Here is a 57,671-nt window from a genome sequence, read left to right as displayed (position 1 = left end):
AGCGCAACCGGCTGCTCAACCCGCGTGAACGAGAGGTGGTGGCCTATCACGAGATGGGGCATGCGCTGGTGGCAATGGCCTTGCCCGGCTGCGATCCGGTACACAAGATCTCCATCATCCCGCGCGGCATGGGCGCGCTCGGCTACACCCTGCAGCGGCCGATCGAAGACCGCTTTCTCATGACCCGCGAGGAGCTCGAGCACAAGATGGCGGTGCTGCTGGGCGGGCGGGCCGCCGAGTGGCTGGTATATGGCCAGTTGTCCACCGGGGCGGCGGACGATCTGGCCAAGGTGACCGATATCGCGCGGGCGATGGTCACCCGCTATGGCATGTCGGATCGGCTCGGTCACCTAGCATTGGAGCGCGAGCCGCATGGCTATCTGGGCGAAGGGTTACCGGGTATCAAGGCTCAGCACGACTATTCGGAAAGCACCGCCTGTGCCATCGACGAGGAGGTCAAGGGCCTGGTCGACCACGCCTTCCAGCTCAGTCTGCAGCTGCTGGAAGCCCGGCGTGAACGGCTCGAGCGTTGCGCCAGGCAATTGCTGCACGACGAGACCCTCGATGCCATTGCACTGAAGCAACTGTGCGCGGGGGAACTGGGTGTGGGAGCCTGAGTTCCCCTTGCGACGGGCCTTATGAAACAGGGCCAGCCGAACGTGTTCTATGTTGTTGCAGAGCCCATTCGACGTGCTCGCGGACCAGCGCTGAAGGATGGTCCCGGCGCGCCTGCAGGGCCTGGAGCACAGGGATGGTCGAAGGTGCGTTACCCAGTCCCACGGCAAGGTTGCGCAGCCACCGCTCGTAACCTGCGCGGCGCAGCGGCGAGCCTTCGGTGCGGCTGAGAAACTCTTCTTCGCTCCAGCGGAACAGTTCGGCCAGCTCGCTGTTATCCAGGCGGTGACGCGGCTGGAAGTCCGCCTGCTCCGTCGGGCGGGCGAAGCGATTCCAGGGGCAGACGACCTGGCAATCGTCGCAGCCAAACACGCGGTTGCCGATGGGCGCACGCAGCGCCTCGGGAATCGGTCCCTTGAGCTCGATGGTCAGGTAGGAAATGCAGCGCCGCGCATCCAGCACCTTCTCGCCGACAAATGCGTCGGTGGGGCAACTGCTCAGGCAGGCGCTGCAGCTGCCACAATGGTCTTTTGCATGGGCCTCGTCCACCGGCAAGGGAATGTCGACGAACAGCTCGCCGAGAAAGAACCAGCTGCCCGCTCGGCGATTGAGCAGCAGCGTGTTCTTGCCGATCCAGCCAAGACCGGCCTGCTGCGCCAGGGCCTTTTCCAGTACCGGTGCGCTGTCGACAAAGGCCCGGTAACCGAACGGGCCAATGGCCTTGGCAATGCGTTCGGCCAGCTGTTGCAGGCGCTTGCGGATCAGCTTGTGGTAGTCGCGGCCCAGCGCGTAGCGAGAGATGTAGGCCCGCTCCGGCTGGCCCAGGCGGCGGGTCATCTCGGTGTCCCCGGGCAGGTAATCCATGCGCAGCGAGATCACCCGCAGCGTGCCCGGTACCAGTTCGGCGGGGCGCCAGCGCTTGCTGCCGTGGGCGGCCATGTAGTCCATTTCGCCCTGGTAGCCCGCTTCAAGCCAGCGCTGCAGATGCTGCTCATGCTCGCCAAGCTCGAGGCCGCTGATGCCGGTTTCCTGGAAGCCGTATTCGGCGGCCCAGGTCTTTATCTGGCGGGTAAGGGCGGTGAGGTCGGGGGAATCGCTGGACATCGGAAACTGCGGCGGCCTGTGGCGGGCGAAGCGTATAATTCTACGCCTCCCGAAGAATGGATGTTTCATGCCGCAGACGACTGTAGCCCTTCCCGTCGCCCTTTACACCGCCGCGCAGACCCGCGAGCTCGACACTGGTCTGATCGAGGCGGGTACTTCCGGTTTCGAACTGATGCAACGCGCCGCCCGCGCGGCCTGGCGCGCGTTGCGCCAGCGCTGGCCGGATGCTCGCGAACTGACGGTGTTGGCCGGGCGGGGCAACAATGCCGGTGACGGCTATCTGATCGCCGCGTTCGCCCAGCGGGCCGGGTGGTCGGCACGGGTGCTGGCGGTGGGTGATCCGGCCGCCCTGCAAGGGGATGCCGCTCGCGCCCACAGCGATGCCCAGGCTGCCGGCGTGGCGGTGGTTCCCTGGCAGGCTTCTGCCGAGATGGCGGGTGTGCTGGTGGATGCCCTGCTGGGCACCGGAATATCGGGCGAGGTGCGTGGCGACTACGCGGAGGTAATCGAGGCGATCAACTTGAGCGGCCAGCCAGTGCTGGCGGTCGATCTGCCTTCTGGGCTCTGTGCCGATACCGGGCGCCGTTTCGGCCGGGCTGTGCGGGCCGACCTGACCGTCACCTTCGTCGCCCTGAAGCTGGGCCTGTTCACCGGCGAGGGGCCGGACCTGACAGGAGCGCTGGTGTTCGATCCGCTGGAGGCGGCGCCGGCCCTCGAGCCCGCTGCGCTGCGACTGGACGGGGCGGCGTTGCCGAAATTGGGTTCGCGATCACGCACCGATCACAAGGGCAGCCATGGCCATGTGCTGGTCATCGGCGGCGATCTCGGTACCGGCGGTGCGGCGCTTCTGTGTAGCGAGGCGGCCCTGCGCAGTGGCGCCGGCATGGTGACCCTGGCTACCCGGCCGGAACATGTCGGTGCCTCGCTGGTCCGTTTGCCCGAAGTGATGTGTCAGGGCGTGGAGTCCACTTATCCCATGGGTCCCTTGCTCGATCGGGCAGAGGTACTGGTGCTCGGGCCGGGCCTGGGTCAGGGGCCTTGGGGGCGCAGCCTGTTGAGCGTGGTGCTGGAGCGCGCCGTCCCCCAGGTCTGGGATGCCGATGCGCTCAACCTGCTCGCCATGGACGGGTTCGAGCTGCCAGGCCAGAGCCTGATCACGCCGCATCCCGGCGAAGCGGCGCGACTGCTGCACTGCACCGTCGCCGAAGTGCAGGCCGATCGCCCCCGGGCCGTTCGCGAGCTGGCTCGGCGCTACCGCTGCGTCGCCCTGCTCAAGGGCGCGGGCACGCTGGTCGCGGCGCGCGATGGCCGGCTTGCCCTATGTGACCGTGGCCACCCGGCCATGGCCAGTGCCGGGTTGGGCGATGTGCTCGCCGGTTTGCTCGCTGCCCTGCTGGCGCAGGGGCTCGAGCCGTTCGAGGCCGCCTGTCTCGGAGTCTGGTTGCACGCTGTCGCTGGCGAGCGGGCAGGGCGCCTGGGGCGCGGCCTGGTGGCCAGTGAGCTTATACCCTTCATCCGCGAAACCCTAGAGGCGCAGTCGCCATGTCTGAAGTAACACTCCATGCCGAAAACGAGGAAGCGATGCTGGCGCTCGGGGCGCGACTTGGCCTGCTCACCGAGGGGCGTGGTGTCCTGTACCTGAACGGCGATCTGGGCGCTGGCAAGACAACCCTGTCGCGCGGTCTGCTGCGCGGACTGGGGCACCAGGGCAAGGTGAAAAGCCCGACCTTCACCCTGGTGGAGCCCTACGAACTGGAAGGTATGAAAATCTACCATTTCGATCTTTACCGCCTTGCCGACCCCGAGGAGCTGGAATTCATGGGTATCCGCGACTATCTGCAGCCCGATGCCCTGTGCCTGGTGGAGTGGCCGGAGCGCGGAGTCGGCATTTTGCCAAAGGCAGACCTGACCATTACCATTACGCCCGAAGGGGCGGGGCGTTCGCTGCGCCTTATGCCTCAAGGGGGGCGGGGCCAAGCCTGGTGTGCCTCCCTGGCCAACGGGAAGACTTGACTAGCGTGGGGTTGGGTATGCGCATGCGCGCGTGGATTACCGCTTTGGCAGTGATGCTGCTCTCGGCCCAGGCCTGGGCCGTTTCCAACATCGAAGGCGTACGTCTCTGGCGGGCGCCGGATAACACGCGGCTGGTGTTCGATCTGTCGGGCCCGGTGCAACATAATGTCTTCACCCTGGCGGCTCCCGACAGAATAGTCATCGATGTCTCGGCTGCCGGCGTGAAAGGGGCGCTCGATCGCTTGCCGCTCGCCAATACGCCGATCACCGGGGTCCGCGCCGGGCAGCAGGACGGCAACGGATTGCGGCTGGTCATCGACCTGTCCGCGGAAGTCACTCCACGCAGCTTTACCCTGGAACCCAATCAGGAATACGGTCATCGCCTGGTGGTGGACCTGTTTGACAAGGGCTCGGTCGCGGTCGCCAGTCGGCCGCCGGCCACCGCGACGCCTTCGACGCCTGCGCCGCCAGTCTCGCCGAACCGCCCGGCGACTCGCCTACCAGCCCCCTCCAGGGAGCAGCGCGACATCGTCATCGCCATTGACGCCGGTCACGGCGGTGAGGACCCAGGTGCCATCGGCCCTGCCGGTGTTCGGGAAAAGGACGTCGTGTTGTCGATCTCGAAGAAACTGCAGAGCGCGATCAATGCCGAAAAAGGCTACAGGGCCGAGCTGGTGCGCACCGGTGATTATTTCATTCCGCTGCGCAAGCGCACCGAGATCGCCCGCAGGCAGGGTGCCGACCTTTTCATATCGATCCATGCGGATGCCGCGCCCCGCACTTCCGCCTATGGCGCGTCGGTGTTTGCGCTCTCGGATGGCGGTGCGACCTCGGAAACCGCGCGCTGGCTGGCCGATAGCGAGAACCGCTCCGATCTGATCGGTGGCGTGGGTAATGTCAAGCTCGACGACAAGGACCGCATGCTTGCCGGGGTGCTGCTGGACCTTTCGATGACCGCCACCCTTTCGTCCAGCCTCAACGTCGGGCAAAAGGTGCTGAGCAACATGGGCAGCATCACGCCGCTGCACAAGCCGCGGGTCGAGCAGGCCGGTTTCATGGTGCTCAAGTCGCCTGACATTCCCTCGATTCTTGTGGAGACGGGCTTTATCTCCAATCCGTCCGAGGCTCGCAAGCTGCAGACCGCGAGCCACCAGCAGGCACTGGTGCGCTCGATCCACAGCGGGATTCGCCAGTTCTTCCAGGAGAGCCCTCCGCCAGGCACCTACATCGCCTCGCTGCGTGATGCCGGAAGGATCGCTCCGGGCCCGCGTGAACACGTGGTACGGTCGGGCGACAGCCTGGCGTTGCTGGCCCAGCGTTATCAGGTCAGTCTTCCGGAATTGCGCAGGGCCAACAATCTGCGCAACGACGTGATCAAGATCGGTCAGACGCTCAGCATCCCGGCGCCTACGCTGGCAGGCGAGCCGTGACCGCAGGCGCCCGCATCCAGCTGCTCAGTCCGCGATTGGCAAACCAGATTGCCGCGGGCGAGGTGGTAGAGCGGCCGGCTTCGGTGATCAAGGAGCTCCTTGAAAACAGTCTGGATTCCAGCGCACGGCGTATCGATATCGAGGTCGAGCAGGGCGGCGTGAAGCTGCTCCGGGTGCGTGATGACGGCAACGGAATTCCGGCCGAGGACCTTCCGCTGGCGCTGGCGCGCCATGCCACGAGCAAGATCCGCGATCTTTCCGACCTCGAGCAGGTATTGAGCCTGGGCTTCCGCGGGGAGGCGCTGGCCTCGATCAGCTCGGTGTCCCGCCTGACCCTGACCTCCCGGACCGTCGAAGCCAGCGAAGCCTGGCAGGTGGAAACCGAGGGCCGCGACATGCATTCGCGTATCCAGCCGGCCGCCCATCCGGTAGGGACCTCGGTCGAGGTGCGCGATCTGTTCTTCAACACGCCAGCCCGACGCAAGTTCCTGCGTACCGAAAAGACCGAGTTCGATCACCTGCAGGAAGTCGTCCGGCGCCTGGCACTGGCTCGCTTCGACGTCGGTTTCAACCTGCGGCACAACGGCAAGAGCGTGCTCGCCCTGCGTGAAGCCACGGACGAGGCGGGCAGGGCCAGGCGGGTCGGTGCGGTTTGTGGGCCAGCCTTTTTGGAGCAGGCGCTGCCTGTCGACGTCGAACGCAGCGGGGTGCGCTTGTGGGGTTGGGTAGGTCTGCCAACCTTTTCTCGTAGTCAGGCGGATCTCCAGTACTTCTTCGTCAATGGCCGGGCGGTGCGCGACAAGCTGGTGGCCCACGCGGTGCGGCAGGCCTACCGCGATGTGCTGTTCAACGGGCGGCACCCCACCTTTGTGCTGTTCCTGGAGGTGGACCCGGCGGCGGTCGACGTGAATGTCCACCCGACAAAGCATGAGGTGCGGTTCCGCGACAGCCGGATGGTCCACGATTTCCTCTACGGAACCCTGCACCGCGCGCTGGCCGACGTCCGTCCCGAGGATCATAGGCTCGCGCCGGTCGGCATCACGCCGTCAGTCGAGGTGGTGTCGGGCGCGGCGGCAGGGGAGTTTGGCGGCCAGGGCGAAATGTCGCTGGCCGCAAGCCTGCTGGAAGCGCCGGCCGCGGCCCCTGCCTGGCGTGGCGCAGGGGCTGGCTATCAGCAGCGTCCTCCGGCGTCTTCGGCCGGGACCGCCGAGGCCAGTGGTGCCTATCGTGAGTTCTTCGCACCGCTGGGGGCGCCGGTCGCCGAACTGCCGGCTGCAGAGGGTGACGTGCCGCCGTTGGGGTACGCCCTGGCGCAGCTCAAAGGGGTCTACATCCTTGCGGAAAACGCCGTCGGCCTGGTGCTGGTGGACATGCATGCCGCCCACGAACGCATCACTTACGAGCGCCTGAAAACTGCCATGGCCAGCGAAGGATTGCGTGGCCAGCCGCTGCTGGTGCCGGAAAGCCTGGCGTTGAGCCAGCGCGAGGCCGACTGTGCCGAGGAGCATGGCGAATGGTTTCGCCGGCTGGGTTTCGAGCTTCAGCGGCTCGGCCCGGAAAGTCTGGCGATACGGCAGATCCCGGTGTTGCTCAAGCAGGCCGAGGCGACCGGCCTGGTGCGCGATGTGCTCGCCGATCTGCTTGAGTACGGCACCAGCGACCGGATCCAGGCGCACCTGAACGAGTTGCTGGCCACCATGGCCTGTCACGGTGCCGTGCGCGCCAATCGGCGCCTGAGCCTGCCGGAAATGAACGGCCTGCTGCGCGACATGGAGCATACCGAGCGCAGCGGCCAGTGCAACCACGGCCGGCCGACCTGGACCCAGCTCGGCATGGAAGAGCTGGACAAGCTGTTTCTGCGCGGTCGCTAGCAGGTCTCCCGGCAGGGCGGTGCGGCTGTTCGATTCGCGTTGCGCTTGCAGCCTGGCGGGACTGCCCGGAAACTATCGGGCCGTTTCTCTTGAGCGTCCCCATGCCCGCCCTGCCTCCGGCCATCTTTCTGATGGGCCCCACCGCCTCCGGCAAGACCGATCTGGCGCTCGAGCTGGCTCGAGTGCTGCCGTGCGAGCTCATCAGTGTCGACTCAGCGATGGTGTATCGAGGGATGGACATCGGAACCGCCAAACCGTCTGCGGAGCTGTTGACCAGGTTTCCGCACCGTCTGGTCGACATTCGCGATCCCCTGGAAAGCTATTCGGCTGCCCAGTTTCGGGAAGACGCCCTGGCCGCAATGGCGGAGATCGCCGGGGTTGGGCGTATTCCTTTGCTGGTGGGGGGCACTATGCTCTATTTCAAGGCCCTGCTCGATGGATTGGCCGACATGCCGGGCGCCGATCCCGACATTCGTGCGGCCCTGGAAAGGCAGGCGGAGACAGAGGGGGTGGCGGCCCTGCATCGACTGCTGGCAGCGGTCGACCCGGAGTCGGCAGCACGTATTCATCCCAATGATCCACAGCGACTGGTGCGTGCGCTGGAAGTCTTCCAGGTCAGCGGGCTCACCATGAGCGAGCACCGAAGGCGTCAAATATTGCAAACAGGCGGAGCGCCAGGGGCAGCGAACTTCCCTTATACTGTTGTTCAATTGGCAATCGCGCCAGAACAGCGGCAAACGCTTCACCATCGGATCGAGCAGCGTTTCGGGCAAATGGTGGAACAGGGTCTGATCGAGGAAGTCGAAAGGTTGCGGTCGAGGGGCGACCTCCATCCAGCCTTGCCTTCGATGAGGTCCGTGGGTTACCGGCAGGTCTGGGATTATCTTGATGGCACCTTGACCAGGGGGGAGATGATCAGTCGTGGCGTCATAGCGACCCGGCAGCTGGCCAAGCGGCAATTTACCTGGCTGCGGGGCTGGAGCGACGCCTACTGGCTCGATAGTCTCGCTTGCGACAATGCGTCGCAGGCATTGAATTACCTTCGATCAGTCGCCATGTTGGACTGATCGCATGCAATATCTATTGTCTTGCTACTGATGTAGCTTGGCCCATAATTCTACGAAAAAATATCTAAGGAGTGCGGCACATGTCAAAAGGGCATTCGCTACAAGACCCTTACCTCAATACATTGCGCAAGGAGCGCGTTCCGGTCTCGATCTATCTGGTCAACGGTATCAAGCTGCAGGGGCAGATCGAGTCGTTCGACCAATTCGTGATCCTCCTGAAAAATACCGTCAGTCAGATGGTTTACAAACACGCCATTTCCACCGTGGTGCCCAGTCGTCCGGTTCGTCTGCCCGTAGCGGGTGACAGCGAGCAAGCCGAGGCGGGTAACGCCTGAGGTCAGTATTTTGTTTTTCGAGCGCCCAGGCGGTGGTGAAAAGGCCATCCTAGTCCATCTGGATGGCCAGGATCCGGCAGAGCGAGAGGATCCTCAGGAGTTTCAGGAGCTTGCTCGTTCAGCTGGTGCCGATATTGTCAATCTGGTCAGTGTGGGACGCTATCAGCCCTCGGCCAAGTACCTGCTTGGCAGTGGCAAGGTCGAAGAGCTGCGCGGCCTAGTCAAGCATGACCAGGTCGAGTTGGTGATCGTCAATCACACCCTGACACCCAGCCAGGAGCGAAACCTCGAGCGCGAGCTCGAATGTCGCGTGCTCGACCGGACAGGTCTGATCCTCGATATCTTTGCCCAGCGAGCCAGAACGCATGAAGGCAAGCTCCAGGTGGAACTTGCCCAGCTCGAGCACATGAGCACGCGCCTGGTGCGCGGCTGGACTCACCTGGAGCGGCAGAAGGGCGGTATTGGTTTGCGGGGACCGGGGGAAACCCAGCTCGAGACCGACCGTCGTCTGTTGCGGGTGCGTATCAGGCAGATCAAGCAGCGCCTGGAAAAGGTACGCGGTCAGCGCGAGCAGGCCCGGCGCGGGCGCCGCAGGGCTGATATCCCGTCGGTATCCCTGGTCGGTTACACCAACGCCGGCAAGTCCACGTTGTTCAACGCGCTTACCGAGTCCGATGTCTATGCCGCGAACCAGTTGTTCGCCACGCTGGACCCCACCCTGCGCCGCCTCGAGCTTGCCGATGTTGGCCCGGTGGTGCTGGCGGATACGGTGGGATTCATTCGCCATCTCCCGCACAAGCTTGTCGAGTCGTTTCGCGCCACGCTGGAGGAATCGAGCAATGCAGATCTTCTCCTGCATGTGATCGACTCCCACGAACCGGAGCGGGACGAGCAGATCGAGCAGGTGATGCTGGTGCTGGCCGAGATTGGTGCCCAGGACCTGCCGATGCTGGAGGTCTACAACAAGGTCGACCTGCTCGAAGGGGTCGAGCCCCATATCCAGCGCGACGAGAGCGGCAAGCCCGCACGCGTCTGGCTTTCGGCCCAGCGCGGCGAGGGGCTCGACCTGTTGCGTCAGGCCGTGTCCGAATTGCTGTCGGAGGACCTTTTCGTCGGCACCCTCAGCCTGCCTGCCGAACTGGGCAGGTTGCGCGCGTTGCTGTTTGGCGCAGGCGCGGTGCAGGAGGAGCGTCAGAACGATCAGGGCACCAGTGTGCTGGAGATTCGTCTGCAGCGGGTCGAGCTCAATCGCTTGCTGAGTCGAGAGGGTCTGACCCCTGCCGACTTCATCGAGCAACATACTTTGCAATAAAGCGGAGCGCGGTCCCTTAGGGGTTAGCTCCCTGCTTTGGTTAGCATTCAGCGATGCGCTGCGGCGTGTCTTTTTTCGCGTATTCGGAATGGAGAGCGCTATGGCTTGGAACGAGCCGGGTGGCAACTCGAACAATCAAGACCCCTGGGGTGGCGGTGGGCGTCGAGGCGGTAGTGGTGGCGGTGGTAACGGCGGGGGCGACAACAATCAGGGCCCGCCAGACCTGGACGAAGCGTTTCGCAAGCTTCAGGACCGTCTGAATGGAATGTTCGGAAGCAACAACAAGCGCAGTGGCGGCAGCTTCGGCGGTGGTGGGGCTGGGCGCAAGGGCGGCTTTGGCCTGCTTGGCATTGCGCTGGTCGTGGCGCTGGCGGTCTGGCTGTTCAACGCGGTATACATCGTCGACGAGCAGGAGCAGGCCGTGGTGCTGCGCTTTGGCAAATACCACGAAACCGTGGGGCCTGGCCTGAACATCTACTTTCCGCCGATCGATCGCAAGTTCCAGGAAAACGTCACGCGCGAGCGTTCATACAGCAAGGCCGGGCAGATGTTGACCGAGGATGAGAACATCATCGAAGTGCCCTTGACTGTCCAGTACCGGATCTCGAACCTGCAGAACTTCGTGCTGGCAGTCGATCAGCCAGAGGTCAGCCTGCAGCACGCCACCGACAGTGCCATTCGTCATGTCGTCGGTTCGACCGTGATGGATCAGGCCTTGACCGAAGGTCGTGAAGTGATGGCGGCGGAGGTGCGTGAGCGCCTGCAGGGCTTCCTGGACAGCTACAGCACAGGGATCGTCGTGTCCCAGGTCAACCTGCAGAGCGCTGCGGCGCCGCGCGAGGTTCAGGAAGCCTTCGATGACGTGATCCGCGCTCGCGAAGACGAGGTTCGTCTGCGCAACCAGGCTGAGTCCTATGCCAACGGCGTAGTCCCCGAGGCACGCGGTGCTGCACAGCGTCTCCTGGAAGAGGCGAGCGGTTACCGGGATTCGGTGATCGCGAGGGCCCAGGGTGAGGCCGAGCGCTTCACGCGCCTGCTCGTCGAGTACAGCCAGGCACCGGAAGTCACGCGTGAGCGTCTCTACATCGATACGATTCAGGAAGTCATGTCCAATACCAGCAAGGTTCTGATCACTGGCGAGAGCGGCCAGAACAACCTGCTCTACCTTCCGCTCGATCGCATGATCGGTGGTGGCGCCGGCGCTGGCGCGGCGGGCGCGGGCGGCAGTGCCACCGGTCCCGCTCAGCAGGGCGGTGCCGCAAGCACGCTGCGCTCGGGTGAGGCGGCGCGATTGCCGGGCGACCTCGATATCCGGGATGCGCGTACGAGGGAGGTTCGCTGATGAGCAACAAGTCTCTTACCGCGCTGATCGTGGGCGTGGTTGCTGCACTGGTGCTGTGGAACAGCTTCTACATCGTCATGGAAACAGAGCGCGCGGTGCTGCTGCGCTTCGGGCGAATCGTTCAGCCTGACGTGGAGCCTGGGCTGCATATGAAGCTTCCGTACGTGAACAGCGTCCGTAAGTTCGATGCGCGTCTGATGACCCTGGATTCCGTTACCTCGCGCTTTCTGACCCTTGAGAAGAAGGCTTTGATGGTGGACGCCTATGCCAAATGGCGGGTGGATGATGCCGAGCGCTTCTATACCGCTACTTCCGGCATGAGGGCGATTGCCGACGAGCGGCTTTCTCGCCGTCTCGAGGCGGCGCTGCGTGACCAGTTCGGTCGGCGTACACTGCACGAGGCGGTGTCCGGCCAGCGTGACGAGTTGATGGCGCAGGTCACCGCCAGTCTCAATCGCGCCGCTCATCGGGAGCTGGGTATCGAGGTGGTCGACGTGCGGGTAAAGGCCATCGACCTGCCGCGGGAGGTCAATCGCAGCGTTTTCGAGCGGATGAGTTCCGAGCGGGAGCGCGAGGCGCGTGAGCATCGGGCCAAGGGTCAGGAGCTGGCTGAGGGGATTCGCGCCGATGCCGATCGTCAGCGTCGGGTACTGCTCGCCGAAGCGTTCCGCGTCGCCGAAGAGATGCGCGGTGAAGGTGACGCCGAGGCGGCCGCCATCTATGCGCAGGCGTATCAGCAGGACAGCGAGTTCTATGCGTTCTACCGCAGTATGCAGGCTTATCGGGAGAGCTTCTCGAGCAAGGACGATATCCTTGTCCTGGATCCGGGTAGCGATTTCTTCCGCTACCTGCAGCAGGCGCGATAACCGCGGCGATACCCGGCGGCCAGCCCGCCGGGTGACCCCGATAGAAAAGATTGCTATGATCCGCGAGCCGGGATAAGCCCGGCTTTTTTGCGTCTGCAGCACCCATGTGCGCGGGCACGTTGTCCTTGACTGCGGTCAGGACGGCTCATGCAGCCCTGGCCTTGCCGGGGTTGAACGAAGAACAGCTTTGCTGCCCGGTTCCCCGAGGAGCTGGCTTGCTGGACGAGAGGTGATGGCGACATGGCAACGGTGGATCGCTGGCTGCTGCCAGATGGCATCGAGGAAGTGCTGCCGGCGGAGGCCGAGCGCATCGAGAGCGCACGGCGCCGTATGCTGGATCTGTTCCAGCGTTGGGGCTATGAGTTCGTGATCACCCCGCACATGGAGTTTCTCGAGTCGTTGCTGGTGCACGCCGGGCATGACCTGGACCTGCGTACATTCAAGGTGGTCGATCCGCTGTCAGGTCGACAGATGGGTTTGCGAGCGGACATAACCCCGCAGGTCGCGCGACTTGATGCCCACGCCTTGCGACGCCAGGGGCCGGCGCGCCTGTGCTATGCCGGGAGCGTACTGCACGCCAAGCCCAGAGCCTTGTCCACCTCGCGCAGCCCTATCCAGCTGGGCGCGGAGTTGTATGGCGATAGCAGCGCCGGCAGCGATCTTGAAGTGATCAGCCTGATGCTCGAGATGCTCGAGTTGTCCGAGGTCCCGGATGTCCATATGGACCTGGGGCACGTCGGGATCTATCGAGGGTTGGTGCGTGCTGCCGGACTCGATGGCGAGGCCGAGCAAGCTCTGTTCGATGCCCTGCAACGCAAGGCGATGGATGAGGTCACGATGCTCACGTCCGGACTCGAGTCGGGGCTGGCTGGGATGCTGCGTGCGCTTGCGCGCCTGTGCGGCGGTCGGGAGATTCTCGAGGTTGCGGAAACGACGTTGGCCAGTGCGCCGGCTGATGTTCGTGAAGCCTTGGCCACGCTGCGTCAGCTTTCGGCTCAGTTGGCGGTCCGTCATCCGCAGCTGCCGTTGTATTTCGACCTTGGGGAGCTGCGTGGGTATCACTATCACACGGGTGTGGTGTTTGCCGCCTTTGTTCCGGGCAGCGGCCAGTCCATCGCCCAGGGTGGGCGCTACGACGATATCGGCGCCGACTTTGGTCGGGCGCGACCCGCGACCGGCTTTTCGGCTGACCTGAAGACCCTGGTGGTGCTGGGTAATGCGCAGTGGTCGGTTGCGCCATGCGGAATCTGGGCGCCGGTGCTCGATGATCCCGCCTTGTGGCAGCAGGTCAGTGCTCTGCGCCGTGCCGGTGAGCGAGTAGTGCAAGCGCTCGAGGGGCAGGGCCTCGACGAGGCGCGCGCTGCAGGTTGCGACCGGCAACTCCGGTTGCAGGATGATTCCTGGTCGGTGGTGCCGCTTGTCCACTGATCGATCCGCCCCGGCGAGTCTACGGCTGGGACGGGTGTTCTGAATAAACTGCCGGTCCGACCGGCTTGCTTCGCTAAGAGGACAGAGGTTTATGGGTAAGAATGTCGTGGTCCTGGGCACCCAGTGGGGCGATGAGGGAAAGGGCAAGATCGTCGACCTGCTGACTGAGCACGCGGCCGCCGTCGTGCGTTTCCAGGGTGGCCACAACGCCGGGCATACCTTGGTCATCGACGGTGAGAAGACCGTCCTGCACCTGATTCCCTCGGGGATCCTGCGCAGCAATGTGCAGTGCCTGATCGGCAACGGTGTGGTGGTTGCACCCGACGCCCTGATGCGCGAAATCACCAAGCTGGAAGAGAAGGGCGTGCCGGTGCGCGATCGCCTGCGTATCAGCTCGGCCTGCACCCTGATCTTGCCTTACCACGTGGCGCTGGATCAGGCCCGCGAGGCGGCTCGCTCCGAGGGCAAGATCGGCACTACCGGGCGCGGCATCGGTCCGGCCTATGAGGACAAGGTTGCCCGCCGGGCGCTGCGGGTGGGCGACCTGCTCAACCCCGAGCGTTTTGCCAGGAAGCTGCGCGAGCTGCTCGAATACCACAACTTCATGCTGCAGAACTTCTACAAGGTAGAGCCGGTTGATTTCCAGCAAACCCTGGAGGATGCGCTGGCCTTTGCTGAAGCCCTTAAACCCATGGTGCTGGATGTCACGGTGCGCTTGCACGAGTTGCGCAAGCAGGGCGCCAATATCATGTTCGAGGGTGCGCAGGGTTCGCTGCTCGACGTCGATCACGGGACCTACCCCTACGTCACCAGCTCCAGTACCACCGCCGGCGGCACGGCCACCGGTTCGGGCTTTGGCCCGCTGTACCTGGATTATGTGCTCGGCATCACCAAGGCCTATACCACTCGAGTGGGCTCCGGCCCCTTCCCGACCGAGCTGTTCGATGAGGTGGGTGCGCACCTTGCCAAGCAGGGCCATGAGTTTGGTTCCACCACTGGTCGCGCCCGGCGCTGCGGTTGGTTCGATGCGGTCATCCTGCGCCGGTCCATCGAGATCAACAGCATCTCCGGCATTTGTCTGACCAAGCTCGACGTGCTGGATGGGCTCGAAACCGTACGCATCTGTGTCGGGTACAGGGATCAGGCCGGTAATGCCATCGAGGCGCCGACCGATGCGGACAGCTACGAAGGCCTGGTGCCTGTCTACGAGGACATGCCTGGCTGGAATGAATCCACTGTGGGTGCCAAGAGCCTGGATGAGCTGCCGGCGAATGCCAGGGCCTACATCAGTCGTATCGAGGCGCTGGTAGGCGCGCCGATCGATATCGTATCCACCGGCCCGGACCGCAACGAAACGATTGTCATGCGTCACCCTTACGCCTGAAACGAGGAGGCCGCCTGCGGGCGGCCTCTTGCCTTGCAGTCCAAGGCTTGTCGGGCTGCATGATGATGGCGAGTCCTGTCGGGCGGGCATAAAAAAACCGAGCCAATGGCTCGGTTTCTTAAAGATGGTGCCCAGGAGAAGACTCGAACTTCCACGATGTTGCCATCGCTAGGACCTGAACCTAGTGCGTCTACCAATTCCGCCACCTGGGCATCGCCATTTTTTGCTGACTGACTTCAGCCGAAGCTGGCAAGCTTCGTTCCAGATGTGACTGGATCACGGGATCCGAGTTCATCGTTTGGAAAGTGGTGCCCAGGAGAAGACTCGAACTTCCACGATGTTGCCATCGCTAGGACCTGAACCTAGTGCGTCTACCAATTCCGCCACCTGGGCACTGCTACAGTAACAGTTAGCCGGTAAAGGCCTGTGTCGCTGTGGGCGCGAACTATAAGGAAGGGTCCTGACCTTGTAAACCCCTGGCGGTAAAAAATAATTGGCGTGAAGGCTGTGCTGGGCCGGCTTTTGCGCTTCAATAGGGCAAAGTCCGAATTCATAGAAGGTAACCTGACTTAATGGCCGATTGGCATTCCCTCGATCCTGAGGCCGCGCGCGAGGCGGAAAAGTACGACAACCCCATCCCCAGCCGTGAGCTGATTCTTCTCCACCTGGGTGAGCGTGGCTCACCAGCGACGCGCGAGCAACTGCTCCAGGAATTCGGTCTCGAGAGCGAGGATGACGTCGAGGCCTTGCGGCGGCGCCTGCGCGCGATGGAGCGTGACGGTCAGCTGATCTATACCCGCCGCGGTGCCTACGCCCCGGTGGACAAGCTTGATCTGATCTGTGGGCGCGTCAGTGGTCATCGCGACGGCTTCGGTTTTCTGGTGCCTGACGACAAGACCGAGGACCTGTTCCTGAGTCCGGCGCAGATGCGTCTGGTCTTTGATGGTGATCGTTGCCTCGCGCGAGTGGCCGGCGTCGACCGGCGCGGCCGCCGCGAAGGGGCAGTGGTGGAGGTCCTCAGTCGTGCTCATGAGAGCGTCGTGGGGCGCTACTACGTCGAAAGCGGCGTCGGCTACGTGGAACCCGACAACCCCAAGGTGCAGCAGGAGGTGTTGATCACCCCTGGTCGTGATGGTGGTGCCAGGCCCGGTCAGTTCGTCGAAGTGAAGATCACTCACTGGCCCACCCAGCGCTTCCAGGCCCAGGGCGATATCGTCGAGGTTATTGGCAATTACATGGCGCCGGGGATGGAGATCGACGTCGCGCTGCGCAGTTTCGATATCCCGCATGTCTGGCCCGAAGCCGTGGAACGCGAAGCGGCCCGGCTCAAGCCCGAGGTGGCCGAGCGGGACAAGGAAAAACGGGTCGACCTGCGGCACCTGCCTTTCGTCACCATCGATGGTGAGGATGCCCGCGATTTCGACGATGCGGTGTATTGCGAGCGCCCTGGCGGCCTGAGGCGTATCGCAGGCGGTTTTCGCTTGTATGTGGCCATCGCCGACGTCTCGCATTACGTCAAGGTGGGCTCTGCGCTCGACGAAGAGGCGAAGAACCGCGGCAACTCGGTGTATTTCCCCGAGCGCGTGGTGCCGATGCTGCCGGAGGTGCTGTCCAACGGCCTCTGTTCACTCAATCCGCATGTCGATCGTCTCGCAATGGTGGCCGAGATATCCCTCAGTCGCTCGGGCAAGATGACCGACTATCAGTTCTATGAAGCGGTCATTCATTCCCATGCCCGGCTTACCTACAACAAGGTCGGGACGATTCTCGAGCACGGTCGCACCGCCGAGGGCAAGGCGCTGGCTGAAGAGTACGCCGAGGTGGTGCCGCACCTGAAGCAATTGCACGCCCTGTTCAAGGTGCTGCTCAAGGCGCGTCATGAGCGGGGTGCGATCGATTACGACACCCAGGAAACCCGCATCCTCTTCGGCGAGAATCGCAAGATCGTCGAGATCCGGCCTACCCAGCGCAACGACGCCCACCGTCTGATCGAAGAGTGCATGCTCTGCGCCAACGTGGCGGCGGCCGAGTTTCTCTCGAGTCACGAAGTGCCGGCGCTCTATCGCGTCCATGACGTGCCGCCAGCCGAGCGGCTGGAAAAGCTCCGCGGCTTCCTTGGCGAGCTGGGGTTGGCGCTGCACAAGGGCAAGGGTGATCCTTCGCCGAAGGACTACCAGGCACTGCTCGAGACGATTCAGGATCGCCCGGACTTTCACCTGATCCAGACGGTGATGCTGCGCTCCATGAGTCAGGCGGTCTACAGTGCCGATAACCATGGGCACTTCGGATTGAACTACGAAGGCTACACCCACTTCACATCACCGATCCGTCGCTATCCGGATCTACTGGTGCATCGGGCGATTCGCAGCGTGATCCGCTCCCGCAAGGACACGCCTCATGTGAATCGAGCCGGCGCTTCGAGCATGCCCAAGGCCCGCATCTATCCCTACGACGAGGCAAGTCTCGAGCAACTCGGCGAGCAGTGCTCGATGACCGAGCGACGGGCTGATGAAGCCACTCGCGATGTCACCAACTGGCTGAAGTGTGAGTACATGCAGGATCGGGTAGGGGATGACTTCCCCGGCGTGATCACCGCGGTGACCGGCTTTGGCATCTTTGTCGAACTGACCGACATCTATGTCGAAGGGCTGGTTCATGTAACTGCCTTGCCAGGTGATTATTACCATTTCGATCCGGTCCACCATCGCCTCAGTGGCGAGCACAGCGGCCGCAGCTATCGCCTGGGCGACACCGTCGAGGTGCGCGTGGCGCGCGTCAACCTGGATGAACGCAAGATCGACTTCGAACTTATCGATGGGGGCGGGAATGCCAACACCGAGCGCTCAACCAAGGGGCGGGCGGGCGCTTCAGGCTCCCGCTCGTCGACCTCGGGCAAGGCGGGCGGAGAGGTGAGCAAGAGTCGTGAAATGAAAAAGGCCTTGCTTGACGAAGCTCGTCATCAGGTCAAGAAGGCGCCAGGCGGCCGGGGTGGCTCGGCGGGCAAGAAATCGGCTTCCGGAGAGGGCGGCAAGGCGCGCGGCAAGCCTGCAGCTCCCTCAGCGGGTGCTCCCCGCAAGCGCAGGACCAAGTCATGACCACGCTGGAAAAGATCTATGGTCTGCACGCTGTCGAAGCCTTGCTGCGCCATCACCCCAAACGGGTCAAGCGCATCTGGCTGGCGGCGGGACGCGACGACCCGCGCATCCGGGCACTCATCGACCTCGCTCGCGCCGAGCGGGTGGTCGTGGAGTCGGCCGACCGACGCGAGCTGGACGAGTGGGTCGAAGGTGTCCACCAGGGCGTGGTGGCCGAGGTCACGCCAAGCCAGGTCTGTGGCGAAAACATGCTCGAGGAATTGCTCGAGCGTAGTGATCGGGTGCCCCTGATCCTGGTGCTCGACGGCGTGACCGACCCGCATAATCTTGGTGCCTGCCTGCGCACCGCGGACGCGGCGGGTGTGCAGGCGGTGATCGTGCCGAAGGACAAGTCGGCGACGCTCAACGCCACGGTGCGCAAAGTGGCCTGCGGGGCGGCGGAGGTCGTGCCGCTGGTAGCGGTGACCAATCTCGTCAGGACCCTCGAAAAGCTCCAGCAACGGGGACTGTGGGTGGTCGGCACCGCTGGCGAAGCCGAGCGTGATCTGTACGCCCAGGATCTGACCGGCCCCACCGTGCTGGTGATGGGGGCCGAAGGCAAGGGTATGCGGCGACTGACGCGGGAGACCTGTGACTATCTCGTGCGCTTGCCCATGGGCGGCAGCGTCAGCAGTCTGAACGTTTCGGTAGCGACCGGCGTCTGCTTGTTCGAAGCGGTGCGCCAGCGGGGAGCGACAAAGGCTCGCTAGGCTGGCGGAACTTTTCCTGTTTCCCGCTGGGTCAAAATTCGATTTTGCCGCCTCTGTAACGTTGGGGCGGCTCTTGTGCGGTCGTTCATCCAGGAGACTGCCCTGCGACCGGTACGGTCATGCCATGGAGAACTCTGCCTTGTCGGTCCTCTCGTTCGAAGCTCTTTTCCGATCCGCCCCCAATGCCTATGTCGTGCTTGCGCCAGACCTGTCGATCATCGACGCCAATCGGGCGTACCTCGAGCTGACGGGCAGGTCGCTGGAAGAGATCCGCGGCCGACGGCTCCATGAGGCGTTTGCGCCTGACCCCCGTCAGCCCGAAGCCGGTCCCAGCCTGCTGGCCTCTCTCGACCGGGTGCTGCAACGGAAGAAGCCTGACACCCTGCCCGTGATCCAGTACTCGATCGCGCGCCACACCCCTGAGGGGCCCGTCCTCGAAGATCGCTACTGGAGTGCGACCCATACGCCCCTGTTCGATGAGCACGGCGAGGTCTCGGCCATCCTGCAGAACACGTCGGATATCACCGAACTCGTCAAGGCGGGTCACGGCCCGTCGGCGTCAGCGGGGCAGCCACCGCTGGTACAGCTTGAGGAGGGAGTCATCAGTCGTGCGCTCAAGGTGCAGGACGAAGGTGATCAACTGCGCCGGCTCTTTTCCCAGACCCCGGGTTTCGTCTGCTTCATGCGAGGTCCCGAGCACGTCGTGGAAATGTTCAACGACGCCTTCCGCTCCCTGGTTGGCGATCGGCCGCTGATGGGCATGACCGTGCGGCAATGCTTTCCGGATCTCGAAGGGCAGTTGTTCATCGGGCTCTTGGACCGGGTCTATGAAAGCGGTGAGGCCTATGTCGGGCGGCGCATGCCGATCAGCCTGCGACAGCAAGGTGGCGTTCTCGAGGAGATGTTTGTCGACTTTGTGTATCAGCCCATCGTTGAGGTCGATGGGCGTGTCTCGGGCATCTTCATTCAAGGCAGTGACGTAACCATGCAGCAGCGTAGCGAGGCGGAGCTCGAAGAGTATCGTCTGCATCTGGAACGGTTGGTGGAGCGGCGCACGTGCGAGCTGCAGCAGAGCGAGGCCGATCGGCAGGTTGCCGAGGCGGCACTGCTCCAGGCGCAGAAACTCGAGGCGGTGGGCAAGCTGACAGGTGGCGTGGCGCATGCATTCAATAACATGCTGCAGATTATCGGTGGCAACCTGCAACTGCTGCGACGCAATCTGGGTACCGATCCGGTGGCCCAGCGCCGGCTCGATTCGGCCGTTGGTAGCGTGGAGCGTGGTGCGCGGCTGGCCTCCCAGTTGCTCGCCTTCTCGAGCCGTCAATCGCTGCAGCCCCAGCCGCTAGACCTGGCCGATCTGGTCGAGCAGATGGTCGACCTGCTCTCCGGGTCGCTGGGGCAGGGGATCGATATCCAGCTCGATCTCGATCGCCAGGCCTGGCCTGTGCTGGCCGACAAGAGCAATCTCGAAAGTGTCATTCTGAACCTGGCGGCCAATGCCAGCGATGCGATGGGTGGTAGGGGGCGATTGCTGATTCGTGTCGCCAGGCATTCGTCGCATGACGGACAGCAGGTGCTGCTGAGTGTGGTGGACGAAGGCTGCGGAATGTCCGCCGAGGTTCGCAAGCAAGCCTTCGAACCCTTTTTCACCACCAAGCGTGATGGAGGTTCCTCGGGCCTGGGGCTGAGCGTGGTCTATGGTTTCATCAAGCAGACCGGCGGATCCATCGAGCTGATTCCTGTGTCCAGGGGCGGTACCGAGGTCCGTGTCTGCTTTCCACGGCATCCTGATTCGCCGGCAGCGGCAGGCGGGCGGGCAGCGCCGGAGGGTCCAGCGGAGGTGGATATGCAGGCAGAGACGGGCGGGTTGCGCATTCTCTTCGTCGAGGACGATCCTACGCTGCGGATGTTGACCGGCGAGGTCATGGCTGAGCTTGGGCACTCGGTCTATCTTGGCGAGACTGCCGAAGAAGCGCTCGATCAGTTCGACCGGGAGTCCTTCGATGTGCTCTTCACCGACATCGGCCTGCCGGGCATGAGTGGTCTGGAGCTGGCTCGGCGAGTGCGTGAAAAACTTCCGGGGCTGGAGATCGTGATTGCCTCGGGATATGCCATCGACGTCAGGGCTGAAGCGCTCGACGGCGTCCACGCGGTACTCAAGCCCTACGACATCGAGAGGGTGCGCGCGCTGCTCGACGGCATTCAGGGGCGGCTCGGCTGATCCGACGGCAAGCCTTGCGCGGTGTTGCTCCCTTCTCTAGAATGGCGCCCCTTGCCTTCAGGGCAGGCTTGCGCTCGCCTGTCGGCAGGCACAAGAAACCATTCACTCCTTGCCTGATCGCGTTGGCGGCAGGCTACAACCCGTAAGGAGCATCTATGCGTCATTACGAAATCATCTTTCTGGTTCACCCGGACCAGAGCGAGCAGGTCGGCGGCATGGTGGAGCGTTACACCAAGCTGATCGAAGAAGACGGCGGCAAGATCCACCGCCTGGAAGACTGGGGTCGTCGTCAGTTGGCCTACGCCATCAACAACGTTCACAAGGCTCATTATGTGATGCTGAACGTTGAGTGCACCGGCAAGGCCCTGGCCGAGCTGGAAGACAACTTCCGCTACAACGATGCAGTCATCCGCAACCTGGTCATCCGTCGCGACGAAGCCGTAACCGGTCAGTCCGAAATGCTCAAGGCCGAGGAAAACCGCAGCGAGCGCCGCGAGCGTCGCGACCGTCCCGAGAACGCTGACAATGCCGGTAGCAACGACAGCGATAACGATCAAGACAACGCTGGCGAGTAATCCCAGGACTCATTGAGGAGCCGACTCATGGCACGTTTTTTCCGTCGTCGCAAGTACTGTCGCTTCACCGCCGAAGGCGTGAAGGAAATCGACTTTAAAGATCTGAACACCCTGAAAGCCTACATCTCCGAGACTGGCAAGATCGTTCCCAGCCGGATCACCGGGACCAAGGCCAAGTATCAGCGTCAGCTGGCGACCGCCATCAAGCGCGCCCGCTACCTGGCCCTGCTGCCTTATACCGACAGCCACGGTCGTTGATTGACTGGCCGATAGCTGAGCAAGGAAGAGAGAGCGCGTGCGCGCCCTAGCCGATTTTGTGATGCGTGGTCGCAAGCAGGCCACCCTGGTGGTGGTCGCTTCTGCGGCGCTGCCGATGCTGTTCTGGTTGAGCGCCGCCGTGAGCAGTCTGGTACTGCTGCGGCGTGGTCTGAGCGACAGCCTTGGGGTAGTTGCCTGGGCGCTTTTGCCCGGTGCGGTCTGGTGGTACCTCGGCGACCCTCGGGTGCCGATGGTCCTGCTGGGTACCCTGGCGCTGGCCTTGGCGCTGCGCAGCGAACTGCCCTGGCGGCAGGTCATGCTGTACAGCGTCGGCCTCGGCGTGGTGTACGCGCTGGTGCTGGGCGCCGTGTTCGATGAGCCCATCGCCAGCCTCAGTGGCGAGGTGCAAAAGCTCCTGCCCCAGGCCCTTCCGGGGGTGTGGGAGCAGATGTCGGGCGATGAACAGGCGCGTCTGGAAGCGGTGCTGACTGGCGTGATAACCGGGCTATTGGCGGCACTGTTGCAGATGCTGACCCTGGTGAGCCTGATGCTTGGGCGTTACTGGCAAGGCGTGCTGTACAACCCGGGTGGTTTCGGGCGTGAGTTCAGGGAGTTGCGTTTCCCGCCGCTCCTGGGGCTGACGCTGCTGGCAGCCACGCTGCTGGGGCCGAACCTTGGCGCAGGCACGGCCATGCTGACGCCGCTGTGCAGCGTACCGCTGATGTTTGCCGGCCTGGCGCTGGTACACGGGCTGGTTGCACAGGGACGCCTGGGGCGATTCTGGCTGATCGGGATGTACGTCACGCTGGTGCTGTTCGTGCAATTGCTCTATCCGTTGCTGGCTTTTCTGGCCGTTGTCGACAGTCTGTTGGATTTTCGCGGTCGCGCTTCCCGAAACCGGGGCTCGGGACCGGAGAACGGTTAAATTTCGAAGGTAAGAGTCATGGAAATCATCCTGCTGGAAAAGATCGCCAATCTGGGCAACCTGGGCGACAAAGTAAATGTACGTGGTGGTTACGCGCGTAACTACCTGCTGCCGCAGCGCAAGGCGACCATCGCCTCGGCCGAGAACATCGCGACATTCGAAGCACGTCGTGCCGAGCTGGAAAAGCAAGCTGCCGACAAGAAGTCGTCCGCTGAAACCCGCTCCGCTCAACTGGCTGAACTGGAAGTGACCATCACCGCCAGTGCCGGCGACGAAGGCAAGCTGTTCGGCTCCATCGGCACTGCCGACATCGCCGATGCCCTGACCGCTTCCGGCGTGGAAGTGGCCAAGAGCGAAGTGCGCCTGCCCAACGGCACCATTCGCCAGGTTGGCGAATACGACGTGGCCGTGCACCTGCACACCGACGTCGAGGCGACCGTCAGGGTGATCGTCATCGCCGCTTGAGGCTGACCTTCGCCTGTAGGCGTTAGCCTGCATCGGGGCACGACACTGACGCCAGTGCCGTGCCCCTTGTTTTTTGCGGCGCCCGATCAGGTCGCCGACGAGTTGATTTTCGCGGATTCATCGGTGCCATGAACGACATCAGCGCTCCCCAGCAGTACGACCTCGATACCGCCGCGCTCAAGGTGCCGCCTCATTCCATCGAGGCCGAGCAGGCAGTGCTTGGCGGCCTGATGCTGGACAACGAAGCTTGGGAGCGGGTCTCCGACCAGGTGTCCGATGGCGATTTCTACCGCCACGATCATCGTCTCATCTTTCGCGCCATCGTCAGGTTGGTGGAGCGTAACCAGCCGTTCGATGTGGTGACCCTGTCCGAGCAGTTGGACAAGGAGGGGGTGCTGTCGCAGCTGGGTGGTTTGGGCTACCTTGGTGAGCTCGCGAAGAACACGCCCTCTGTGGCCAATATCAAGGCCTATGCGCAGATCATTCGCGAACGGGCCACGTTGCGCCAGTTGATCTCCATCAGCAACGAGATTGCCGACACGGCCTATTTCCCAGAGGGAAAGACGGCTGAGGAAGTGCTCGACGAGGCTGAGCGGCAGATTTTCCAGATTGCCGAGGCGCGCCCGAAGACCGGGGGGCCGGTCGGGATCAACGAGATCCTGGTCAAGACCATCGACCGGATCGATACCCTGTTCAATACCAACGAGGGGATCACCGGTGTGTCCACCGGTTTTACCGACCTGGACGAAAAGACCAGTGGTTTGCAGGCGGCTGATCTGGTGATCGTTGCCGGCCGGCCTTCGATGGGCAAGACCACCTTTGCCATGAACCTGGTCGAAAACGCGGTGCTGCGCAGCGACAAGGCGGTACTGGTGTTTTCCCTCGAGATGCCATCCGACTCCATTGTCATGCGGATGCTCTCCTCCCTGGGGCGCATCGACCAGACCAAGGTGCGAAGCGGCAAGCTCGACGACGACGACTGGCCACGGCTGACCTCGGCGGTCAATCTGCTCAACGAACGCAAGCTGTTCATCGACGATACGGCCGGCATCTCGCCTACGGAGATGCGCGCCCGCGCCCGTCGCCTGGCTCGTGAGCACGGTGAGATTGCCATGATCATGGTCGACTACCTGCAGCTGATGCGGATTCCGGGCTCCTCGGGGGATAACCGGACCAACGAGATTTCGGAAATCTCCCGCTCGCTCAAGGCGCTGGCCAAGGAGTTCAACTGCCCGGTGGTGGCACTGTCGCAGCTCAACCGCTCACTTGAACAGCGACCGAACAAGCGCCCGGTCAACTCCGATCTGCGGGAATCCGGCGCCATCGAGCAGGACGCCGACATCATCATGTTCGTCTACCGGGACGAGGTATACCATCCGGAAACCGAGCACAAGGGCGTGGCCGAAATCATCATCGGCAAGCAGCGAAACGGCCCGATCGGCACGGTGCGCCTGGCCTTTCTCGGCAAGTACACTCGCTTCGAGAACCTGGCGCCGGGAAGCTATCAGTTCGACGATGATGAATAAGCGAAAACCGAATAGCCGATAAGAGCGCTGTAGGCCTGAGGCTGGACGAGGTGGGTGGCGCGGTGCCGCCTCCAGCCGCTTGCGGCCTCTCTGTCCTCGTTCGAGAATGTACACCCTGCCTCCCGCCAAGGACTGCCCCATGCGCCCCCTCGTTGCCACTGTCGATTTGACTGCGCTGCGTAACAATTACCTGCTCGCCAAGCGTTTCGCCCCGGGGTGTCGGGCCTTTGCGGTGGTGAAGGCCAACGCCTACGGGCACGGTGTGCGGGAGGCGGTGGTGACCTTGCGTGACGTGTCCGATGGGTTTGCCGTGGCCAGCCTGGAAGAGGGCGCAGAAGTAAGGGCAATGCATGGCGAGGCGCGCATTCTTCTGCTCGAAGGCTGTTTCGAGCCCTCCGAATATCAGGCAGCCGCCCAGCTGCAGCTCGACGTCGCGGTTCAGGGCGAGGCGCAGGCCCAGGCTTTGCTGAGTGCCTCGCTGACGCGTCCGCTCAATGTCTGGCTCAAGCTGGATAGCGGCATGCATCGCCTGGGGTTGGGGCACAGCGAGGCGCGCAACTGGCAGGGGCGCCTGCGGGGGGCGCCCCAGGTCGCCGAGCTGAACTTGATGAGCCACTTCGCCTGCGCCGATGAGCAGGGCCATCCGCTCACTCAGCAGCAGCTTGCTCGTTTCAATGCGCTGCCCGCGACTGAATTCAACAACCGTTCCATGGCCAACTCGGCGGCGATTCTCAGCCTGCCGCAAGCGCATCTGGACTGGATCCGGCCCGGTATCATGCTCTACGGCGCGACCCCGTTCGCTGATCGCAGCGCAGCCAGTCTGGGACTGGAACCGGTGATGAGCCTCACCGCCCAGATCATCGCCATTCGCGAGGTTCAGGTGGGCGACTGCGTAGGCTATGGCGGAACCTGGCTGGCGCGGCGGCCCTCTCTCATCGGTACGGTGAGTTGCGGCTATGCCGACGGCTACCCCCGCCACGCCGGCCCGGGCGCCGAGGTGGTCATCCGTGGCCAGCCTGTACCGCTGGCCGGCCGGGTGTCGATGGACATGCTCGCGGTCGACCTCACCGACCTGCCCGAGGCCAGGCTCGGCGACGAGGTGGAGCTGTGGGGCCGACAGATGCCTGTCGATCAGTTGGCCCATTCGTGCGGCACCATCGGCTACGAACTGCTGACCAAGGTGACCGGGCGCGTCCCGAGGCGCTACCGGTAGAGCGCCAGAGCAGGCAAAGAGGCCGGAGGCTCAGCGTGAAGACGATGCTCGTTCCGTAGCGTCAGCATTTCATCGGCTATTGAATGCCCGAGTGTTCCACTCGGATATCTGTTCGTTTTTTGTGCTATATTGCGCGCCCTTCGCAGCCCCAACCCCCCGGGACTCCGCCATGCAAGCAGCCAAGCCACTGTTCGACTATCCCAAGTACTGGGCCGAGTGTTTCGGTCCGGCGCCGTTTCTGCCGATGAGTCGGGAGGAAATGGATCAGCTCGGCTGGGATTCCTGTGACGTGATCATCGTCACCGGAGACGCCTACGTGGACCATCCGTCGTTCGGCATGGCGATCATCGGGCGGCTGCTGGAAGCCCAGGGCTTCCGGGTAGGCATCATCGCGCAGCCGGATTGGCGCTCGAAGGACGACTTCATGAAGCTCGGCGAGCCGAACCTGTTCTTCGGGGTCGCCGCAGGTAACATGGATTCGATGATCAATCGCTACACCGCTGATCGCAAGATCCGCTCGGACGACGCCTACACTCCAGGCGGCCTGGCCGGCAAGCGCCCGGACCGCGCCAGCCTGGTATACAGCCAGCGCTGCAAGGAAGCCTACAGCCACGTGCCGGTGGTGCTCGGTGGCATCGAGGCTTCGCTGCGCCGGATCGCCCATTACGACTACTGGCAGGACAAGGTGCGCCGTTCGATCCTCATGGACGCCACCGCCGACATTCTTCTGTACGGCAATGCCGAACGCGCCGTGGTGGAGATCGCCCAGCGCTTGTCTGCCGGTGAACCCATCGCCCAGGTCACGGATATTCGCGGCACGGCTTTCATCCGCCGCGACCCCGCGGAGGGGTGGTTCGAGATCGACTCCACGCGGATCGACCGTCCGGGCCACATCGACAAGATCATCAATCCCTACGTCAATACCCAGGACATGGAGGCCTGCGCCATCGAGCAGGCGCGGGGGCCAGTCGATGATCCGAACGAGCCCAGGGTGGTGCAGTTGCTGCCGCACCCGAAGCTGACCCGCGAGCGCACCGTGATCCGCCTGCCGGCCTTCGAGAAGGTGCGCAACGACTCGGTGCTCTATGCCCATGCCAATCGTGTGCTGCACCTGGAAACCAACCCCGGCAACGCCCGTGCGCTGGTCCAGCGCCATGACACTCTGGACATCTGGCTGAATCCGCCGCCGATCCCCATGACCACCGAGGAAATGGACTACGTGTTCGGCCTGCCCTATGCCCGGGTGCCGCATCCGGCCTACGGCAAGGAAAAAATCCCGGCCTACGACATGATCCGTTTCTCGGTGAACATCATGCGTGGCTGCTTTGGCGGCTGTACCTTCTGCTCGATCACCGAGCATGAAGGCCGGATCATCCAGAACCGTTCGCAAGACTCGATCATTCGCGAGATCGAGGAGATTCGCGACAAGGTGCCAGGCTTCACCGGTGTGATTTCCGACCTTGGCGGGCCGACCGCCAACATGTACCGCATCGCCTGCAAGGATCCTGAAATCGAGCGGCATTGCCGCAAGCCGTCCTGCGTCTACCCCGGCATCTGCGAGAACCTCAACACCGATCACTCGGCGCTGATCCAGCTGTACCGCACGGCCCGCGAGCTGCCTGGGGTAAAGAAGATCCTCATTGCCTCGGGGCTGCGCTACGACCTGGCGGTGGAGTCGCCCGAGTACGTCAGAGAGCTGGTGACCCACCATGTCGGCGGCTACCTGAAGATCGCCCCGGAGCACACCGAGGAAGGCGTGCTGGCGAAGATGATGAAGCCGGGCATCGGCAGCTACGACCGGTTCAAGCGCATGTTCGAAAAGTACTCGAAGGAGGCGGGAAAGGAGCAATACCTGATCCCGTACTTCATCGCCGCGCACCCGGGGACCACCGACGAAGACATGATGAATCTCGCCCTGTGGCTCAAGGGCAATGGCTTTCGCGCCGATCAGGTTCAGGCGTTCTACCCGTCGCCGATGGCCACGGCCACCGCCATGTACCATTCGGGCAAGAACCCGCTGCGCAAGGTCACCTACAAGAGCGATGGCGTCACCATCGTCAAGAGCGAGCAGCAACGCAAGCTGCACAAGGCCTTCCTGCGCTATCACGACCCGAAGAACTGGCCGATGCTGCGCGAGGCGCTGACGGCGATGGGCCGCGCCGATCTGATCGGTAACGGCAAGCATCAGTTGATCCCCAGCCATCAGCCCAATGTTGACGAATATCGCTCGGCACGGCGCAAGAACTCCACGCCTGCTGGCAGCAAGAAGGCGGGCGCCGGCAAGACCAAGCCGCTGCTCACCCAGCACACCGGCCTGCCGCCGCGTAGCCAGGACGGCAACCCGTGGGACAAGCGGGAAAAGGCCAAGGCCGCGGCCGAGGCACGGCGCAACGCGGAAAAGGGCAAGGGGCGAAAGGGCCGCTGAGTCGCCTTCCGTTCAGGTGGCAGCTGCCGTTGCGTCAGAACCAGAGTGATATAGTGCAGCGCTTTGACCTGCGTAGCGGGGCAGCCTGGAGATGAGTGGATGCGGGACTGGAAGAGTCGTCTGAGCGTGGGTGGGGCAGGTGCGAGCAGCAAGCGGCAGAATTTGCTGAAGCTGTTGGCGGGCCTGGCTGGTGTGTATCTGCTGGTGCTCCTGGTACTGGGCTGGTACTGGAGCCGCGAGCCTGCGGCCTTCTCGGTGCAGCAGCACGCCCGGGAGGCCGCGGAGGCGAGCCAGCGTCAATTGGTGACGGGCTACACCACGGTGGAAACCCTGAAGCGCGTCGCCGGCACCCTGCTTGACAAACCAGGTGGCTATCTCAGCAACGACGTCGCCCCGCCCGGCGTCTGGCTGGACAACATGCCCAGCTGGGAATATGGCGTGCTGACCCAGGTGCGCGACATGAGTCGTGCCCTGCGCAAGGATTTTGCCCGCTCGCAGTCCCAATCGGCCGAGGACCGTGACCTGGCGCGGGGCGAACCGCTGTTTCATTTCAACAACCGCAGCTGGGCATTGCCGGCTTCGGAGACCGAGTATCGCGAGGGCATTCGCTCGCTCGATCGCTACTTGGCAAGGCTGAGCGCCGAGCAGCCGCAGGCACAGTTCCATGCCCGCGCCGACAACCTCAATGGCTGGCTTGGTGATGTCTCGACCCGCCTCGGTTCGCTGTCCCAGCGGCTCTCTGCCAGCGTCGGACGGGTACGCCTGGATTTTGCTCTACCGCCCGAGCAGGTCCAGGCCGGCGTAGTGCCGCCGGTGGAAGAGGAGTTTGTCGAAACGCCCTGGATGCAGATCGACAACATCTTCTATGAGGCGCGAGGTCACGCCTGGGCACTCTCGCACCTGCTGCGCGCCATCGAAGTAGATTTCGCCGACGTGCTGGCGAAAAAGAACGCGACGGTCAGCGTTCGCCAGATCATTCGCGAACTGGAGGCCGCCCAGGAACCCCTCTGGAGCCCCATGGTGCTCAACGGTAGCGGTTTCGGCATGCTTGCCAACCATTCGCTGGTCATGGCCAATTACATCTCTCGCGCCAACGCCGCGATCATGGACCTGCGCGCGCTGCTGGCGCAGGGGTAAGGGGCGAAGAGCCGCAAGAAAGGCGCTGAAGGCTGGACGAGGGCGCGAGGTGTCCTTTCGTTCAGCCTCCCGGCTCCAGGGCTTTTTCGGCTCTAATCCAGCCCCAGCTTTTTCAGCCGGTACCTCATGGAGCGGAAGCTCAGCCCCAGACGCTGCGCTGCGGCGGTGCGGTTCCAGCGGGTTTCCTCGAGTGCCTGCATGATGAGTTTGCGCTCGATGTCTTCGAGGTGGTCTTCCAGGTTGCTGACCTGAGCCAGGTCAGCCTCTTCACCGCCTGCAATCGCAGGGGTATCGGCCAGGCGCAGGTCGCTGGCCTTGATCTCGTCGTCCTCGCAAAGGGTGTAGGCGCGCTCGAGCATATTCTCCAGTTCGCGGACATTACCGGGGAATCGGTAGTGCTGGAGCTTGGCCAGGGCGTCGGGGTGCAGGCGAGCCAACCCCGCAGTACTGGTCAGGCGCGCCAGCATCGCTTCGGCGAGCAGCGGAATGTCCTCGCGGCGATCGCGCAACGGCGGGACGTTCAGCTCGATGACGTTCAGTCGATAGTAGAGATCCTGGCGAAAACGTCCCGCGGCAACCTCGGCGGCGAGGTCCTTGTGGGTCGCGCTGAGGACGCGCACGTCGACCACCACCTCCTGATGCCCGCCCACCGCGCGCACCGCTTTTTCCTGGATGACGCGCAGCAGCTTGACCTGCATCGCCAGCGGCAGGTCGGCGACCTCATCGAGAAACAGGGTGCCGCCGTTGGCGCTCTGGAACAGCCCAGGCTTGTCTTCGATCGCGCCGGTGAAGCTGCCTTTCTTGTGGCCGAAGAATTCGCTCTCCATCAGCTCGCTGGGGATGGCGCCGCAGTTGACCGGGACGAAGGCGCGCTCGGCCCGCGGCCCCTGTTCATGGATCAGGCGCGCCACCAGTTCCTTGCCGGTGCCGGATTCGCCGCTGATGTAGACGGGTGCCTGGCTGCGCGCGAGTTTACCGATCTGCTTGCGCAACACTTTCATTGGTGGCGCTTCGCCCAGAAGCCGGCTGCCGACCGGTTCCTCGTCGCCTGGGCGTGAGGGGGCGGGCAGGCGCAGGGCGCTATTGACCAGCTCCCTCAGTCGATTGAGGTCCACCGGTTTGGTCAGGAAATCGAAAGCGCCTGCCTTGAGTGCACCAATCGCCGTATCCAGGCTGCCGTAGGCGGTGATCATGGCGACCGGCAGCTCGGGGTAGCGCTGCTGGATATGCTGCACCAGTTCCAGGCCACTGCCATCAGGCAGACGCATGTCGGTCAGGCACAGGTCATAGCGCTCCCGCGCCAGGCATTCGCGGGCTTCCTTGAGATTGCAGGCTGACCGGGTTTCCAGCTTCATCCGCCCAAGGGTGATCTCAAGCAGTTCCCGGATGTCCGGTTCGTCGTCGATGATCAGCGCTTTGCGGTTGCGGGTCATGATGGCATGTCTGTCGGGAGCGGGTTGGCTAGTTTAACCCTTCGTCGCTCGGGTGTATGGCACGGAGTCAGGTTCCAGCCCTCGGCTCAGCCGAGCTTGCGAGGGTGGGCGAAGATGATCCGGAAGGAGCTACCGCCGCCCTCGCGCGGCAGGTAGTCGATCCGCGCCTGGTTGCTTTCGCAGAGCTCGCGTGAGAGGTACAGGCCAAGGCCGGTGCCATTGGTGTCGGTGGTGAAGAAGGGCTCGAATATGTGCTGGGCGTCCTCGGGCGGTACGCCGGGGCCGTCGTCCTGGATTTCCAGCGTGGGCAGCTCGGTGCGTTCTTCGCAGTAGAGCTTGAGCCAGACCTGGGCTGTGGAATGCTGTTGCGCGCTATAGCGCAGCCCGTTCTGCACCAGGTTGGAGAGCACCTGAATGAATTGGTTGGGATCCATTCGGGTCTTCAGGGCATTGCCGGAGACTTCCACGTGCAACTGCTGGTTCGGGCTCAAGCGAGCGCGAAACTCGCTGGCGAAGCGGTGAAGCCAGTATTTCAGGTCGAGCAGCTGGGGCTCGGCCTGGCGCCGTCGGGACAGTTGCAGCACATTCTCGATGATCAGGTTCATGCGCCGGGAATGATCCTGGATGATCTGCGCGAGGCGCCGGTCCGGTCCTTCCAGTACTTCCGATTCCTCCAGCAATTGGGCCGCATGGCTGATGGCGCCGAGCGGGTTGCGGATCTCGTGGGCGATACCCGCGGTGAGGCGGCCCAGGGATGCGAGTTTCAATTGCTGCGCCTGTTGCGCGACCTGGGAAAGGTCTTCGAGAAAGATGAGCAGGTTGGTCTGGTCTCCGTGTTGCAGTGGAGTAAAGCTCGGTTGCAGCGTCGGGCCGTCGGGAGTGGCCTCCAGCGGGTCGGGGCGGCGTGTGGGGTTCTGTAGCCATTGCTGCAGCCGCTGGTGAAGTCCGGGACACTGCGTGTCGATCTGCTTCGACTCCAGGTCCTGTTGGTCGAGCAGGCTCATGGCACCATGATTGGCCAGGAGTACCCGGTTATGCGGGTCCAGCACGAGGATGCCGGTCCGCATGCGTTGCAGGATGAGCGCGTTGAGCGCCTCGAGATTGGCAACGTCCTCGGCGCGTTGCCGCGCCAGGCTTTCGCTGACCCGTAGTCGCTGGGTAAGGCCCTGTACCAGCAGTGCGGCGGCGAAACACAGCGCACCGAGCGCGCCAGCCTGGACGAACTGGCTGCTCGCCGCTGAATGGTCAAGGCTGAGGTAGAAGGTCAGGTACACCAGCCCCAGCGAGGCGGTGGCGGCCACCAGCAGGCCGATGCGACGCTGGACCAGGATGTTGGCAATGGCGACAGAGACCACCACCAGGTTGCCGATACCGCTCGGGGTTCCACCGGCGAAGTAGAAAAGCCCCAGCAGCAAAAGAACGTCGGTGAGCACCAATGCGGTGAGCTGGGCGGGCCTGAGTTGACGCATCGCCAGGCTGGCGAGGACGTTGAGTATCAGATAGACGGCCGCGCCCTGATGAAAGCGAGTCGGATTGCTCAATTCCAACAGTTCATTGGGCAGTTCGCTGGCGACAAGCAATACCAGCGCCAGGCCGACGGTCAGCCGGTAGAAATGATAAAGCCCGAGGATTCGCCCGCCGGAGCGGCTGGTCAGAAAGGCGTCACTGGCCGCCTGTGCCATTGTGCTGCTCCAGGTGGGCCTTGCTGCAATACCACTGGCTGTCGGCTTGCAGCGCCTGGTCGCGTGGCACGTGCACGCCGCACTGGGCGCAACGAACCATCGGTGGGGCAGGCTGGTCTGGCTTCACCGGTACCTTGCGGGTGAGCTTGCGCCACACCCAGACCCCTGCGGCAATCAGCGCAATCAAGATGATCAGGCGGAACAGACCCATGTCTCTCTTCCCGAATTGGCGGACCCGTAGGGGCGACCGGTGGCTAGTCGAACAGGCCGAAGGTCAGCCGGCTGCGCCAGCTGCGGCCTTGGGCAGGTTCGTCGGCGCGGCGCGGGGTCGAGGGGGAGCGGATCTCCTCGGGCAGCTCCTGCTGGGCCTGCTGATACTGGCGCCAGACCTCGCGATTGGCATCCGACGCGCGGGGCGGCGGTGCATCGCTCTCGATCAGCCCGAGTGTGGAGCGAGCGAGCCATGAGCGGCCATCGGTCTCGCTTTCGCGCGGCACGAAGCGGCCGCGCGAAAGCGAAGCGTGTTGCGGGTAGTTCAGTTCGAGGGTCGCCAGGCTGGCCGCGGCGGGCTCCTGCAGCCCGAGGCGCTGATAGGCCTCGGTCATCACTGCCAGGCCATCGGCGACGGACGGAGTGCCCTGGAAGTTCTCCACCACGTAACGGCCCCGATTGGCTGCTGCTACATAAGCCTGTCGCTTGAGGTAGTAGTGGGCCGCATGGATCTCGTTGGCTGCCAGCAGGTTGCGCAGGTAGACCATGCGCGACTTGGCGTCAGGGGCGTAGCGACTGTTCGGGAAGCGAGCGGTAAGCTGGGCGAATTCGTTGAACGAGTCGCGCGCGGCGCCAGGGTCGCGCTTGGACATGTCCAGCGGCAGGAAACGCGCCAGCATGCCGCGATCCTGGTCGAAAGAGGCCAGTCCCTTCAGGTAATAGGCATAGTCGACATTCGGGTGTTGCGGGTGCAGGCGAATGAAGCGATCCGCGGCTGCCCGCGCGGCTTCCGGCTCCGCGTTGCGGTAATAGGCGTAGGTCAGCTCGAGTTGCGCCTGCTCGGCATAGCGGCCGAAGGGATAGCGCGACTCCAGGGTCCGCAGTTTGGTAATGGCACTGGTATAGCTGCCGTTGCTCAAATCTTGCTGGGCCTGCTGGTAGAGCTGGGTTTCGCTGAGGTTCTCGTCAAGCGCATCTTGGGAGGCGCAGGCGGCTGTGAGGCTGAGAATGGCGATCAGCAGCAGGTGTTTCACTTGCATGGCGGCTTGCGTCCCTGTGACGGCTGGCTGTCTCGAGCGGAGCCGTCCTGTTATGATGGGCGCCCCGGCTCGCCGGGACAAAGACGCCGTATTTAAACACAAGCCAGCAGCCGAAACCAAAGCGCTGCGGCCCGCCAGCCTAGCCCATGCCGACGACCTCAAAGCAGCACATACAACTTAGCGCCGAGGTCCCCTTCGACCTGGGCGGCCAGCGCCTCGATCAGATCGCCGCGCAACTGTTCGCCGAGCACTTTTCCCGCTCGCGCCTGTCCGCCTGGATCAAGGACGGCCGCCTGACCGTCGATGGTCAACAGCTTCGCCCGCGCGATACGGTGCATGCCGGCTCGGTGCTGGAGCTGGATGCCGAGCAGGAGGCGCAAGGCGAATGGCAGGCGCAGGACATCCACCTGGATATCGTCTTCGAGGACGAGCATATCCTGGTGCTCGACAAGCCGGCCGGGCTGGTGGTCCACCCGGCTGCCGGCCACGCCGATGGCACCCTGCTCAATGCCCTGCTGCATCATGTTCCCGACCTGGTCCAGGTGCCGCGGGCCGGCATCGTCCACCGGCTGGACAAGGACACCACGGGTCTGATGGTGGTGGCCAAGACCTTGCAGGCGCAGAACCGTCTGGTCGAGCAGCTGCAGGCGCGCAGCGTCAGCCGCATCTACGAGGCGATCGTGATCGGAGTGGTCACCTCGGGGGCTACCGTCGATGCGCCGATCGGTCGTCATGGCCAGCAGCGCCAGCGCATGGCGGTGGTGGAGGGCGGCAAGCCCGCCGTGAGCCATTACCGGGTACTGGAACGCTTCCGGGCGCATACCCACGTCAGGGTGAAGCTGGAAACCGGCCGCACCCACCAGATTCGCGTACACATGGCGCATGCCGGCTTTCCCCTGATAGGCGACCCGGTCTATGGCGGCCGCTTCCGCATCCCGCCAGCAGCCAGCCCGACCCTGGTGCAGTCGTTACGTGAGTTTCCTCGCCAGGCCTTGCACGCTCGCTTCCTCGAGCTCGACCATCCGGCCACCGGGGCACGGATGAAATGGTCGTCGCCCCTGCCTGATGATTTCGTCTGGCTGCTGACCTTGCTGCAGCAGGACCGCGAAGCCTTCGTCGGGTGAATCGATGGCCGGCCGAGTGGATTCAGCCGGACTGGCCGGTGCCGGCAGGCGTCCGTGCCTGTGTCACTACCCGTCAGGGTGGCACGAGCCTGCCGCCGTTCGATGGCTTCAATCTAGGCACCCATGTGCACGACTCGCCCAGCGCGGTCGCCGATAACCGTGATTTGCTGCAGCACAGCATCGGCGCCACCCCGGCGTGGTTGGAGCAGATTCACTCGAGCGTAGTGATCAAGGCCGACCCGGCGCAGTGCCCAACGGCTGATGCCAGCTGGAGTGACGTGCCGGGAATGGCCTGCACGGTATTGACCGCCGACTGCTTGCCTGCGCTGTTCTGTGACCGTCGGGGGACCCGCGTGGCTGCTGCTCATGCGGGGTGGCGCGGATTGGCCGGCGGGGTGCTGGAGGCCACGCTGGAGGCCCTGGCGTTGCCGCCCGAGCAGTTGCTGGTCTGGCTCGGGCCTGCGATCGGGCCCGCCGCCTTCGAAGTCGGCCCGGAAGTGCGGGAGGCTTTCGTTGCCACGCACCCGGCCGCTGCGTCCGCATTCGTTGCCAGCGCCTCCCCTGGTCGGTACCTGGCCGACCTGTACGAGCTGGCCCGTGTGCGTCTGAACGCCTGCGGTGTCACGGCGGTGTATGGCGGTGGGTTTTGCACCTTCCGTGACTCGCGGTTCTATTCCTACCGGCGCGACGCCGTCACCGGGCGCTTCGCCTCCCTGGTCTGGCTGGAGCCGGCGCCCCGCTGAGCCTTCTAGGCGGCCGCAGTTGCGCTGGGTCAACGCCGCGTGCCTTGAATCCCCGACAATCGCCCCTATGTATCGGGCATCCGCAGCTCCATTCGCCGAGCCTGCCTCCTTTACAGAAAGGGTGACCCATGCGTATCGACCGTTTGACCAGCAAGCTGCAGCTTGCGCTTTCGGATGCTCAATCCATCGCGGTAGGTTTCGACCACGCGGCCATCGAACCCCTGCACCTGATGCAGGCGCTGCTCGAGCAGCAGGGCGGCTCGATCAAGCCCCTGCTGATGCAGGTCGGCTTCGATATCAATGGTCTGCGTCAGGCACTCAGCCGGGAAATGGACAAGCTGCCCAAGCTGCAGAATCCCACCGGCGACATGAACCTGTCACAGGATCTGGCCCGGTTGCTCAACCAGGCTGACCGCCTGGCCCAGCAGAAGGGTGACCAGTTCATCTCCAGCGAACTGGTGCTGCTCGCCGCCATGGATGAGACCACTCGCCTGGGCAAGCTGTTGATGTCCCAGGGCGTTTCGCGCAAGGCGCTGGAAAACGCGGTGACCAACCTGCGCGGTGGCGAATCGGTCAGGGATGCCAATGCGGAGGAGTCGCGTCAGGCGCTGGACAAGTTCACCGTCGACATGACCAAGCGGGCCGAGGAGGGCAAGCTGGATCCGGTGATCGGCCGCGACGACGAAATCCGCCGCACCATCCAGGTGCTGCAGCGCCGCACCAAGAACAACCCGGTGCTGATCGGCGAACCCGGCGTGGGCAAGACGGCCATCGTCGAGGGCCTGGCCCAGCGCATCATCAACGGTGAGGTGCCTGACGGTCTGAAGGATAAGCGCCTACTGGCGCTGGACATGGGCGCCCTGATCGCGGGCGCCAAGTTCCGCGGCGAGTTCGAGGAGCGCCTGAAGGCCGTGCTCAACGAGCTGTCAAAGCAGGAAGGCCGGGTGATCCTGTTCATCGACGAATTGCACACCATGGTCGGCGCCGGCAAAGCCGAAGGCGCCATGGACGCCGGCAACATGCTCAAGCCGGCGCTGGCCCGCGGCGAGCTGCACTGCGTGGGTGCCACCACGCTCGACGAGTACCGCCAGTACATCGAGAAGGACGCCGCCCTCGAGCGGCGCTTCCAGAAGGTCCAGGTGGACGAGCCGAGCGAGGAGGACACCATTGCCATCCTGCGTGGGCTGAAAGAGCGTTACGAGGTGCACCACGGGGTGACCATTTCCGACGGTGCCATCATTGCCGCCGCCAAGCTCAGCCACCGTTATATCACCGACCGCCAGTTGCCCGACAAGGCCATCGACCTGATCGACGAGGCGGCCAGCCGCATCCGCATGGAAATCGACTCCAAGCCCGAAGCCCTCGACCGCCTGGAGCGCCGGCTGATCCAGTTGAAAATCGAACGCCAGGCGTTGAAGAAGGAAGATGATGAGGCTGCGCTCAAGCGGCTGGAAAAGCTCAACGAAGACATCGCCAAGCTCGAGCAGGAGTACTCCGATCTCGAGGAGATCTGGAAGGCCGAAAAAGCCGAGGTGCAAGGTTCGGCACAGCTTCAGCAGAAACTCGAGCAGGCCAAGGCCGACCTCGAGGCGGCGCGGCGCAAGAGTGATCTGGAAACCATGGCGCGCATCCAGTACCAGGTGATACCGGATCTGGAGCGCAGCATGCAGATGGTCGATCAGCACAGTCAGGCGGAAAACCAGCTGTTGCGCAACCGCGTGACCGATGAAGAGATCGCCGAGGTGGTATCCAAGTGGACGGGCATTCCCGTGGCCAAGATGCTCGAGGGCGAGCGCGACAAACTGCTGCGCATGGAAGACGAACTGCACCATCGGGTCATCGGCCAGCATGAGGCGGTCACCGCCGTGGCCAATGCCGTGCGCCGCTCCCGGGCGGGACTGGCCGACCCCAACCGGCCGAGCGGATCCTTTCTCTTCCTCGGCCCCACCGGAGTGGGCAAGACGGAGCTGTGCAAGGCGCTCGCCGAGTTTCTCTTCGATACCGAGGAGGCCATGGTGCGCATCGACATGTCCGAATTCATGGAAAAACACTCGGTGGCGCGCCTGATCGGGGCGCCGCCGGGCTACGTCGGCTACGAGGAAGGCGGCTACCTGACCGAGGCGGTGCGTCGCAAGCCATACTCTGTGTTGCTGCTCGACGAGGTGGAAAAGGCGCATCCGGACGTCTTCAACGTCTTGCTGCAAGTGCTCGAAGACGGTCGTCTGACCGACAGTCACGGCCGCACCGTGGATTTTCGCAATACTGTCATCGTGATGACCTCGAACCTGGGTTCTTCGCAAATCCAGGAACTGGTGGGTGATCCGGAGGGGCAGCGTGCCGCGGTGATGGATGCGGTCGGTCAGCATTTCCGCCCCGAGTTCGTCAACCGCATCGACGAGGTGGTGGTGTTCGATCCGCTCGGCAAGGACCAGATCGCCGGCATCGCCCAGATCCAGCTTGGCCGTCTGCGCCAGCGGCTGGCCGAGCGCGAGCTGGCCATCGAGCTTTCCGATGCGGCGCTGGAAAAGCTCATCGCCGTCGGCTACGACCCGGTCTATGGCGCACGGCCGTTGAAACGAGCGATTCAGCGCTGGATCGAGAACCCGCTGGCTCAGCAGATCCTCGCCGGGCGCTTCGCTCCCGGGGCCACCATCAACGCAGAGGTGGAGGGGGAGGAAATCATCTTTGCCTGAGTGACAGCTCGTCCTGTGCTGCTGCCCCAGGCTCCTGCCGCTGGGGTGGCGCGCAGCGGCTCGGAAAAAACTCAGTAAGATAAAGCACATAGAAGGGTTGACAGCAGCGGCGGGAACCGTAAAATGGCGCGCCTCTGAGGCGAGAATGCATTGCAGGCCGCCGCAGAGATGGAAGCAACAACGTTCCGCGATAGCTCAGTCGGTAGAGCAAATGACTGTTAATCATTGGGTCCCTGGTTCGAGTCCAGGTCGCGGAGCCAGCTTCTGATCGGGGTATAGCGCAGTCCGGTAGCGCGCCTGCTTTGGGAGCAGGATGTCGGGAGTTCGAATCCCCCTACCCCGACCATTTTCAGGGTCGTTAGCTCAGTTGGTAGAGCAGTTGGCTTTTAACCAATTGGTCGTAGGTTCGAATCCTACACGACCCACCATCTTCCCTTCGCTCTTCTCCTGTTCGGCCCCGCCCGGGTGTCCCGCTTCGCGGGAATCGAACCTTCCTATCTCGCTTGTCCTGATGGCCCGTCCATGTGCCGCGATCGGCAAGCGATTGCCTGCATCAGCGCGCGCTCGATTTCGTCATCGGTATTCATTGCACCTACGGGGCGTACGCTCGCGTCCGGCCAGCTTCTATAATCTCCGCAGTTCAACGGGAGCCGTTCATGCCGAATCTGACTCTGGCCGACATCTCGGCCGATATCGAAATCACCGTACGCAGGGCCCTCGTCGAGGACATTGGCTCGGGCGATATCACCGCCCAGCTGATTCCTGCCGAGCGCCTGGCCAGCGCCACGGTGATCACCCGCGAAGCCGCCATCCTCTGCGGGACGTCCTGGGTGGATGCGGTGTTTCGCCAGCTCGATCCTCGCGTGGCCGTGCACTGGCAGGCCGCCGATGGCCAGCGCGTCGAAGCCGGGCAGGCGCTGTTTCGACTGGAAGGACCGGCTCGCGCACTGCTTAGTGGCGAGCGGGCGGCGCTGAATTTTCTCCAGACGCTGTCGGGGGTGGCGACGGTTTGCCGCTATTATGCCGATCTGGTGGCCGATACCGGCGTCAAGCTGCTCGACACCCGCAAGACGCTGCCCGGATTGCGCCTGGCGCAAAAGTACGCGGTCACCTGTGGCGGTTGCCATAACCACCGAATCGGCCTCTACGACGCCTTCCTGATCAAGGAAAACCATATCGCCGCCAGTGGCGGGATTGCCGAAGCGGTGGCGGCAGCGCACAGGATCGCCCCGGGCAAGCCGGTAGAGGTCGAGGTGGAAAGCCTGGAGGAGCTGGCCCAGGCGCTCGAAGCTGGTGTGGACATCGTCATGCTCGACGAGCTTAGCCTGGACGACATGCGCAAGGCTGTGACGCTGACGGCCGGACGTGCGCGCTTGGAAGCTTCGGGTGGTGTGAGCGAAGCGACCCTGAGAACGATCGCCGAGACCGGGGTCGACTACATCTCCATTGGCGCACTGACCAAGCATGTGCGTGCCGTGGACCTGTCGATGCGCTTGCAGCAGTAGCGGATGGGAGGGGAGGCGGGAGCCGGGGCTCCCGCCAGAAGCGGTCAGTGCCGGCTCTTCAGGCCGAACTCTTCGTGCAGGGTTCCTGGCGCGTCGGCATCCTTGGGGGCGTAGTCCTTGGGCGCCTCGGTGAACAGCGGCGCGGAGATGCGCTCGCGATCCTTGTCACGGCTGGCATGGTTGCCCTCCTGCAGGGCGCTCAGCAGTCGCTCGCGGGTCTGCTCGTCCAGCGCCAGGCTGTGTGCGCCTTCGGACAGGTGCTCCTGGATGTCCTGCTGGGTGCTGGCCAGCTTGTGCAACAGGCTGGCTGTGGTGTTGAAATGCGTCACCACTTCGCTCTGGTAGGTGTCGAAGCGTTCCTGAAGTTCATTGATCTGGTGCTGATTGCGGCCGGGCGTATTGTTGCGCCCCAGCAGAAAGCCGATGCCGATGCCGATGGCGACGCCGATGATAGGGAGCAGCCAGGTCGTGAGATTCTGTTCCACGAGTCCTTCCTCATAAAATGCATGCTGATCGTTGAAGGCCGGGCGGAGCACCTTGCCTGGACAATGCTTGCAACCTCCCGCATCCCGCGCAAGCGGTTTCACTTGCAGGCGCGGTGGTATTTCAACGCGGTGTTACGTTAACGTCTCGGCTCTGTCCTGTATACCGCGGCATTTTGCCGGGTGTGCCTGATTTTGGTCGGCAAGCCGTTGAAAGCAAACGGCGTTGGCCTGCCTGTCGAGCCGCCCCTGACCCATGGAGTCTGAAGTTGCTGAAGAGAGAAGAGCCCGTCATCCTCGCCGGCCCGTGCGGCCAGATCGAGGCGTTGCACTATCAGGACCCCGAAGCCACACGGCTGGCGCTGGTATGCCACCCGAACCCGGTCAAGGGCGGGACCATGCTGAACAAGGTAGTGTCGACACTGCAGCGCACCGCGCGCGATGCCGGCTACAACACCCTGCGGTTCAATTACCGGGGCGTGGGTGAGAGCGCAGGCGTGCACGACATGGCCATGGGCGAGGTGGACGACGCCGAAGCCGCGGCCCTCTGGCTGCTCGAGCAGCAACCGGGGCAGCCGCTGAGCCTGCTCGGCTTTTCCTACGGGGGATTCGTCGCCACTGCCCTGGCGGCGCGGCTGGAAGCCCGCGGCCTGACTGTCGAGCGGCTACTGGCGGTGGCACCTGCGGTTTCGCGGCTGGGTGACATGCCGCTGGCGCAGCATTGCAGCATGACCATCATCCAGCCCGACCACGACGAGGTAATCGACCCCCAATCGGTCTACGCCTTCTCGGCGGCACTCGAGCGTCCCCACGAGCTGCTGAAAGTGGCAGAATGCGGCCACTTTTTCCACGGCAAGCTGGTCGAATTGAAAGCGCTGGTCGCTCCTCGCCTCTGACCGGCGCACACAAGGATATCGCCATGGGCACCCGCATCCTCACCGGTATCACCACCACCGGCACCCCGCACCTGGGTAACTACGCCGGGGCCATCCGCCCGGCTGTTCTTGCCAGTCGTGCACCCGATGCCGACTCCTTCTACTTTCTCGCCGACTATCACGCGCTGATCAAGTGCGACGACGCCGAACGCATCCAGCGGTCGCGACTCGAGATCGCCGCCACCTGGCTGGCCTGCGGGCTCGATGCCGAGCGGGTGACCTTCTACCGCCAGTCGGACATCCCGGAGATACCGGAACTGACCTGGTTGCTCACCTGTGTGGCCGGCAAGGGCCTGCTCAACCGCGCCCATGCCTACAAGGCGTCTGTGGACAAGAACGTCGAAGCCGGCGAAGACCCCGATGCCGGGGTCACCATGGGGCTGTTCAGCTACCCTGTGCTGATGGCAGCGGACATCCTCATGTTCAATGCACACAAGGTGCCGGTGGGACGCGACCAGATCCAGCATGTAGAGATGGCCCGGGACATCGGTCAGCGCTTCAACCATCTGTTCGGCAAGGGGCGGGAGCTGTTCACCCTGCCCGAGGCGGTGGTGGAGGAGAGCGTGGCCACCCTGCCAGGGCTCGATGGTCGCAAGATGTCCAAGAGCTACGACAACACCATCCCGCTGTTCGGCTCGGCCAAGCAACTGAAGGACGCGATCGCCCGCATCGTTACCGACTCGCGGCTGCCCGGCGAGCCGAAGGATCCGGACAGCGCCCAGCTATTCACCCTTTATCAGGCCTTCGCCACTCAGGAGCAGAGCACGCGGTTTCGTGACGAGTTGCAGCAGGGGCTGGCCTGGGGCGAAGCCAAGCAGCAGCTGTTCGGTTTGCTCGACGCGCAGCTGGGCGAGGGCCGCGAGCGCTACGCCGAGCTGCTCGCCAGGCCCGCTGAGCTCGAGGATATTCTCCAGGCGGGCGCAGCCAAGGCCCGTCGGATCGCCACCCCCTTCCTCGGCGAGCTGCGCGAAGCGGTGGGGCTGCGCAATTTTCGCAGCTCCGTCATCAGCGCCGCGCCAGGCAAGAAGAAAGGCGCCAAGACGGCCCGCTTCGCCAGCTTTCGCGAGCCTGACGGCAGCTTCCGTTTCCGTTTTCTTGCGGCTGATGGCGAGGAGCTCCTGCTGTCGCGTCCATTCAGGGATCCGAAGGCATCCGGGGCGGCGACCCAGGCGCTTATCGCCCATGGCCCGGATGGTCTGGAACTCCGGGCCGATGAAGGGGATCAATTTACCCTGTGGCTGAACGGCGAGTGCATCGCCGACAGCCCCCACTTCGGTGACGAGCAGGCCCTCGATGCAGCAATGCTGCGTCTGCGCGAGGCCCTCGCAAGTCTCGGAGACTGACTGGACGCCGCTGGCCCAAGGAGGATGACAAGGTGAACGATCTGAGCAAATTGCCAACGGCCGAGGCCGCCGCTACAGTGTTGGCCCCGTTTCGCCACACCGAACACGCCATGACTCCTCTCGAGCGCTACCAGGCCGACCTGAAACGGCCCGACTTCTTTCATGACCCTGCGCAGGAAAACGCCGTCCGCCATTTGCAGCGGCTGTACGATGACCTGGTGGCTTCCGATGACCGCAACAAGAGCGGGCTGATCGGCAAGCTGTTCGGCAAGAAGAAGGTGGAGCCGATCAAGGGCATCTACTTCTGGGGTGGCGTGGGTCGTGGCAAGACCTATCTGGTCGACACCTTCTTCGACGCGCTGCCGTTCGAGCAGAAGATGCGCACCCACTTCCACCGCTTCATGAAGCGGGTGCACGAGGAGATGAGAACCCTCAAGGGTGAAAAGAACCCGCTGACCATCATCGGCAGGCGTTTTGCCGACGAGGCCCGGGTGATCTGCTTCGACGAGTTCTTCGTCTCCGATATCACTGACGCGATGATCCTGGCGACCCTGTTGGAAGAACTGTTCAACAACGGCGTCAGCCTCGTGGCCACCTCCAACATCGTGCCGGACGGCCTGTACAAGGACGGCCTGCAGCGCGCCCGCTTCCTGCCGGCCATCGCCCTGCTGAAGAAGCACACCGAGATCGTCAATGTCGACAGTGGCATCGACTATCGTCTGCGGGCGCTGGAACAGGCGGAACTCTTCCACTTCCCGCTGGACGCCGAAGCCAAACAAAGCCTGGAGCGCAGCTTCAAGAGCCTGCTGCCCGAAAAATGCCACGTCGTGGAGAACGATCCCTTGATGATCGAGAACCGCGAGATTCGCGCAGTGAAGACCGGCAACGATGTCGCCTGGTTCGAGTTCCGCGAACTCTGCGACGGCCCACGCAGCCAGAACGACTATATCGAGCTGGGCAAGATCTTCGCCGCCATCCTGCTGGCGAACGTCGAGCAGATGAACGTGGCCAAGGACGACATGGCGCGGCGTTTCATCAATCTTGTCGATGAGTTCTACGACCGCAACGTGAAGCTGATCATCTCCGCCGAAGTGGAGCTGAAGGACCTCTACACCGGTGGCCGCCTGGAATTCGAATTCCAGCGCACCCTCAGCCGCCTGCTGGAAATGCAGTCCCACGAATACCTGTCGCGGCCGCACAAGCCCTGATGGGTGCCCGCCCTACGGAGCGGACGTCTCTGCGCAGGGCGGGTTAGTGCAGCGTAACCCGGCGTTCCGAGCCGGGTTCAAGGGGAGCGGAGAACCTCGGTTGCTGGCCCAATGCCGACGTTTTTTCGTTCAGCCTCCAGCCTCCAGTCCTCAACGAGCCCCGTCATGACCGACACCTTTCCCGGCTGGGACGGCAGCGTCGCTGCCGCCCGCGCCCTGCAGACCGAGCTGGCCCGTCAGGTTTGCCTGGTCGACGATTTTCCGCCCCTGCGCCTGGTCGCCGGGGTGGACGTGGGGTTCGAGGAGGGCGGGGCGATCACCCGCGCCGCCGCGGTGCTTCTGGATGCCGATACGCTGCAACTTCTGGCGCAGCAAGTGGTGCGGATTCCGACCTCCATGCCCTATATTCCCGGACTGTTGTCGTTCCGGGAACTGCCCGCGCTGCTCGAGGCACTGGATGCGCTACCGGACGTCCCCGACCTGATCCTGGTCGACGGCCAGGGCATTGCCCATCCGCGGCGGCTCGGCGTCGCGGCCCATCTGGGAGTGGCCTGCGGGCTGCCGACGGTGGGCGTGGCGAAGAAGGTGCTCACCGGGGTCTACGACGAGCCCGGCCCCGAGGCCGGCGACCAGAGCGACCTGCACGACAAGAAGACCAGGGAACTGATCGGCACCGTGCTACGTAGCAAACTGCGTTGCCGCCCGCTGATCGTCTCTCCGGGCCACCGTGTCAGCCTGGCGACCGCGCCGGTGCTGGTGAGGCGTTTTCTCACCCGCTACCGCCTGCCTGAGCCCACCCGCCTGGCCGACCGCCTCGCCTCCCGCCGCGATGCCCGCTAGCCAGCTTCGGCTACTGAGGAGCCCGGGCTCTGCCCGCGTTAGCAACCCGGACAAGCCACCATTGGCATCGCCGCGCTTTTTCGTTCAACCTCAACCTTCAGCACTCTTTTACCCATGTACCTGAACCCCGAAACCGGCTGGGTCGCCGGCATCGCCCATTGCCCGTCGCCGAACTTCAACCAGCGCCCTGACGGCGAGGTTTCGTTGCTGGTGATCCACAACATCAGCCTGCCGCCCGGATGCTTCGGCGGGGGGAACGTGCATGCGCTGTTCCAGAACCGCCTGGAGCCGGCCGGGCACCCGTTCTTCCGGGACATCGCCGGGCTGCAGGTTTCCGCGCATTTTCTCGTCGAGCGGGACGGGGCGATCACCCAGTTCGTCTCCTGCCGGGACCGGGCCTGGCATGCCGGGGTTTCCTGCTTTGACGAGCGACCGAACTGCAATGATTATTCCCTCGGCATCGAGCTGGAGGGCACCGACCACCTGCCCTACAGCGAGGCGCAGTACAGGTCTCTGATCGCCTTGGCCCGGTTGCTGCGCCATCATTATCCGAGGATCGGCGCAGGCCGGATCTGCGGTCACAGCGACATCGCGCCGGGCCGCAAGTCCGATCCCGGCCCGGCATTTGACTGGACACGGCTGCGGGCGGCTCTGGACAACGGCCCGGGGGAGGGGAAATGAAGTTTCTGGTTCTGCTGCTGGTGCTGCTGGCGGAAAAGCTGTTCCCGGGCTTGCGCCGGGGCATCCAGCGCGACGGCTGGTGGCTGGATCTGCGCAGGCGCCACGAGCAGCCGGGGCGGCCGTGGTTGGCCCTGGCCTGGCTGGTGCTGCTGCCGCTGTTCATCGTCTGGCTGGCGCTGAAAGTGCTGGAGCCGGTGCTGCACGGCTGGATGGCAGTGCTTTTGCACCTGTGGATCCTGCTCTACAGCCTCGGCCGGGGCTCTGTCTGGGCCGAACTGGACGGGTTTCGCCAGGCCTGGCAACGCGGCGATGGCGAGGCGGCCGGGCTGGTCGCCGCCGGCAGCCTGGGGATCGTCGCCGAGGGCGAGGGGGACCTGTTCGAGCGGGTCCAGGCAAGGCTGCTGTGGCTGGGCTACCAAGGCTTCTTCGCGGTGGTGTTCTGGTACCTGCTGCTGGGGCCGCTGGTGGCCCTGGCCTATCGCCTGCTGGCGCTGGCCGAACAGCACGGCCAGACGCCGGATCTGCGCGAGCGGGCGGGGCAGCTGCGCCACGTCCTGGACTGGCTGCCGGTACGGGCGCTGGCCGCCAGCCTGGCGCTGGTGGGCAACTACGTCAACGTGCTGCAGGCCCTGCGCCCGGCGTTGCTGAGTTGGGCCGTGCCGGCCGAGGCGCTGCTGGGGGATATCGCCCGGCGTTCCGGCGAGAACCTGGAGGCCAACCGTGGCGACGCGGGCCTGGCACGGCTGGAGGGGCTGTTGTCGCTGCTGCGGCGGGCCGCGGCGCTCTGGTACGTACTGGTCGCCCTTTGGCTGTTCATCGATTGAGCCGCGCCAGCGGCTCGCTGCGTCCGGCGCCCACCGACATGGCCACCGCCGCCGCCGCGGTACGGGTTTCGACCCCGAGCTTCACGTAGACGTGTTCCAGATGCTTGTTCACCGTGCGCGGGCTGAGGCCGAGGATGTCGCCGATGTCCCGGTTGGTCTTGCCATAGGCCACCCAGCGCAGCACTTCCACCTCGCGGCTGGTGAGCTGGTAGCGTTCGGTCAGGGCTGCCTGGATCTGTCGGTCGTCCGGCGCGGGCGGCTCCCGGGGGCCTTGGCGGGCATTCTGCAGCGCACGAGCGGTGCGCAGGTGAGCGCCGATACGGGCCAGTACCTGATCGGTGTGGATGGGCTTGGTGACATAGTCGATGCCGCCCGCCGCGAAGCCCTCCAGCACGTGTTCGCTCTCGGTCAGCGCGGTCATGAACAGCACCGGGATGTCCTGCAGGTCGGCATGGGTTTTCAGCCGGCGACAGGTATCGAAACCGTTCAGGTTGGGCATCATGGCGTCCATCAGTACGATGTCCGGACGCAGGCGTTGCATGCTGTCCAGGGCGCTGACGCCATCCAGGGCCACCAGCACCATGTAGCCGGCCTCTTCGAGCGCGCTGGAGAGCAGCGCCAGGTTGTCTGGGACGTCATCGACGATCATCACGATGTCCTGTCGGTCGTGGGCCTGTGTCATCAGGGTTTCACCTCCGGCGTGCCTGGATTTTGCGCGTGTGTCTGCTCCAGCGCCTGGGCCAGGCGCCGGTTGAGCTCGTTGAGCTGGAAACGTCTGGCCAGGTCCCGCAGGAGCGCGAAAAAGGCCAGGCAGTGCGGCTCGCGTTGTTCCAGCGCGTCCAGCGTGTCCAGTACCCCGCGCAGGTAGCCGAGGGAGGCCTGGTCGCGCAGTTCGAGCAGGACGGCGGCGCTGGGCAGTTCGAGCCGTGCCGGGGCCGGCGCCGGAGCTGCGCTGCGCTTCAGCCAGTCGAGCGCGAGGTGCTGCCTGATCTTCTCGAGCAGCGCCGGGGCGCTGACCGGTTTGGCCAGGTAGTCGTTGCATTGGGCCGCCACGCTGCGTTCGCGGTCGTCAGCGAAAGCGTTGGCCGACACTACGATGATCGGTGCTCGCGAGCCGACCCGCTCGCGAATCAGCCGGCTGGTTTCCCAGCCATCCAGCTGCGGCATCGACAGATCCATCAGGATCAGATCCGGGTTCAGCAGCGACACCTGGCTCAGCGCTTCCTGGCCGCTGGCTGCGGTGGCGACGTCGAAGCCGAGCGGCCCCAGCAGTCCGGCCAGCACCTGGCGATGCTCAAGGTGGTCGTCCACCACCAGTAGCCGGCGGCGAGGTCCGGCATAGCCGATGATGTCGTGCGCGTCATGTACCACCGCCCGTGGCACGCGCACCTCGGAGAGGAACAGCCGGACCTGGAACACCGATCCCTGCCCGGGCTCGCTGCGCACCGAGAGCTCACCTCCCATCAGCGACACCAGCATGCGCGCAATGGTCAGCCCGAGGCCCAGGCCGTGGTCCTTGCGTAGTGGGTCTCCACGCTCGAAGGGTTGGAACAGCCGTTCGAGTTGCTCCGGGAGCATGCCTGGGCCGGAGTCCAGCACGTCGAAAGTAGCGGTCTCGCGCAGATAGCTTACCTGGAGCGTAACGCCGCCCTGCTCGGTGTAACGCACCGCGTTGCCGAGCAGGTTGATCAGGATCTGCCGCACCCGCTTCTCGTCGCCGCGCACCACCAGCGGGATGCGGCCCTTGGTCTGGAAGTGAAAGCCGAGGCCCTTTTCCTCGGCCTGGGGGCGAAACATCTGCTCCAGCTGGGTGAGGAATTCGGGGAGGGAAATTTCGGACGGGTCCAGATGCAGCTTGCCTGCTTCGATCTTGGCTACGTCCAGCAGGCCGTCGATCAGCGACAGCAGGTGGTTGCCGCTGCGGTGAATGGTGGCCAGGGCGTCCCGATGGCGTTCGGCCAGACTGCCGTCGCGCTCGAGGATCTGGGTGTAGCCGAGGATACTGTTCAGTGGCGTGCGCAACTCGTGGGACAGACCGGTGACATAGCGACTCTTGGCCGCGTTGGCCGCTTCCGAGGCTTCCTTGGCCCGCTGAAGCTGTTCGTCGGTCTGGCGGTGGGCGTCGATCTCCTTGATCAGCAGGCGGGTCTGGCGGTTGGACTCCTCCAGCGCCACATGGCGGCTCTCGCGGGTCAGCACCACCCACCAGGCCAGCACGCCGGTGAACAGCGACAGGGTCAGGAAGGCCTTGACGAAGGCCAGGTACAGCACCTCGGCGGCCTCCGGCGGGCCTTGCTCGAAGCCGGGGGAGACCTGGCTGTAGATCAGCGCCAGGGCGCAGAACAGCAGGGTCATCATCAGTCCCAGCACCCCGACATAGTGAACCAGGCGAGTATGCAGCCGCGGCACCTGGGCGCTGGGAAACAGCCAGCGGATGAAGTCCTCGATCTGCTCGTGGATCCGCGAGCGTGACTTGCATAGGTCGTTGCAGCGGGCATCCAGCGAGCAGCACAGCGAGCAGATCGGCGCGCCGTAGGCCGGGCAATAGGCCGTGTCGGGCCGCTCGAAAGCGTTGGCGCAGAGCACGCAGCGGACCCGTTCGGCTGAGTGCAGCGGATAGGGCTGCTCGGGCTCGTCGGCCCGGGCGGTATAGAAGCGCCCGCCGGTCCACCAGGCGATCAGCGGCGCAACGACCATCGCGGTCGCCAGCGCCACCGCCGAGGACATTGCCTGGGCCAGCTCGCCCATCATGCCGGCGTAGGCAAGGATCGAGACCAGCGAGGCGATCAGCATGGCGCCAACCCCCACCGGATTGATGTCGTAGAGGTGGGCGCGCTTGAATTCGATGTGCCGGGGCGACAGGCCCAGCGGCTTGTTGATCACCAGGTCTGCCACCAAGGCGCCGATCCAGGCCACCGCGATATTGGCGTAGAGCCCGAGCACCTGCTCGATGGCCTCGAACACGCCCAGCTCCATGAGCATCAGGGCGATGGCCACGTTGAACACCAGCCACACCACGCGGCCCGGGTGGCTGTGGGTAATGCGGGCAAAGAAGTTCGACCAGGCCAGTGAGCCGGCATAGGCATTGGTGACGTTGATCTTGATCTGGGAAATGATCACGAACAGCACCATGGCGGCCAGGGCGAGCTCAGGGGTGGAGAACACATAACTGTAGGCCACCAGGTACATCTGGGTCGGCTCGGCGGCGCGCTCCACCGGAATCTCGTGCTGCAGGGCGAGAAATGCCAGGAATGCCCCGGCCAGCATCTTCAGCGCCCCGGGGATGATCCAGCCGGGCCCGGCCGAGAGCATCGCCGCCCACCAGCGCACCCGGTTGCGCCGGGTCTTCTCCGGTAGAAAGCGCAGGTAGTCCACCTGCTCACCGATCTGCGTCACCAGCGCCAGCGCCACGGTGCAGGCCATGCCGAACGACAGCAGATTGAAGGCTCCGCCATCGCCTTCACGACCGGCGAAGCTGGGCAGGTCGGCCAGTACGTCGGGATTCTTGGCGATGACGAACACGTAGGGGAGCAGCAACAGCACCAGCCAGACCGGTTGGGTCCAGGCCTGCAGGCGGTTGATCAGGGTGATGCCGTAGGTCACCAGGGGGATGATCACAACGGCGCAGACGACATAGGCCAGCGCCAGCGGAATGCCGAAATAGAGCTCCAGTGCCAGGGCCATGATCGCCGCTTCAAGGGCAAAGAACAGAAAGGTGAAGCTGGCGTAGATCAGTGAGGTGATGGTGGAACCGATGTAGCCGAAACCGGCACCGCGGGTCAGAAGGTCCATGTCCATGCCGTAGCGGGCCGCGTAGTAGCTGATCGGCAGGCTGGTGAGAAAGATCACTAGGCTCACCGCCAGGATCGCCCAGAGCGTATTGGTGAAGCCGTAGTTCAGCGCCAGGGTGCCGCCGATGGCTTCCAACGCGAGGAACGACACGGCACCGAGGGCGGTGTTGGCGATGCGGAACTCGGACCATTTGCGAAAGGACTTCGGCGTGTAGCGTAGGGCGTAGTCTTCCAGCGTCTCGTCGGCCACCCAACGGTTGTAGTCGCGGCGGATCTTGACGATGCGTTGGGGGCCGGTGGCGGGCACGTAGCGATTCCTCGTGGTCGATCGGCGATACGGCGGACCGGAGCTGATCCGTGATAGCAATTTACGTGCCGGTGAACATGCATCTCGGGGGGCTGCGGGCGTCTCGCTGTGCGCCAGGGTCCCGGACCGGGCCAGCCAGGCGCCTGCCTTGTTCAAGCGCGCAATTCTGCACCAGTACGGCGCAGGTTCGGGTACGTCAGATGACGTACCCCGTTACGTCAAGTTGCGTATACCTGTCTGCCGTTCGCCGCCCCATTCTTGCCCTCGACCCGATACCGGCCCGCATTCGCAACGCCGGTGCGGCCCACCGAGACAGGAGCCCTCACGATGGATCATCAACAGTCAGGCCTGACCCGCCTTTTCCCACGCCGTCTGGTGCTGGGAGCCGCCATGCTCTCGATGCTGGCTTCGAGCGCCTTCAGCTCGGTCGTCAGCGCAGAAGTGAACACCACCGGCCTCGCCGTGACGGATACCGAGGTAGTGGTCGGCCAGCTGCATTCGGCCACCGGGACAATGGCCATCTCCGAAACCGGGGCGATCCAGGCCGAGCGGCTGGCCATCGAGCAGATCAATGCCGAGGGCGGTGTGCTGGGCCGGCAGATCCGGATAGTTCAGGAAGACGGCGCGTCGGACTGGCCCACGTTCGCCGAGAAGGCGCGCAAGTTGCTGGAGCGGGACAAGGCCGCGGCGGTGTTCGGCTGCTGGACTTCGGCCTCGCGCAAGGCGGTGCTGCCGATCTTCGAACGGCAGAACGGACTGCTCTACTACCCGACCTTCTATGAAGGGCTCGAACAGTCGAAGAACGTGATCTATACCGGTCAGGAAGCCACCCAGCAAATCCTCGCAGGGCTGGACTGGGTCGCCAGGGAAAAGGACGCCAAGACCTTCTACCTGATCGGCTCGGACTACATCTGGCCGCGCACCTCGATGAAGATCGCGCGCAAGCACATCGAGGACGTGCTGGGCGGCAAAGTGGTGGGCGAGGAGTACTACCCGCTGGGCAACACCCAGTTCGGCTCGCTGACCAACAAGATCAAGCTGCGCAAGCCCGACGTGGTGTTCGCCGCGGTGGTGGGCGGCTCCAACGTGGCCTTCTACAAGCAGCTCAAGGCCGCCGGCATCACCGCCGACCGCCAGAACCTGCTGACCCTGTCGGTCACCGAGGATGAACTGCTCGGCATCGGCGGCGAGAACATGGCCGGCTTCTACGCCTCGATGAAGTACTTCCAGAGCCTGGAAAACGAAAACAACCAGGCGTTCGTCCAGGCGTTCAAGCAGCGCTGGGGCCAGGACGCGGTGATCGGCGACGTCACCCAGGCTGCCTATCTCGGCCCCTGGCTGTGGAAGGCCGCGGTGGAAAAGGCGGGCAGCTTCGATGTGGAAAAGGTCACCGCCGCCTCCAAGGGCATCGAACTGAAAACTGCCCCGGAAGGCTACGTGAAGGTGCATGACAACCATCACCTGTGGAGCAAGACCCGTATCGGCCAGGTGCAGCCCAACGGCCAGTTCACCGTGGTCTACGAGTCCGACCTGATCGAACCCAACCCCTTCCCGGAAGGCTATCAGTAAGGCGAACAGCCAATAACAGCGCTGGAGGCTGGACGAACGGGTGTCGTCCGGCTTTCGGCCTTCCACCACCTCCCGCCGCTTTTTCTTCGAGGAGACCATCATGGAATGGCTATCCGATTTCGGCGCCATCGCCGTCATGCAGGGGTTCAATGGCCTGTCGGTGTTCTGCGTGCTGCTCTTGATGGCGCTCGGGCTGGCGATCATCTTCGGGCAGATGGGCGTGATCAACATGGCCCACGGCGAGTTCCTGACGGTCGGCGCGTACACCACGTATCTGCTGTCGGCGATGACTCTGAAATTCGTGCCGGCGCTGCAGCCTTATTACTTCTTCTTCGCCATCGTCCTCGCCTTCGTGGTCGCCGGCGCGCTCGGCTGGCTGGTGGAGTGGGCGATGATCAGCAAGCTCTACCAGCGGCCGCTGGATACCCTCCTGGCCACCTGGGGCCTGTCGCTGGTGATGCAGCAAGCGTTTCGCTCGATCTTTGGTCCGCGTGAGGTGAGCGCCAACCTGCCCGACTGGCTGATGGGCTCATGGATGCCCACCGACATGATCGACATCCCCCTCAATGGGCTGTTCGTCATGGCGGTGACCCTGGTGCTGACCACCGTCATCTTCTTCCTGCTGTTCCGCTCCCGCTGGGGCCTGCAGGTGCGCGCCACGACCCAGAATCGGGTGATGAGCCGGGCCGTGGGAATCAATACGCGGAAGGTCGACCGGATGACCTTCGCCCTGGGTTGCGGGGTGGCCGGAGTGGCCGGGGCGGCGTTCACCACCATCGGTTCCACCGGGCCCACCTCCGGCTCGCTGTACATAGTCGACACCTTCCTCGTGGTGGTCTTCGGCGGCGCGCAGAGCCTGTTCGGCACCATCGCCTCGGCGTTCTCCATCGCTCAGACCCAGTCCATTTCCGAGTTCTTCCTCTCGGGCTCGATGGCCAAGGTGCTCACCCTGTCGGCGGTAATCCTGATCCTGATGATGCGTCCCCAGGGGCTTTTCGCCAGCAAGGTGCGCAAGTGAACCGGCGGCCCATGGTGCGCCCGACGCGCTACGAGCCCGGTCCGGTGGCTGCCGCCTGGTGGTCGGCACCGCTGCCGTCCGCTTCGGAGCGCGCTTTGCGCATGATTTGTGACCCTGCTACGAGGACCTGTTGATGAAATCCGCATACGCCAATGTCTTTGGCGGCAGGCAGGGCCTGATCGGCCTGCTGATTCTGGCCGCGCTGCTGTTCGTGGTGTTTCCGCTGGCGCTGGACGCCTTTCGCCTGAACATGGTCGGCAAATACCTGACCTACGCCTTCGTCGCCGTGGGGCTGGTGCTCTGCTGGGGCTACGGCGGCATCCTCAGCCTCGGCCAGGGCATCTTCTTCGGCCTCGGCGGCTATTGCATGGCCATGTTCCTCAAGCTGGAGGCATCGGACCCGGAGTCCACCGCGATCCAGTCCACCCCCGGCATCCCGGACTTCATGGACTGGAACCAGATCACCGAGCTGCCGGCGATCTGGGTGCCGTTCCAGAGCTTCGGCTTCACCCTGCTGGCGGTGGTGGCGGTGCCGGCGATCTTCGCCCTGGTCATCGGCCTGGCGATGTTCAAGCGCCGGGTGGGGGACGTGTATTTCGCCATCGTCACTCAGGCCATCGCGGCGATCCTGACCATCCTGATCATTGGCCAGCAGGGGCTTACTGGCGGGGTCAACGGGATCACTGACCTGCGCACGCTGTTGGGCTGGGACATCCGCAGCGACGAGGCGAAGAACATCCTCTACTTCGTCTGCGCCGGCCTGCTCATCGCCTGCATCCTGATCGGCCGCTTCGTGCTCTCGTCCAAGCTCGGCCGGTTGCTGATGGCCATGCGCGACAAGGAGGAGCGGGTGCGCTTTTCCGGTTACGACGTGTCGGCATTCAAGATCTTCGTGTTCTGCCTGGCAGCGGTGTTCTCCTCCATCGGCGGGGCGATGTTCACCCTCCAGGTGGGCTTCATGTCGCCGAGCTTCGTCGGCATCGTGCCGTCCATCGAGATGGTCATCTTCGCCGCGGTCGGCGGGCGCATGTCGCTGCTTGGCGCGGTGTACGGCGCGCTGCTGGTCAACTTCGGCAAGACGATGTTCTCCGAGAGTTTCCCCGAGCTGTGGCTGTACTTCATGGGCGGGCTGTTCATCGTGGTGGTGATGTTCTTTCCCATGGGCCTGGCCGGCCTCTGGCAGAGCCACGGCCGCAAGTGGCTGGCGCGCCTGCCGGGCGTTTCCGGGAAACCGGCGCGGCCCCGTCCGACCCCTGAGCCTTCCCACACCCGTGGAGCCGGCGGCAGCATCGAACCCTCGCCCGCGGGCAGACTGGAGAACACCCCATGAACAGCTTCCATATGCCCAAGCCGGTGCTCTCGGTGGAGGGACTGACCGTGTCCTTCGACGGCTTCAAGGCGGTCGACGATCTCAACCTCTACCTCGACCGCAACGAGGTACGGGTGGTGATCGGCCCCAACGGCGCCGGGAAGACCACCGTGCTGGACCTGATCTGCGGAAAGACCCGCGCCACCGCCGGCAAGATCGACTTCAACGGCAAAGACCTGACGAAGATGGCCGAGTACGACATTGTCCGCGCCGGAGTGGGGCGCAAGTTCCAGAACCCCTCGATCTACGAGGCGCTGACAGTGTTCGAGAATCTGGAAATGTCCTACCCGGCCGGGCGCAAGGTGTTCGGCGCGTTGTTCTTCAAGCGCAGTGCCGAGGTGATCGCCCGGGTCGAGCAGGTTGCCGAGGAGATTTTCCTCAAGGATTTCCTGCACCAAACCGCGGACCTGCTCTCCCATGGGCAGAAGCAGTGGCTGGAGATCGGCATGCTGCTGATGCAGGACCCGGAGCTGTTGATGCTGGACGAGCCGGTGGCGGGGATGAGCGTATCCGAGCGGCAGCAGACCGCCGAGCTGCTCAAACGCATCAGCCAGGGGCGGTCGGTGCTGGTGATCGAGCACGACATGGAATTCGTCAAGAGCATCGCCAGCAAGGTCACCGTGCTGCACCAGGGCAAGCTGCTCGCCGAGGGCAGCATGGACGCGGTGCAGAGCAATCCCAAGGTCATCGAAGTCTACCTGGGCCACTGAAGGGAGCCGCCATGTTCAGCATCTCCAACCTCGCCTCCGGCTACGGCCAGAGCCAGATCCTCCACGACCTCGACCTGGACGTGGACAAGCAGGAAATCGTCGCGGTCATGGGCCGCAACGGTATGGGCAAGACCACCTTCTTCAAGACCCTGATGGGCATCGTCAACCAGACCCGCGGCAGCGTGAAGGTGGACGGTATCGAGGTGGCCGGCATGGACACCCACCAGCGGGTGGAGAACGGCGTCGCTTACGTGCCCCAGGGACGGATGATTTTCCCCGGCATGACCGTGCTGGAAAACATCCAGACCGGGCTGCCGGCCTCCGCCGGGGGCAAGGTACCGGAAGACCTGTACCAGCTGTTCCCGGTGCTGCACGAGATGCGCAAGCGCAAGGGCGGCAACCTCTCCGGCGGCCAGCAGCAGCAACTGGCGATCGCCCGGGCGCTGGCCACCAATCCCAAGGTACTGCTGCTGGACGAGCCCACCGAGGGCATCCAGCCGTCGATCATCAAGGACATTGCCCGCACCCTGAAGGAAATCCGCACTCTGCGTGGGCTGACCATCGTGGTATCCGAACAGGTACTGTCCTTCACCATGGAGATCGCCGACCGCTTCCTGGTCATCGAGAAGGGCCGCTTCGTGCTCGAGGAAAGTCGCCAGAACGCCGACGAGACCACCATCAGCCGCTACCTGTCGGTCTAAAAACAGCCGCAAGCAAGCCGCAAGCGAAAAGCGGCAAGCAAGAGCCGGGACTGCAGACCTGCAGGGCCCGGCTTTGTCTTTTTCTTGCCGCTTGCCGCTGCTCTCCCGGGGTACGTCATCCAACGTATTTCCCCCCCGACCGAGGCGGCGAAGACTAGGCCCGTACCCAGCGCAACGCTGATTCCTCCCTTACGGTCCCAGGAGCTTCGTCATGACCGACACGCTGATCAAGGTCGATTTGAGCCAGCCCGCCACCGAAAACGAACAGATCCACAACCGCTGGCACCCGGACATTCCCATGGCCTGCTGGGTCAGTCCGGGCGACGACTTCATTCTCGAGACCTACGACTGGACCGGTGGCGCGATCAAGAACGACGACGATGCCTCCGACGTGCGCGACGTCGACCTGTCCACCGTGCACTACCTCTCCGGCCCGGTGGGGGTCAAGGGTGCCGAACCCGGCGACCTGCTGGTGGTGGAGCTGCTGGACATCGGCGCCAAGCAAGAGTCCATGTGGGGCTTCAATGGATTCTTCTCGCAGACCAACGGCGGAGGCTTTCTCACCGACTACTTCCCGTCGGCGCAGAAGTCCATCTGGGACTTCGAAGGCATGTTCACCAAGAGCCGGCACATCCCCGGCGTTCGCTTCGCCGGCCTTATCCATCCTGGGCTGATCGGCTGTCTGCCGGATCCGAAGATGCTGGCCGACTGGAACAGCCGCGAGCAGGCGCTGATCGATACCAACCCTACTCGCGTACCGCCACTGGCCAACCCACCGATGGCCAGGACCGCCCACGCCGGCAAGGCCTCCGGCGAGCTGCGCGACAAGATCGCCGCCGAGGGCGCCCGCACCGTGCCGCCCCGTGAGCATGGCGGCAACTGCGACATCAAGGACCTGTCGCGCGGTTCGAAGATCTTCTTCCCGGTGTATGTCGACGGCGCCGGCCTCTCGGTTGGCGACCTGCACTTCAGCCAGGGCGACGGCGAGATCACCTTCTGCGGCGCCATCGAGATGGCCGGCTGGGTGCACATGAAGGTCGAGGTGATCAAGGGCGGCATGGCCAAGTACGGCATCAAGAACCCCATCTTCAAGCCAAGCCCGATCGTGCCCACCTACAACAACTTCCTGATCTTCGAGGGTATCTCCGTCGACGATAATGGCAAGCAGCATTATCTAGACGTGAACCTGGCCTACAAGCAGGCCTGCATGAACGCCATCAACTACCTGACCAAGTTCGGCTACTCGCCGGCCCAGGGTTACTCGCTGCTCGGCTCGGCACCGGTGCAGGGGCACATCAGCGGTGTGGTGGACATCCCCAACGCCTGCGCCACCCTCTGGTTGCCTACCGACATCTTCGAGTTCGACATCAATCCCAGTGCCTCCGGCCCGATCAAGCACCTCGACGGCAGCATCGATCTGCCCCTCGCGCCGGACAAATGAGTTCCCTCTCCGGGGTGGGCCTGTGGCTCTGGACGGCGTTCAGCCCCGCCCCGGCGATGGATCTTCGCCTACCACATGCGGGGCCGGCCGCCGCGCCCCCGCCCAGCGCCCCCTGACAGGTACCGCCAGATGCCCCTGTACGAATACGACTGCCCGACCTGTGGCGACTTCACCCTGTTGCGGCCCATGGCCGAGCGCGAGCAGCCCTGTACCTGCCCGGCCTGCGGCAGCATGGGCGAACGGGTGATCCGCTCGGCGCCGGGCCTGGCCACCCTGGCCGGCAGCACGCGCAAGGCGCACGCGATCAACGAACAGAGCGCCCACGCGCCCAAGACCCTCGGCGAGTATGCCGCCAGCCGCAAGCATCCGGCCGGTTGCAGCTGTTGCGGTCCGAGCAAGCCGAGCAAACCCACCAGGGACAACCCGCACATGCTCAAGAGCAAACCCACGGGTCGCCCCTGGATGATCAGCCATTAGGCGAACAGCCGAGCAAAGCATCGAAGGCCGGACGCGGGACTCGGCTTTCGTTCAGCCTCGAGCCTTCAGCGCTCTTTCCATTTTTCCCATGCATCAGAGGAGTCTTTCATGCGTCACGGAGATATTTCCAGCAGTCCCGACACCGTCGGCGTTGCCGTCGTCAACTACAAGATGCCGCGCCTGCACACC

48 protein-coding genes and 5 tRNA genes (1 of these 53 running past the window's edge) are annotated in these 57,671 nt (G+C 64.0%); 43 read left to right on the top strand and 10 right to left on the bottom strand.

What is annotated here, in order from left to right:
- On the top strand, positions 1-617 hold the final stretch of the coding sequence (gene ftsH, locus ACFOMF_RS03580; protein ID WP_386361328.1) for an ATP-dependent zinc metalloprotease FtsH. It extends 1,210 nt beyond the left edge of the window; 617 of the gene's 1,827 nt are visible here — the last part of the coding sequence; the start codon falls outside the window, past its left edge; it ends in the stop codon at positions 615-617.
- A 19-nt stretch (positions 618-636) separates the two neighbouring features.
- On the opposite strand, the gene queG is transcribed toward ftsH, so the two are convergent.
- On the bottom strand, positions 637-1,719 hold the full coding sequence (gene queG, locus ACFOMF_RS03575) for a tRNA epoxyqueuosine(34) reductase QueG (RefSeq protein ID WP_386361326.1): 1,083 nt from the start codon (positions 1,717-1,719) through the stop codon (positions 637-639).
- 67 nt (positions 1,720-1,786) lie between these two features.
- Here queG and ACFOMF_RS03570 point away from each other — a divergent pair, with 67 nt between their 5' ends.
- From ACFOMF_RS03570 to ACFOMF_RS03520, 11 genes are all read left to right on the top strand, one after another.
- Positions 1,787-3,274, top strand: coding sequence for an NAD(P)H-hydrate dehydratase (locus ACFOMF_RS03570; RefSeq protein ID WP_386361324.1), 1,488 nt, complete (start codon positions 1,787-1,789; stop codon positions 3,272-3,274).
- A complete protein-coding gene (gene tsaE / locus ACFOMF_RS03565; RefSeq protein WP_386361322.1) occupies positions 3,262-3,732 on the top strand; it encodes a tRNA (adenosine(37)-N6)-threonylcarbamoyltransferase complex ATPase subunit type 1 TsaE in 471 nt (156 codons plus the stop codon). The genes ACFOMF_RS03570 and tsaE overlap by 13 nt, the downstream gene beginning before the upstream one ends.
- A gap of 17 nt (positions 3,733-3,749) precedes the next feature.
- Positions 3,750-5,162 carry an N-acetylmuramoyl-L-alanine amidase gene (locus ACFOMF_RS03560; RefSeq protein ID WP_386361320.1) on the top strand — a complete coding sequence of 471 codons (1,413 nt, stop codon included), beginning with the start codon at positions 3,750-3,752 and terminating at the stop codon, positions 5,160-5,162.
- Positions 5,159-7,033 (top strand): DNA mismatch repair endonuclease MutL, encoded by a 1,875-nt coding sequence (gene mutL / locus ACFOMF_RS03555; RefSeq protein WP_386361318.1) that lies wholly within the window; start codon positions 5,159-5,161, stop codon positions 7,031-7,033. The genes ACFOMF_RS03560 and mutL overlap by 4 nt, the downstream gene beginning before the upstream one ends.
- A 101-nt stretch (positions 7,034-7,134) precedes the next feature.
- Complete coding sequence (gene miaA / locus ACFOMF_RS03550; RefSeq protein ID WP_386361316.1) at positions 7,135-8,100, top strand: tRNA (adenosine(37)-N6)-dimethylallyltransferase MiaA; 966 nt, start codon at positions 7,135-7,137, stop codon at positions 8,098-8,100.
- Positions 8,101-8,180: 80 nt separating this feature from the next.
- Positions 8,181-8,435: an RNA chaperone Hfq gene (gene hfq, locus ACFOMF_RS03545; RefSeq protein WP_386361314.1), complete on the top strand. Its 255-nt coding sequence runs from the start codon at positions 8,181-8,183 to the stop codon at positions 8,433-8,435.
- 10 nt (positions 8,436-8,445) lie between these two features.
- Positions 8,446-9,747, top strand: a complete 1,302-nt coding sequence (gene hflX / locus ACFOMF_RS03540; protein WP_386361312.1) for a ribosome rescue GTPase HflX — start codon at positions 8,446-8,448, stop codon at positions 9,745-9,747.
- Positions 9,748-9,847: 100 nt separating this feature from the next.
- Positions 9,848-11,089: an FtsH protease activity modulator HflK gene (gene hflK, locus ACFOMF_RS03535; RefSeq protein ID WP_386361310.1), complete on the top strand. Its 1,242-nt coding sequence runs from the start codon at positions 9,848-9,850 to the stop codon at positions 11,087-11,089.
- Positions 11,089-11,955, top strand: coding sequence for a protease modulator HflC (gene hflC / locus ACFOMF_RS03530; RefSeq protein WP_386361308.1), 867 nt, complete (start codon positions 11,089-11,091; stop codon positions 11,953-11,955). The genes hflK and hflC overlap by 1 nt, the downstream gene beginning before the upstream one ends.
- Before the next feature lie 240 nt (positions 11,956-12,195).
- Positions 12,196-13,383: an ATP phosphoribosyltransferase regulatory subunit gene (locus ACFOMF_RS03525; protein WP_386361306.1), complete on the top strand. Its 1,188-nt coding sequence runs from the start codon at positions 12,196-12,198 to the stop codon at positions 13,381-13,383.
- Between the two features lie 91 nt (positions 13,384-13,474).
- On the top strand, positions 13,475-14,767 hold the full coding sequence (locus ACFOMF_RS03520) for an adenylosuccinate synthase (RefSeq protein WP_386361304.1): 1,293 nt from the start codon (positions 13,475-13,477) through the stop codon (positions 14,765-14,767).
- Between the two features lie 125 nt (positions 14,768-14,892).
- Here ACFOMF_RS03520 and ACFOMF_RS03515 read toward each other — a convergent pair.
- Together ACFOMF_RS03515 and ACFOMF_RS03510 are read right to left on the bottom strand one after the other, a co-directional pair.
- Positions 14,893-14,979 (bottom strand) — tRNA-Leu (locus ACFOMF_RS03515).
- A 94-nt stretch (positions 14,980-15,073) separates the two neighbouring features.
- Positions 15,074-15,160: transfer RNA gene (locus ACFOMF_RS03510), tRNA-Leu, on the bottom strand.
- A 179-nt stretch (positions 15,161-15,339) separates the two neighbouring features.
- Here ACFOMF_RS03510 and rnr point away from each other — a divergent pair.
- The 11 genes from rnr (at position 15,340) to ACFOMF_RS03455 (ending at position 29,356) form a co-directional block, all read left to right on the top strand.
- Positions 15,340-17,862, top strand: coding sequence for a ribonuclease R (gene rnr / locus ACFOMF_RS03505; RefSeq protein WP_386361302.1), 2,523 nt, complete (start codon positions 15,340-15,342; stop codon positions 17,860-17,862).
- Positions 17,859-18,611 (top strand): 23S rRNA (guanosine(2251)-2'-O)-methyltransferase RlmB, encoded by a 753-nt coding sequence (gene rlmB / locus ACFOMF_RS03500; protein WP_386361300.1) that lies wholly within the window; start codon positions 17,859-17,861, stop codon positions 18,609-18,611. Before rnr ends, rlmB begins: the two co-directional genes overlap by 4 nt.
- 139 nt (positions 18,612-18,750) lie before the next feature.
- On the top strand, positions 18,751-20,832 hold the full coding sequence (locus ACFOMF_RS03495) for a PAS domain-containing protein (RefSeq protein ID WP_386361298.1): 2,082 nt from the start codon (positions 18,751-18,753) through the stop codon (positions 20,830-20,832).
- A gap of 155 nt (positions 20,833-20,987) precedes the next feature.
- Positions 20,988-21,407, top strand: a complete 420-nt coding sequence (gene rpsF / locus ACFOMF_RS03490; RefSeq protein ID WP_386361296.1) for a 30S ribosomal protein S6 — start codon at positions 20,988-20,990, stop codon at positions 21,405-21,407.
- A gap of 27 nt (positions 21,408-21,434) precedes the next feature.
- Positions 21,435-21,665: a 30S ribosomal protein S18 gene (gene rpsR / locus ACFOMF_RS03485; RefSeq protein ID WP_386361294.1), complete on the top strand. Its 231-nt coding sequence runs from the start codon at positions 21,435-21,437 to the stop codon at positions 21,663-21,665.
- Between the two features lie 37 nt (positions 21,666-21,702).
- Entirely contained in the window at positions 21,703-22,590 is an 888-nt protein-coding gene (locus ACFOMF_RS03480; RefSeq protein WP_386361292.1) for a hypothetical protein, read from the top strand.
- Positions 22,591-22,608: 18 nt separating this feature from the next.
- A complete protein-coding gene (gene rplI / locus ACFOMF_RS03475) occupies positions 22,609-23,055 on the top strand; it encodes a 50S ribosomal protein L9 (RefSeq protein WP_386361290.1) in 447 nt (148 codons plus the stop codon).
- Between the two features lie 128 nt (positions 23,056-23,183).
- The gene (gene dnaB / locus ACFOMF_RS03470; protein WP_386361288.1) at positions 23,184-24,581 is read left to right on the top strand and encodes a replicative DNA helicase; all 1,398 of its coding nucleotides are present in this window, start codon (positions 23,184-23,186) and stop codon (positions 24,579-24,581) included.
- Between the two features lie 139 nt (positions 24,582-24,720).
- The gene (gene alr, locus ACFOMF_RS03465) at positions 24,721-25,794 is read left to right on the top strand and encodes an alanine racemase (RefSeq protein ID WP_386361286.1); all 1,074 of its coding nucleotides are present in this window, start codon (positions 24,721-24,723) and stop codon (positions 25,792-25,794) included.
- 169 nt (positions 25,795-25,963) lie between these two features.
- Positions 25,964-28,219: a YgiQ family radical SAM protein gene (locus ACFOMF_RS03460; RefSeq protein WP_386361284.1), complete on the top strand. Its 2,256-nt coding sequence runs from the start codon at positions 25,964-25,966 to the stop codon at positions 28,217-28,219.
- A 99-nt stretch (positions 28,220-28,318) separates the two neighbouring features.
- Positions 28,319-29,356: a DUF2333 family protein gene (locus ACFOMF_RS03455; protein WP_386361282.1), complete on the top strand. Its 1,038-nt coding sequence runs from the start codon at positions 28,319-28,321 to the stop codon at positions 29,354-29,356.
- 92 nt (positions 29,357-29,448) lie between these two features.
- Here the strand turns inward: ACFOMF_RS03455 and ACFOMF_RS03450 are convergent, their stop codons facing one another.
- From ACFOMF_RS03450 to ACFOMF_RS03435, 4 genes are all read right to left on the bottom strand, one after another.
- Positions 29,449-30,789 carry a sigma-54-dependent transcriptional regulator gene (locus ACFOMF_RS03450; RefSeq protein WP_386361281.1) on the bottom strand — a complete coding sequence of 447 codons (1,341 nt, stop codon included), beginning with the start codon at positions 30,787-30,789 and terminating at the stop codon, positions 29,449-29,451.
- An 86-nt stretch (positions 30,790-30,875) separates the two neighbouring features.
- Positions 30,876-32,471, bottom strand: coding sequence for a two-component system sensor histidine kinase NtrB (locus ACFOMF_RS03445; protein ID WP_386361280.1), 1,596 nt, complete (start codon positions 32,469-32,471; stop codon positions 30,876-30,878).
- Positions 32,452-32,682 carry a PP0621 family protein gene (locus ACFOMF_RS03440; RefSeq protein ID WP_386361278.1) on the bottom strand — a complete coding sequence of 77 codons (231 nt, stop codon included), beginning with the start codon at positions 32,680-32,682 and terminating at the stop codon, positions 32,452-32,454. The genes ACFOMF_RS03445 and ACFOMF_RS03440 overlap by 20 nt, the downstream gene beginning before the upstream one ends.
- A 43-nt stretch (positions 32,683-32,725) precedes the next feature.
- Positions 32,726-33,721, bottom strand: coding sequence for an outer membrane protein assembly factor BamD (locus ACFOMF_RS03435; RefSeq protein WP_386361277.1), 996 nt, complete (start codon positions 33,719-33,721; stop codon positions 32,726-32,728).
- Positions 33,722-33,867: 146 nt separating this feature from the next.
- Here ACFOMF_RS03435 and rluD point away from each other — a divergent pair, with 146 nt between their 5' ends.
- From rluD to nadC, 7 genes are all read left to right on the top strand, one after another.
- Positions 33,868-34,845, top strand: coding sequence for a 23S rRNA pseudouridine(1911/1915/1917) synthase RluD (rluD, locus tag ACFOMF_RS03430; protein ID WP_386361275.1), 978 nt, complete (start codon positions 33,868-33,870; stop codon positions 34,843-34,845).
- A complete protein-coding gene (gene pgeF / locus ACFOMF_RS03425; protein WP_386361273.1) occupies positions 34,842-35,588 on the top strand; it encodes a peptidoglycan editing factor PgeF in 747 nt (248 codons plus the stop codon). Before rluD ends, pgeF begins: the two co-directional genes overlap by 4 nt.
- A gap of 128 nt (positions 35,589-35,716) precedes the next feature.
- Entirely contained in the window at positions 35,717-38,281 is a 2,565-nt protein-coding gene (clpB, locus tag ACFOMF_RS03420) for an ATP-dependent chaperone ClpB (protein ID WP_386361271.1), read from the top strand.
- A gap of 184 nt (positions 38,282-38,465) precedes the next feature.
- A tRNA-Asn gene (locus tag ACFOMF_RS03415) sits at positions 38,466-38,541 on the top strand.
- 9 nt (positions 38,542-38,550) lie between these two features.
- Positions 38,551-38,627, top strand: a tRNA-Pro gene (locus ACFOMF_RS03410).
- 6 nt (positions 38,628-38,633) lie between these two features.
- A tRNA-Lys gene (locus ACFOMF_RS03405) sits at positions 38,634-38,709 on the top strand.
- A 228-nt stretch (positions 38,710-38,937) separates the two neighbouring features.
- Positions 38,938-39,786 (top strand): carboxylating nicotinate-nucleotide diphosphorylase, encoded by an 849-nt coding sequence (gene nadC, locus ACFOMF_RS03400; protein ID WP_386361269.1) that lies wholly within the window; start codon positions 38,938-38,940, stop codon positions 39,784-39,786.
- Between the two features lie 44 nt (positions 39,787-39,830).
- On the opposite strand, the gene ACFOMF_RS03395 is transcribed toward nadC, so the two are convergent.
- Positions 39,831-40,271: a YhcB family protein gene (locus tag ACFOMF_RS03395; RefSeq protein ID WP_386361267.1), complete on the bottom strand. Its 441-nt coding sequence runs from the start codon at positions 40,269-40,271 to the stop codon at positions 39,831-39,833.
- 266 nt (positions 40,272-40,537) lie between these two features.
- Here ACFOMF_RS03395 and ACFOMF_RS03390 point away from each other — a divergent pair, with 266 nt between their 5' ends.
- The 6 genes from ACFOMF_RS03390 to ampE all read left to right on the top strand — a co-directional run bounded on the left by ACFOMF_RS03390 (position 40,538) and on the right by ampE (position 46,099).
- Positions 40,538-41,164 (top strand): alpha/beta hydrolase, encoded by a 627-nt coding sequence (locus ACFOMF_RS03390; protein WP_386361265.1) that lies wholly within the window; start codon positions 40,538-40,540, stop codon positions 41,162-41,164.
- 23 nt (positions 41,165-41,187) lie between these two features.
- Complete coding sequence (locus ACFOMF_RS03385) at positions 41,188-42,546, top strand: tryptophan--tRNA ligase (protein WP_386361263.1); 1,359 nt, start codon at positions 41,188-41,190, stop codon at positions 42,544-42,546.
- A 110-nt stretch (positions 42,547-42,656) separates the two neighbouring features.
- Positions 42,657-43,754, top strand: a complete 1,098-nt coding sequence (gene zapE / locus ACFOMF_RS03380) for a cell division protein ZapE (protein ID WP_386361449.1) — start codon at positions 42,657-42,659, stop codon at positions 43,752-43,754.
- Between the two features lie 165 nt (positions 43,755-43,919).
- On the top strand, positions 43,920-44,594 hold the full coding sequence (nfi, locus tag ACFOMF_RS03375; protein ID WP_386361261.1) for a deoxyribonuclease V: 675 nt from the start codon (positions 43,920-43,922) through the stop codon (positions 44,592-44,594).
- A gap of 114 nt (positions 44,595-44,708) precedes the next feature.
- Positions 44,709-45,275: a 1,6-anhydro-N-acetylmuramyl-L-alanine amidase AmpD gene (ampD, locus tag ACFOMF_RS03370; protein ID WP_386361259.1), complete on the top strand. Its 567-nt coding sequence runs from the start codon at positions 44,709-44,711 to the stop codon at positions 45,273-45,275.
- A complete protein-coding gene (gene ampE / locus ACFOMF_RS03365) occupies positions 45,272-46,099 on the top strand; it encodes a regulatory signaling modulator protein AmpE (protein ID WP_386361257.1) in 828 nt (275 codons plus the stop codon). Before ampD ends, ampE begins: the two co-directional genes overlap by 4 nt.
- Here the strand turns inward: ampE and ACFOMF_RS03360 are convergent.
- Together ACFOMF_RS03360 and ACFOMF_RS03355 are read right to left on the bottom strand one after the other, a co-directional pair.
- Positions 46,089-46,781: a response regulator gene (locus ACFOMF_RS03360; RefSeq protein ID WP_386361255.1), complete on the bottom strand. Its 693-nt coding sequence runs from the start codon at positions 46,779-46,781 to the stop codon at positions 46,089-46,091. The two genes, ampE and ACFOMF_RS03360, sit on opposite strands and share 11 nt — an antisense overlap.
- Positions 46,781-50,197 carry a hybrid sensor histidine kinase/response regulator gene (locus ACFOMF_RS03355; protein WP_386361254.1) on the bottom strand — a complete coding sequence of 1,139 codons (3,417 nt, stop codon included), beginning with the start codon at positions 50,195-50,197 and terminating at the stop codon, positions 46,781-46,783. The genes ACFOMF_RS03360 and ACFOMF_RS03355 overlap by 1 nt, the downstream gene beginning before the upstream one ends.
- A gap of 399 nt (positions 50,198-50,596) precedes the next feature.
- Between ACFOMF_RS03355 and urtA the strand changes: the two genes are divergently transcribed.
- From urtA to ACFOMF_RS03320, 7 genes are all read left to right on the top strand, one after another.
- Positions 50,597-51,766 (top strand): urea ABC transporter substrate-binding protein, encoded by a 1,170-nt coding sequence (gene urtA, locus ACFOMF_RS03350; protein ID WP_386361447.1) that lies wholly within the window; start codon positions 50,597-50,599, stop codon positions 51,764-51,766.
- Positions 51,767-51,866: 100 nt separating this feature from the next.
- Positions 51,867-52,784 (top strand): urea ABC transporter permease subunit UrtB, encoded by a 918-nt coding sequence (gene urtB / locus ACFOMF_RS03345; protein WP_386361252.1) that lies wholly within the window; start codon positions 51,867-51,869, stop codon positions 52,782-52,784.
- 133 nt (positions 52,785-52,917) lie between these two features.
- Positions 52,918-54,114, top strand: a complete 1,197-nt coding sequence (gene urtC, locus ACFOMF_RS03340; protein WP_386361250.1) for an urea ABC transporter permease subunit UrtC — start codon at positions 52,918-52,920, stop codon at positions 54,112-54,114.
- Complete coding sequence (gene urtD, locus ACFOMF_RS03335; protein ID WP_386361248.1) at positions 54,111-54,863, top strand: urea ABC transporter ATP-binding protein UrtD; 753 nt, start codon at positions 54,111-54,113, stop codon at positions 54,861-54,863. Before urtC ends, urtD begins: the two co-directional genes overlap by 4 nt.
- Before the next feature lie 11 nt (positions 54,864-54,874).
- A complete protein-coding gene (gene urtE, locus ACFOMF_RS03330; protein WP_386361246.1) occupies positions 54,875-55,564 on the top strand; it encodes an urea ABC transporter ATP-binding subunit UrtE in 690 nt (229 codons plus the stop codon).
- Between the two features lie 211 nt (positions 55,565-55,775).
- The gene (gene fmdA / locus ACFOMF_RS03325; protein WP_386361244.1) at positions 55,776-57,005 is read left to right on the top strand and encodes a formamidase; all 1,230 of its coding nucleotides are present in this window, start codon (positions 55,776-55,778) and stop codon (positions 57,003-57,005) included.
- Between the two features lie 129 nt (positions 57,006-57,134).
- Positions 57,135-57,482, top strand: coding sequence for an FmdB family zinc ribbon protein (locus tag ACFOMF_RS03320; RefSeq protein WP_386361242.1), 348 nt, complete (start codon positions 57,135-57,137; stop codon positions 57,480-57,482).
- The last annotated feature ends 189 nt before the right edge of the window (positions 57,483-57,671 follow it).

Origin of the sequence: Stutzerimonas tarimensis (assembly GCF_042648805.1) — a bacterium.
In the GTDB taxonomy this organism is placed as follows: domain Bacteria; phylum Pseudomonadota; class Gammaproteobacteria; order Pseudomonadales; family Pseudomonadaceae; genus Azomonas; species Azomonas tarimensis.
This window is presented reverse-complemented; position numbering and strand designations above follow the sequence as displayed.

Bases quoted from the DNA above. Each gene is read 5' to 3' on its own strand.
- queG (WP_386361326.1), bottom strand. From the start codon at position 1,719: ATGTCCAGCGATTCCCCCGACCTCACCGCCCTTACCCGCCAGATAAAG.
- ACFOMF_RS03570 (WP_386361324.1), top strand. From the start codon at position 1,787: ATGCCGCAGACGACTGTAGCCCTTCCCGTCGCCCTTTACACCGCCGCG.
- tsaE (WP_386361322.1), top strand. From the start codon at position 3,262: ATGTCTGAAGTAACACTCCATGCCGAAAACGAGGAAGCGATGCTGGCG.
- ACFOMF_RS03560 (WP_386361320.1), top strand. From the start codon at position 3,750: ATGCGCATGCGCGCGTGGATTACCGCTTTGGCAGTGATGCTGCTCTCG.
- miaA (WP_386361316.1), top strand. From the start codon at position 7,135: ATGCCCGCCCTGCCTCCGGCCATCTTTCTGATGGGCCCCACCGCCTCC.
- hfq (WP_386361314.1), top strand. From the start codon at position 8,181: ATGTCAAAAGGGCATTCGCTACAAGACCCTTACCTCAATACATTGCGC.
- hflK (WP_386361310.1), top strand. From the start codon at position 9,848: ATGGCTTGGAACGAGCCGGGTGGCAACTCGAACAATCAAGACCCCTGG.
- hflC (WP_386361308.1), top strand. From the start codon at position 11,089: ATGAGCAACAAGTCTCTTACCGCGCTGATCGTGGGCGTGGTTGCTGCA.
- ACFOMF_RS03525 (WP_386361306.1), top strand. From the start codon at position 12,196: ATGGCAACGGTGGATCGCTGGCTGCTGCCAGATGGCATCGAGGAAGTG.
- ACFOMF_RS03520 (WP_386361304.1), top strand. From the start codon at position 13,475: ATGGGTAAGAATGTCGTGGTCCTGGGCACCCAGTGGGGCGATGAGGGA.
- rnr (WP_386361302.1), top strand. From the start codon at position 15,340: ATGGCCGATTGGCATTCCCTCGATCCTGAGGCCGCGCGCGAGGCGGAA.
- rlmB (WP_386361300.1), top strand. From the start codon at position 17,859: ATGACCACGCTGGAAAAGATCTATGGTCTGCACGCTGTCGAAGCCTTG.
- rpsF (WP_386361296.1), top strand. From the start codon at position 20,988: ATGCGTCATTACGAAATCATCTTTCTGGTTCACCCGGACCAGAGCGAG.
- rpsR (WP_386361294.1), top strand. From the start codon at position 21,435: ATGGCACGTTTTTTCCGTCGTCGCAAGTACTGTCGCTTCACCGCCGAA.
- rplI (WP_386361290.1), top strand. From the start codon at position 22,609: ATGGAAATCATCCTGCTGGAAAAGATCGCCAATCTGGGCAACCTGGGC.
- dnaB (WP_386361288.1), top strand. From the start codon at position 23,184: ATGAACGACATCAGCGCTCCCCAGCAGTACGACCTCGATACCGCCGCG.
- alr (WP_386361286.1), top strand. From the start codon at position 24,721: ATGCGCCCCCTCGTTGCCACTGTCGATTTGACTGCGCTGCGTAACAAT.
- ACFOMF_RS03460 (WP_386361284.1), top strand. From the start codon at position 25,964: ATGCAAGCAGCCAAGCCACTGTTCGACTATCCCAAGTACTGGGCCGAG.
- ACFOMF_RS03455 (WP_386361282.1), top strand. From the start codon at position 28,319: ATGCGGGACTGGAAGAGTCGTCTGAGCGTGGGTGGGGCAGGTGCGAGC.
- ACFOMF_RS03450 (WP_386361281.1), bottom strand. From the start codon at position 30,789: ATGACCCGCAACCGCAAAGCGCTGATCATCGACGACGAACCGGACATC.
- ACFOMF_RS03445 (WP_386361280.1), bottom strand. From the start codon at position 32,471: ATGGCACAGGCGGCCAGTGACGCCTTTCTGACCAGCCGCTCCGGCGGG.
- ACFOMF_RS03440 (WP_386361278.1), bottom strand. From the start codon at position 32,682: ATGGGTCTGTTCCGCCTGATCATCTTGATTGCGCTGATTGCCGCAGGG.
- ACFOMF_RS03435 (WP_386361277.1), bottom strand. From the start codon at position 33,721: ATGCAAGTGAAACACCTGCTGCTGATCGCCATTCTCAGCCTCACAGCC.
- rluD (WP_386361275.1), top strand. From the start codon at position 33,868: ATGCCGACGACCTCAAAGCAGCACATACAACTTAGCGCCGAGGTCCCC.
- clpB (WP_386361271.1), top strand. From the start codon at position 35,717: ATGCGTATCGACCGTTTGACCAGCAAGCTGCAGCTTGCGCTTTCGGAT.
- nadC (WP_386361269.1), top strand. From the start codon at position 38,938: ATGCCGAATCTGACTCTGGCCGACATCTCGGCCGATATCGAAATCACC.
- ACFOMF_RS03385 (WP_386361263.1), top strand. From the start codon at position 41,188: ATGGGCACCCGCATCCTCACCGGTATCACCACCACCGGCACCCCGCAC.
- zapE (WP_386361449.1), top strand. From the start codon at position 42,657: ATGACTCCTCTCGAGCGCTACCAGGCCGACCTGAAACGGCCCGACTTC.
- nfi (WP_386361261.1), top strand. From the start codon at position 43,920: ATGACCGACACCTTTCCCGGCTGGGACGGCAGCGTCGCTGCCGCCCGC.
- ampD (WP_386361259.1), top strand. From the start codon at position 44,709: ATGTACCTGAACCCCGAAACCGGCTGGGTCGCCGGCATCGCCCATTGC.
- ampE (WP_386361257.1), top strand. From the start codon at position 45,272: ATGAAGTTTCTGGTTCTGCTGCTGGTGCTGCTGGCGGAAAAGCTGTTC.
- ACFOMF_RS03360 (WP_386361255.1), bottom strand. From the start codon at position 46,781: ATGACACAGGCCCACGACCGACAGGACATCGTGATGATCGTCGATGAC.
- urtA (WP_386361447.1), top strand. From the start codon at position 50,597: ATGCTGGCTTCGAGCGCCTTCAGCTCGGTCGTCAGCGCAGAAGTGAAC.
- urtB (WP_386361252.1), top strand. From the start codon at position 51,867: ATGGAATGGCTATCCGATTTCGGCGCCATCGCCGTCATGCAGGGGTTC.
- urtC (WP_386361250.1), top strand. From the start codon at position 52,918: ATGAAATCCGCATACGCCAATGTCTTTGGCGGCAGGCAGGGCCTGATC.
- urtD (WP_386361248.1), top strand. From the start codon at position 54,111: ATGAACAGCTTCCATATGCCCAAGCCGGTGCTCTCGGTGGAGGGACTG.
- urtE (WP_386361246.1), top strand. From the start codon at position 54,875: ATGTTCAGCATCTCCAACCTCGCCTCCGGCTACGGCCAGAGCCAGATC.
- fmdA (WP_386361244.1), top strand. From the start codon at position 55,776: ATGACCGACACGCTGATCAAGGTCGATTTGAGCCAGCCCGCCACCGAA.
- ACFOMF_RS03320 (WP_386361242.1), top strand. From the start codon at position 57,135: ATGCCCCTGTACGAATACGACTGCCCGACCTGTGGCGACTTCACCCTG.